We start from the raw sequence: 52,243 nt of genomic DNA on the forward strand, positions 1-52,243 counted from the left end.
AAAATGAATTGGAAACCCCCATTGAAAATGAATTGGAAACCCCCATTGAAAATGAATTGGAAACCCCCATTGAAAATGATCAAATATTAAACAGCGACGTTCCTATGTTGGATGAAATTGATTCTTCAAAATTCCCTGAAATAAATAATGTCGATGATCATCTTTTGTTTATTACTGATTATGATGGTGCTCGAAGCGTGATTGTTGAGGGTAGTAATGGCTTGATTGTTATTGATACACTAAATTCATATGAATCTGCTAGTAAAATATTTGATAAACTAAACTTATCTTTTGATAAACCTGTTAAAACCATAATCCTCACTACAATTAATACTAATACTCATAGTGCTTCTAATGCTTTTGTCGAACAAGGTGATGGAGATGTGGAGATTATAATCCATGAAGATTTGTTAGATGCATTTCTTGATGAACATGATGCAAATATTCCAAATCTCATAACTTTTTCATCAGAATTCTCTTTAGATGTATCTGATGTACAAATGACTATTGTGTTTGGTGAGGGAAATGACTCTTATCAAACATATGCCTTTTTGCCCTCCATTGACGGTGTAATTGTTGGGGATAGCTCCCATGGAATTTCACCTTTTGTTTTTCAGATGCGTTACTTGCAAAATTTTGAGCAAAATAACCAATAATTATTAATAGTCAACCTGCCAAATATAGGTTGACCTAATAATGGTGAGTCATATTGAGCCTGATTTAAAATCATACGAACGAGAACGAGTAGTTTTTGAAGCAATCAAATCTAATCCTAACTTACACCATAATGCTTTGCTCAAACAAATTGTTCCACAATATATGGCAAAAACAACTTTTGAAAAAACAAGAGATTCCTTGTTAGAAAAAGAAATTATTTTTGTTAAAAAACAAGGCAACATGAAGTTTTATTTTCCAGAACCTGATTTTGAAATAAAATTTCAACATCGAATTGAACAAAAAACGAATAACTCATTCCATAATTTAAAATTACAACTTAGGAGACTGAGCACAGATTATCCTCACAAAGACATCAACGAAAAAATATTGCTCATTGACACAATCTTGAAAAATTTGATTTTTACCGATAACGGGTTTACCTTTTTAGACTCCATGAAAAATCCTAAAAAAACATTATACCGAGATGAACATTTACTTATACAACAATTATTTAACCAACTTTTTCAGGTGATTAGAAAAGATAAAGATTTTGGAATCGTTTTTCCTACTGTGATGAGCAATTTAGTACAATTAACCCCTCAAAAATTTACTGAATAAATAGAATCTCATCTAGTTATTTATTCAGGGTTGTTTTTGTAATATTATGGGATTGCTTTATACTAAATTTTATATGGATTTTGACGATGAAGAATGGGAGCAGATCTCAAATAATCCAATAATCTTCCAAACAACCAAAAATAATGTTAGTCTGGAAATTGAGGATACTTCTCATAAATCTTACAAAATTAATTTTAAAGAAGGTGGGAAACTTAACATGTTTAGAGTAACTGGAAAATTCAGAATTACTTGGGATGATGAAGATATACTTGAACTCTAAAAATAATAATGAGTATTTTTAAAATAATATTGTGTCATTAGAAGCAAACATTCGAGAAATATTGAAAAATTTTGATCATACTTCCTCAGAAAATTTTTTGAGGGTATTAGAAGAAATTCAACCCTCTTTCAAAAGTCCTCTCATTTCAGAATATCTTCAAGGAAAAATCCAAAAAATTTTAGATTCTGAATTAGAAGAGGATAAAAAGAAACAGTGTAAGGCATTGACCCCTTATTTTGATTGGTATTTGCAAGGATTATGATTCTTCAGAAAACTGATTAATTTTATCTAATGCTGTTTTGATGAGTTTCAGATCTGTTCTGGCCTTGGCCATGTCTCCTACAAGTTTTATAAAATACTCATATCCTGTATCTTCCGCTTTGTGAATATCTGCTTCATAACACGTTAATGCTTTTTCAAAAAATGGTATGTCTTCTTGTAGTTTGTTTGTATTTTGAAATATGTCAAGATTTTTTTCAATTTTTTCAATTGTTTCATTAATTTTTGGAACTGTTTTTCTGGCTTGTTGGTTCAAAACCGATGCAAACATTGCGGCTGAATCCTTTAACTCTGGACTATCATTAAGCGTCTTTAGTCTTTTTTTATAATGATTTAATGCCTTAAGAATAATTTCATATCCTCCCTCTTCTTTAAAATAAATTCCTCCTAACCAGACTTTGGTCATACTTGTCTTTAATCTTCATGGATTATTATAATTTAGTTACAGTTTGCTATTAGTATGATTTGTGTTTGTTTTTAATATGTTTATAAATTCTATTTATGATCTGATTGCATCTTATGAATTTGGTATGAAAAACTCAATACAAATTATCCTATGTTATGCTTACTCAATTTATTGTAGAATGATTCTTATCAGAATAAAATTGTTAGTAAACTGAGAAGTGTTATTTTGTAAAAACTGTTTATATGTCATTGTGGTTAATGAATACAAAAATTTACTTTCTCAAGTTTAAACATCATATTTTTCCTGAATAGGAGGTTCATTTCTGTTTATGAGATATAATAGAATTCCAGCTAAGGTAACTCCAATTCCACTTAATCCAATAAACGTACCTGTATTTTTGATTGAACGAAATAACTGATCAGTTTCACCAATTTGAATTGAATAATACATCAATAGCCCTAAAATGAACATTAGCCCTCCTACTATTATTAATAATACACCTGTTTTCATATTCGAGTTTGTGTTTTCTGATTAATAAATTACAATAATGTTCATTGTGATGAACAGGAGAAAACCTTTTAGTCACTAATATGAAAAAATTACTATGAATTACTTGTTTTTGATTGGCGCTTTATTTTTAATTTCTATATCTGCAACATCTTTTGCATATGCACAAAGTACCTACGACGTGAAAATCCCTACAGGTGCAGCAAGTCCCGATGCCCCATATTTCTGGCAAAGTGTAAAAGATGGCTCCACTGATGGTCACGTTGATATTTTAGTTGGTGATACAATCACTTGGAAGAATGCTGATACTGCTACGCATACAGTTACTTCTGGAACTGCGACAGATGGTCCTGATGGTCTTTTTGATAGTGGATTATTTGCTCCTGGCCAATCTTTTTCATTTACATATGATGATATTGGAGATTACCCTTACTATTGTATAGTTCATCCATGGATGGAGGGAACAATTTTTGTTACTGCCGGATATTCAATAATCCCAAATGTTGGAAAATCTATTGGTGATGGAAATACCCATTTTGATGTTGAGTACAAATTTAATCGCTTATTAGCAAACCCTGAAATTAATCAAGATCAAAAATCCATAACATTTGAAATTGTAGGTCAATCTCAGAGTGATGATCATAGTTTAGAATTACGATTGCCTTCAAAATTAATTGATGGGAATTTTATACTTTGGGTTGATGGAGAAAAAATCTCCGATTACGAACAAGTAAAAGAAGGGGATCTCAACACATTATTCATTGAATTAACCAAGGATTCCAAAATCCTTACAATAACAGGTACTTCAATTGTTCCAGAATTTGGCTCAATGGCAATGATAATTTTTGGAATCTCAATTGTATCTATGCTTGTTTTAAGTCAGAAAAATAGAATTAAATTCTAAGATCATTTAGCCTCAAAATCATTAATTTGATAGATTTTCTGTAAATTAATGTGATCTTAATCACCTAAAGTTAATTTGAAAGTGAATTATTTTTAAAAAGTTATTTTTACTGGGTTTGATAAAAAATTAATCATAAGCATGGAAAATCAAACACAATATCTCTCACTTTCACAGACCATTGCTAAAGTAAATGAGTTAATTGATAGTGGAAATGGGGATGCAGGAAGATTATACCATATTATGGAATTTTTGAAAAGCAACAGGCCCTTATATCAATCAGATAAAAGGTATCTTGAAAATAAACTAAACTCATCATTCTCAGTTGATGATAAACTTGAAGAAGAAAATGAACTTTTACCAAAAATCAAAAATTTAATAGATGTAGGTAATGGTGATCCTGGAAGATTACAGTATATCTATGATACTCTTGCAAAAAATAAATCTCTTTATCAGTCAGATGCTGACTATTTACAGTCAAAACTAAACTCAACAACAGTTGGTTTTTCTGATAAACCTACTGTGACAAAATCTTCTACATCGTTATCTTTTGAAGACATACCTGCAAAAATTAATGAAACTGTTCCCGACACAATTCCTCAAAAAGCCAAAGGAAGTATGCCTAAAGGATGGTCTGTGGAAAATAAATCTAAAGAATTAGACCAAATTAAACAAACAATATCTGAGGAAGAACAAAAACTTAAAACTCAAGAAAAAATTAATGACGAGCTTAGTTTACAGCGCTCAAATTTATCTCAATTAGTATCACACAGAAAACAATATGAAGAAAAAATAACTCGTGAAAAATCTGCACTTGAATCACAAATACAAGAAGAGCGTGTAAAAATTGAAACTCAAACAAAACTATCTGCCGAAATAATTCACCAAAAAGATGAACTTGATAAAGTCAAAAAAGAAAGAACTGCAATCCTTAAAAAAATTAATTCTGAAAAAGCAAAAATTTCCAAAGATATCTTATCACAAAAAAGACAACTAGTACAAGCACAATTAGAACAAGAAAAAATTGAAAAGCAAGTAAATCGTGAGCAGGAACTTCTCTCAAAAATGGCGTCTGAACAAAAATCTAGACTATTAGAACAGGCACAAATTGCTCGTGATATTACTTCAAAACAAAATGAATTGGAAAAAACCAAACAAGATTATGATGATATTGTGTCTCAGGTTAATTTGGAAAAAGAGAAATTTGCTGAATCTGAAAACCTTAAAAAATTAATTAAGGTTCAAGAAAAGGATTTGATTCAAGCTAAGGAAGAACGATTAAAATTAATCAATGTTATTACGGCTGAAAAAGAATTAATTTCAAAAAAAATGAAAGAGGAGAAATTAAAATTGAAATCTCAAAAAGATCTGACTGCACAATTGAAAAAAGAGGAAAAAGCTTATGACTCCCTAAAAAAGAAACGCGAAAAAATCGAATTACAAATAAAGAGTAAAAACCAAAAATTAAAAGAAAAACAACAAAAATTAAAAAAACAAATTTCTGAAAAAGACAAGAAATTGAAAACTATTTCCAAACAATTATCTGCAAAAAAACCTAAAAAATCAACCAAAAAGAAATAGTTATTTTATTTTGATTGTAATTTCTTCGCCGTTACCAATTGATGATGTGATTGTTTTTACCTGTGGATGTTGTTTTAAATATTCTGAAAATTTTTTCATACCTGCTCTGTATTTTTCTGGGTATAGCATATTGTCTGTAATGATTACTCCTCCAACTATGACCATTGGCAAAACTAGATCGAAATATTCTTTAACATTTTCTTTGTCTGCATCGATTAAAACTAGATCAAAACCTTTTCTATTTTCATCTTTTTCATTCATTGCTTCTAAGATTTTTTTTGCGTTGCCTTCTTTTATCGCAATATGATCACTTGTTCCTGATTTTTCAAAATTTTCCATTGCCCTTCTAATTTTATTGGGGTTTTGTTCAATTGTGATGATTTTTCCTGAATTCTCCATTATTGCTTCTGCACACCATATTGTTGAATATCCTACGGATGTCCCGATTTCAAGCATATTTTTTGCATTTTTCATGCGTAAAATCATGTTTAGCATTTCTCCTGTTTCTTTGGTAATTGCAAGCATTCTGTCTTGTGGAGGAACATCGATTTTTCTTGTTTTTTCAAGATTTGATTGATTTTCTAACTCATGGAGTATTTTTACTATTGATTCATTCATCGTGTGTGATCTGTTTATTGAGTTTTAATTCTCTTTTGAATTTTTTCTTTTTAAGAGATTTGATAGCTTATATTTAGTCCATATTTTTTTGTAGGTATATGGCTTCTTCAAAAATAGATTTACTTGATGTAGTTCAAAAAATTCTCAAATTAGATACTAAAATGAGATTTGCAGCCATTATTGATTCTAAAGGAAATATTAGAGAAGCCATAATGAAAACAGGAAAAACTAATCTAAAATCCCAAAAAGAAGAAGAGCATTTTTGTAAACAGGTTGCCCAAAGACGTTCCATGAGAAAAGAGTTTGACAGATCTCTTGGAAAAGTAAGATATGTTCATGTTGAAAGAGAAAAAGTTTCTCAAATGGTGATTTACACTAAACGAAATATTGTATATTTTACAATGGAACCTGAAATGCCTATTAACACAAAAATCCGATTAATCACTAAAATCAAAAAAATCACATCTTCACTTTAATCAAACCTCTTTGTTTTCATTGCTATGGTATTTCAAAAATATCTTGGTGATTCAAAGATGTTTGAATATGATAAATACTATCGTGAATGTCAACAACAAAACAAACCCTTTATCAAAGCAAAGATTAACCCTGCCCATGGAAATTATTTTGTACAAATCGATTTGATTACATGTGATTACAAGTTATCCAAAGATGATAAAATCCAAATTGAGAAATTCATTCGAGATGAAATTGAATACATAAAATCCCATTTGAAATATGATTTTCATGGGTATCATATTACCAAAGAACTTGCGTGGTTTGATGGTATTTCGTCCCCTCATCTGGATTCCTTTTGTAATTTTTTATATGATTTAACTAGGGTTTGATTAAAATCTGATCAGGTTTTTTAGAATTTTATCTATAACCTGAATTTCTTGTTTTCTTTCTTTAATCGTAGATTTGTTCCATTCTTTGGCAAATTCTGATTTTTTATCCAATTTTTCTAATTCTTCTATGTATTTGACAAGGTGAATCTTGTAGTCCTGCAGCAAATCCAAATACTTGTTGTGCTTTTTTTCAGTTGGTGTTGTCATCCCATTCTTCCTCTTTAATATCTGGAAACATATCTCTAATCCGTTTTTTGTCTTTCTCCATTGCTTTTATTCTGTTATCTAAATGAGTGATTATTGCAGGTTCTGATTCTTGTTTTCTTTCATCTTGAATTTGGGTGATGACTTTGGTTAATGATCTGTAATATGTTAAATGATTCTTTTTTGATTCTTCTGATGTATCTTCTTCTTTTATGTCCACATTTTTTTATAATATTTTAAAGATAAGAACTTGATCTTTCTGATTGTCCTATAGAATAATCCTTAAGTTATATTGAAAAATCAATTAATTTATTGAAAAATGTGCTTATAGATCAAAATATTAAATTTTTAACAAATAACGATTATCAACATCATCTTGAAAACTATGATGAAATATTTGTAGTTGGCAAAGATTTGAAGCAAAGAGAATATGATGAAGGTTTAGCAAAATTTTGTATAGAAAACAAATGTGATCTATTGACTGCAGATAATAGAGCATATACTCATTTTCTTGCTGAAAAAATAAAAACTGTTCAAATATCTGAACTATTCTACGATGAAAAAGCTGATAGGCCTATCTATCTTGTTAGGATAATTGACTAGTTTACATTCTTTGAATCTATGTGTGAGATTCTTAAATTTGCAAGAACTTCATTGAGAAAGCCATCTTCCTCTTGATGTGTAATACTATTCATGATCGATTCCCAACAATCATTAATCTTTCTAATTATTTGAGAATACATTTTATCCTTTTTAAATGCCGGATAATAGGACAACAATTTCATTATTCCATCAGTAGATTGTATGATTTGTATTTGATGAATAATTGATCTTAATCTTTCATGAAATGAAAAATTTTCTTCTTTGGATATTTTTTCAAAACTTGAAATTTCTTCATAAATCATTTCTACTTCTTTATGCAAATTTTTAAGTTGACTGTTTACTGACTCAGATAAATTAATCAACTCATATTCTATGTGGGACCTACTGTGGACTTTTTTATCTATTTCACCTGCTTCTACTAGGGCACTTATTTCTCGATATACTATTTTCTCACTGCCTACTTTTTCTATGACTCTTTTTGCTAATTCTGTACCCCGTATTCTTCCATTTTCATTTAATATTCTAATAATTTCTGTTTTGATAATTTCTGAATTTTTGTCCATTATTTTCTCCTATTTTTGATATTTTTCAAGAACTATTTTTTCCCCATTCTTATTTATCTCGGTTATTAGATTTTCTAATATCTCTATTCCTTTTCGTATTGGTTCTTTTTCTAAATTTTTGTACTCTAATTTTTGTTTTAAAATCATTTTTTCATTATTTACAAAACTAAGTAAAGGTACATTTTCTCCCATATTCAAATTTATGAAAAAATCAATATATTCTTCAGTTGATCTTATTGCCATGTTTGTTTCTTCCTAGTATTTACTTGAACTTCTAAGTATACTTATTTACAATTTTGTTAATATTGATTTATGGATCATTGCAATCGTCATATTCGTGCCTATAAAAATGGTAAAACTTTTGAGCAATGCCGAAATATTGCTGAATCTATGAATCCTGATTTTAAAAATTACATTGAAGTAAATGGAACATTATCCTGGGATAAAATTCTAGAAAAAGTAGATGGTGATGAAATCGTTTACAAACTTACTCTAAAGTTTTTACGACGTGATGGGTATAATATTGGAAATAACAAAATTCCTGAGGTAAAGAAATTCTAGTCTGAATTTATTTTACAGCTACCGTCAGAATTTCTAAGTTTTTTTGCCATTATGTATGGTGTGATTAATAAAATTGGTATTGAAATTGCAATGAAAAATGTTTGCAATTGTGATAATGCAATTGATAAAGCAATTCCACTGGCAGTACCTATGAATACTGACAAAAATGTTCCTGCACATGTTGGACATGCAATGAACAATCCTGCAATTGCTCCTATACTGCTTGCCCCTCTGCCTTTACGTGAAATAGTATATGCATTTACGGCAATTGCTGCATTTAATCCTACTAGATATGAAACAATAATTTGTAATACCAGGTTGATTGGAATTATGTTTAATCCCACATGTTCTGTGAGATAAATAATTATTTGTGGCATATATCCTGGTCCATCACAACATGGTGCAACAAATCCTGAGGGAATTTTTGCCCCATAGTGATAAGAAAAATCTACCTCTGGTTGATACACAAGTGTTCCTGAAACTAGTGAAAAAAATATCCCATATCCTACAAATGTAGCTAAAAATATTTTTTTTGATTTAGAATTCCATGTTGTAATGGCAATAATTGTTGAAAGATCTCTTCCATTAATTTCCACTTTTTCTTTATGATACCTATACATTCCAAATCCCACTGCTCCAAATGCTACTAGTAAAATAATGTAAAACCCATAAGCAATTCTTTGAATTGAATCAATTGCACTGGGTGTCAAAAGCTCAGGGTCTTGATATCTGCCATACATGAAAAATAGTATTCCTATGGTCACAAAACCTAATACAATCAGTTTTTTTCCTTTATTGTTTTTCTTATTGCTGAATGTCATGTTTTTGACTCTTTGTGATGAAATTAAATTCTATCTTAACTCAATTTAGGAACAAAAATGTAGATGATTGCAATAATCTCCAGCCTTCCAAAAATCATTAAAAATCCTAATACGATTTTTGTGGCAGGATCCGTATCAAAATCAATCACTCCTGCTGAAAGTCCCCCTGTGGTTATCACTCCTACTGCTTCAAAAAATGCATCTTGATATGATACCTCTTCACTTGCAGCAAGATGTAATCCTGCTACAGCTGAAATTGTGGGAAATAATGCTAGGATAATTAGAGTTGAAATAACTTCTTTTTTTCCTTGACTTGATAATTCTGAACGTTTAACTTTGCTTAATAATGCTCGAACATCTCTAAGATGAAACAATCTAAAAATTTTTAATCCTCCTGCAGTTGAAAATCCACAACCTCCGATAAACATCAGAATTATCAAAATACTTTGTGCTGCTCCGTTTAATCCTGATAAGCTTTCTGCCTGAAGTCCTGCAGTTGTACTAGCTGAAACTGAATAAAATGCACTTTCTAATGGATCCCATCCGCTAATTCCAATAAACAAAATAGTTGCAGCACCTAAGATTGCAAAATATGTTAAAACTTCTTTTCCAAGCTTTGGGGAGAGAAATTTTTTCCGTACAAATGCATAGTGGAATGTAAATGGTAAAGCTCCTAAAATCATTCCTCCGATTAATATCAATTGCTCCTGCCAAACTAATTCTTCAAGAATTGTTGATGTTGGTGTAAATCCTCCTGTAGCTAACGTACTCATAGATAATGAGAAATTATCTATGATATTTCCTCCATGGAAAACATATAGCAAGAATGCAACAATTACGATGTAAATTGAAAAGATAACTGTAATTGTTAAGAATAATTCTTTCATGTGGAGTGTTCTGCCTGAAATAAAACCACGCATTGATTGTAGTTTTGATTCTGGATAAAATGCCGTAATTACTAGATAAATGAAACTCATTCCCCCAACAAGTTGAGTGTAACTTCTGAAGAATGTGAAACTCTGTGAAAGATTTTCTGGCTCATCGAACAATGAAATCCCTCCCGTGGTAAATCCTGCTGCACTAGAAAAGAAAGCATTACTGAACACCTCTATGTTGGTTTCATCACTTGGCAAAACATACAGGTATGGAACGGTTCCAAACAAAGATAGCAGAAATAGGCTTGAAAATACCAAAATCGACGCCTGTTGAAGATTAAGACTAGATTTTTCTCCATAAGAATTAAGGAAAAACCCTGTAACCAACAATAGAACTGTAGTTAAGTAGATTCCTGTAGCTGTAGTAGTATCTTCTAATATTGTTGCAACTATTGCAGGTACAAGTAACAACACTCCTGCAAATTGTAAAACAAATCCTAAATTACCTAAAACTGCTTTTGCTGGTGGACTTAGAAGTCGAGGTGCTGTAGCTGTCGCATCTCTAATCACATTTGCTATTACTGTTTGAAAAATCATCCCCACTACTTCGTTTTTCTTTGATAGAACTGGTAATTTTCTAATGTTATTATCTCTCATTTTATGTAGTGCATCTTGTAATGTTGCTTTTTCGTTAATTGTAATTAATGGAGTACTCATAATATCTCTCAATGTTGTAGCTTCTGCATACACTGTAACATCGCTGACTTTACTTAGAATATCCTCGTCTGTAACAATTCCAACCGGAAGATTATTTTCATCTGTAACTATGATGTCGTCTGTTTCGTAATGACGTAACATTCTAGCTGCTTCTCTTGTCTGAGTGTTTTGTCCTAGAATAAGTACATCTTTGTCCATATAGTTTGTAACATATTTGTTTAAAACGTATGAAACAGCTCGTTCTGGATTTGTTGACATTAAGCTACCTTAGTTGGGGATTTTAAATAATTTGGGGTTAGGCATGAATCTTGATCGTTAAAAAATAATTTACCTTATCTTTTCTAATTCTGATCTCTATCATTTTTGCTATCTTTATAAGCACTGATTAGCAAGTTTATGCGTAAAACAATGGAAATTGATCAAGCACAAGATCCTGATTATGATTCTGTAAAAATTGATTATGTAGGTTTTGTAGATCCTTATGCTGTTGAGGGCATGGTAGTTCTAAAAGCTGATAATGGAAAAGAATTTCACATGCGTGCGTTTTCAGGAGAGGTTGCAAAACATATCTCTAGTTTTGGAGAAACTACTGGTGAGGCAGCCCCTTCTATTTACAAAATGATTGAAGAGATATGTGAAGAAAACGAATTGGTGTTAGTTAAAGTCAAAATCTATGAAAGTGGTGATGTTTTACGTGCAAATCTCTATTTTACGGGAAAAAAAGACCTTGTTTTGAGAAATTACCGTGCTTCTGATGCCATGGCATTAGGTGCTTTTTACAATATTCCAATTCTTGTAAGAAAAAATCTTCTCAAAGAAAGTGTAGAGGCAGAATAATTTTACATAATTGTTCTTTTCATTCGAATAGTTTTTCTTATAGTGCAAATGAAGAAAACATATGAATGAACAAGAACAATTGATGGATAATTTACTAAATATTGATCTTGAAATTATTGACGTTGTAAGAGAACTTCAACAGGGACATTGGGATTCCATATCATTGAAAGACCAAGTTGGAGATTTATTAAAAATTCGTGATGAAATGGTTCAAACACTAATGTCTATGAAAAGCGATGATCATTCCTGCGATTGTGGGCAGGATCACTCTCATGAATAATTAGTTTAATTCTTCAAAAAAATTATCTGGAAATTTTTTCTTGATTCTTAAAATTTCTGATTCATATCTTTGTATTTTTACTTCTATTTCTTTTCTCTGACTACCTTGTTTTTCGTCTAATCGTTTTTGAAGGGACTTAATTTGTTTTGATAGTGTCTTGTACATTATTGAATATTCTGGAAAATTTTCAGGCAGCTCCACCATTAATTAGATTAAATACACATCTTACTAATACTAGTTATGAAAATTATCTTATTTTTTCTATTCTTTTTATCTTTTGAAATTGGTATTGTATATGGTGATCCAGTTTCTGCACAAACATCTTTTGAAGACAAAATTCATTTTGTCGATGAACAAATTATGATAACAGCTGATGTTTCAAACAATCAGGACACTCAACAAAATTTTGCTTACATTACACAAGTCAGAAACAATGATGATGTAGTCATTTCTTTATCTTGGCTCATCGGATCCTTAACTCCTAGACAGTCTTTTTCTCCTGCACAATCTTGGATTCCAACCGAATCTGGGATTTATCATATTGAAGTATTTGTTTGGGAGGGAATAGACAATCCTTCAGCATTATCTCCACCATTATCTCTGACTGTAAAAGTTACTGAACGACAAACTTGAACTGATTTTTAAATATGCTTCATAATTCGGCAAACTCATCATCTATCAGTGATAGCTTAGTTTGTTGGTTAATCATCAGCAAACATTCTTAAAATTTCTATTGTATAATATTATCCAATTAAAAATCCGAACATTTTTGAAATGAGATGTCTTATTGATATTATGACTAATTTTGAAAAAATGTATTTGAGAGTTGCAAAACAAATTATTCAAAGATGTCATGGGGCAATCAAAATCACTAAACATGGGAAAATTATTGAGGTTTATGACACTAAACGTCACATTTGGAGTCATGGTCTTGCGGGTCTAATTATCAAAGAAGAATGTAGAAATGCAAATTTACGTGAATGGGAATTTGCCCATGTCAGAACCTTTGTGATTCAGGAATTATTAAAAAAATCCAATTAATATACAACTTTTCTGATCAAATGTGGTTCTTTTAACATAATCGTGTCATCTTTTGTTGATGACAATTCTACTTGTTTGATATTGTGATTGGTTATCACAATCAATGCTTCACATCTTGTACACAGAATAGTTTTTCCACCTGATCTTTCTTCTCTGATGATGTCTTTTTCTAACTTGTCTTCTTTTTGGCATGTTGGGCAAAATTTGGGTTCTTTAAGAATTGAAATTATTTCTTTGATGAAAATGGTTCTGGCCATAATTAATTGTCTTAACACTTCCTAAAGAATTGTAATGTTAATTGGTATCAGCAATCCATTTTGAATGTCAAACCGTTTTAATCATTCAAAATTAGAACGAATGGTATTCAGTATATTTCCAATCTAACCAATTAACACTATTTTATAGTGGTTCTTGAAAATATATTTTTACTTTAGATTGCTTTTCGCAGTAATTCGTTTACTACTTTTGAATAGCTATGTGCAGAATTCTCTTTTTGAATTTTTTTTGCTTGGTATGCTCTAATTTTCTTATCTATGTCATCTTCTATCATTATAGTTACTCGTCTTGACATACACATTATTGCATTTTTACGTATTAATACCACAAACGTATTTTCTCCTAGTGGTAATTTTTTGTATGTTTAAATGATTGAACCTTCTATGTGACTATTTCATCTAATCTGTCTTCTTCTTGGGCACGTTTTATCTCCATGGCGATCCTTCTGCCTACTCCAAATGTTTGTCCGTATTGGTATTTTGTATATGGGCTAGTTGTTGCTACTATTGGGTTTCCAGGTACTCTTAATGAGACGTCATATACAATCAATTCCAAATCTTTTGTAATTACACTTTGAAGTGAGAATGGCCCTATGATTCCTGGGGCATATTCTTTTTTTACTGCTGCAACAAATTTGTCTCCCATTTTGAGTACTTTTTCTAATAATGATTCTCTAATACTTGCAGGTGTGTGACCTACTTCGATATTCTGTAAATCCATATCTATCTCCATTTGTTCTCTTGCTGGTAGTGCATTGTAATCATGAATATTGGTTTGTAATCTTCTTTCTATTCCAATAAAGTCAACTTGGTTTGAAATTGGAGTATGAAAGAAATTAAAATTCATGTATGTTCCTATTGCTAATTCTTCAATGCTTGCCTTTTGTAGATCTTTTCTGTCAATTACGCCTTGCTTGATTTTTTCTTCTGATTTTTGCAAATAATCTTTGTAGGACGACACCGTAAAGAAAGCTCTTTCTAATGGTCTTCTTTTTTCTTGCACTTTAACAATACACGGTTTATTGATTTTCTTTGGATCTTTGAATAATTTTGGATATTTGATTCTGGCCTTTTCTAACAGGTAGTACTGCCCTTTTTTTGCTGTTCTTTCTTCTGCCTGAAATAATTTTCTGTTCCCAAAAATTGGAACCTTGAATGCGTTCTCAATTGTTTTGTAACCTAAATAGACTGTAAGTGATCTGTGTGGAACTATTATTGTATTAGAATCTCGTAATTCTTTTTGATATTTGGCTGATGCCATTTCTTTGAATTTATTAACAATTGTAATTTCATCTGCAATGCGTCCAAATCTTTGATATGGTCCTTCTCTTCCTTTTTGACAGAAAACACGGGTTTGAAAATCTTCATCTTTTGCGCCATCCATGATTTCAAGTGCAGAATGGCTTCCTAGAACGCCTATTTTTACATCAGTATACTGATTAACAATTTTCTTGATTTCTGAACTTTTAATCACACAATGGCTAGATGTTGGGATCTAATATAGCTAATTTTTATTTTCATGATCGGCTGATCAATAGATTTTTTTTGATTGATCTCAATTACAAATCATGCTTTATCATTTTGAACTTCAACTTATTGGAGCTCTTCTTCTTCCTGTGATGCTTGCTATTGGTGTTTTTTTATGGTTTAAAAGAAGAAAAGCAAATCAAGAATTATCTGATTCAAAAAATGATGATTCTCATAATCTCTAGTGTTAATTTTGATTTTCTATCTAATACATAAAATACTCTGGTTTTGTAGATTCTGTGTTGAAACTTGTAATTGGAATCACAGGTAGTACAGGTGCCATTTATGGAATCCGAATGCTTGAGACCTTAAAAAAATTAAACATTGAAACACATCTGATAATTTCTGAATGGGGTGAAAAGTGTATTTCTATGGAAACTGATTTTTCTCTTGAGTATGTAAAATCTTTAGCAACAAACACGTCTGATGAAAAGAACATGGCATCAAGTGTTTCTAGTGGCACACATAGAATTGATGGCATGATTGTGGCTCCTTGTAGTATGAAAACTCTGGCAGCTATTGCAAATGGTTATGATGACACCTTAGTTGCTAGAGCTGCTGGAGTGACAATCAAAGAATCTCGAAAATTAATTTTAATGGTTAGAGAAACACCTCTGTCGGCAATTCATTTAGAAAACATGTTAAAATTATCTAGACTAGGTATTGTTATTTTGCCTCCTGTAACTGAATTTTATACAAAACCACAAACTATTGATGATATTGTAAATCATGGTGTTGGGAAATGTCTGGATCAATTTGACATAGAGCACGATTTATACCCTCGATGGGGCACTCTTTAAACTGCTATTGCCTAAGTTTTCTGTAGAAAAAATAGTTTACGCAAAAAGAGATGTTGTTTTTGAAATCTTTTCAAACTTTGAAAATTATCAAAAACTAGTTCCAAAATACTATCCTTCTGTTCGAGTTCGTTCAGTTCGTGGTGATGTTTCTGTAGTTGAAGAACATTTTATTCTTGGAGATGTTGAGTTGTTGATAATGGCAAAACATGTTTTTGAAAAACCAATTTTACATAATATTTTTGTAATTGGTGGTGATGCGAAAGGCAGTCAAATCAAACAAGAGTTTATTGAACTAGAAAATAATACCAAAATTCTAGTTGATGTTGATTTAAAACTTAAAGGAAAACTGAAAATTAAAAGTATGTTTGGAGATAATATATTCAAACAGGATTATGGTAAACTTGTGGATACTTTGGCAAAAATTGCTGAAAATTAATCTGTTTTTACGTTTTTATCTTTAGATGCACTGTCAATTTCTTCTTTGAATTCTTTTAGGTCTTTATCTGCCTCAATTTTCCCTTTCTCAAATTCTCCTTTGGCTTTTCCAAATGTTTTTGCAAGTTCGGGAATTTTCTTTGCACCAAAAATCAATACTCCTATCACTACTACTAATATGATAATTTCAGTACTTCCCAACATACGTCAAACTTGCACAATTTCAGATTTAAGTGTTCAACTTTTTTCGTTCCTTACGCTCAATAATTATCATGCCTGCCGCATACAACGCAATCATTGGTCCTGCAACAAACATCATTGTTACACCCGTTCCATCGGGAGTGATTATCGCTCCAAAGATCACTATGATCACTATGGCATATCTAATGTTTTTCCTCCAAAAATCTGCATCTACCATTCCTGATGCTGATATTGCATACATTACCAGAGGAAGTTGAAATGAAAAACCAAATGCCAACAAGAATTGTAAGACAAATGTTACAAATTCCATGACGTTGAGAAAAGTAACTAATCCTGCTCCTTCCCCATATCTGTACAAAAATTCTAACATGTATGGAATCACAAGATTATATGAAAACACACATCCTGCAGTGAACAATCCTAACGCTGGTATTGAAATAGTTCTACTAACGTCAATTTCATTTTCTTTTAATGCAGGTTTGATGAATCCTACTAACTCTTTAATAATTACAGGCATACTGACTACAATTCCAACGAGTGCTGCAACATACATTTGTGCAAAAAAAGCTTGTCCTGGAGCTGTTTGTATTAATTGTACATCCTCTGGCACTAAGTTGATTCTCATATGGTTTGTAATTTGTGCCGCAATATTGTGAGTTGGTTCCATGGTTGGATAGTACAAAGTGAATTGGTTTATTTGAAATGGTTCGGCGTGAAATACTAGCAAAAATACAGAAATCCCTCCTACTACTAGAACAATTCGAACTAATCTTTTTCTTAATTCTTCTAAATGTTGATTTATCCCTTCCAATTCGGACATCTGATATCTTTGATTCTAAACTATATCAATTATGTGGGAATTGGCAATAATTTTGCTTCTGGTAGTCCTGCTTCTTTGAGTTCTTCAGCAGTTATTTCGCCAAATTCTAAAGATATGATTGCTTTTGTATTAAATTTGGACTCCATCTCCTTTGCCAAATCTGAAATTTCTTTTGCAGAGTAGATTTCTTTTGAATCTTTAAGGAAAATTCTTTCACCTTTTTCCATTTCTTTGCCATTGTATTTTCCTTGCAAAAATTTGGTAATTTCCGGCACTTCTTTTCTATCTATGTTATTATGAAAAAAGCAAATCCCTTTTACCGATTCATAATCATATGCAGTTCCGTTTCGATACATGAAAACTCCGATAAAGTGTGCTTCATCTTCTGGTTCTCTCACACATTTGATCTCCCAATTAAGTAATTTACTTTCATCATACGAATATCCTCCTAATTCATCTGAAGTCAATTTCCAATATCTCATTCTGCCTTTAGCCATTATGATTAACTGAGAATTGTGCTGATATAAATTCCATCTCTATGTGACTAGTGCCCTTTTTTATAGGAAATCTATGATATTTCTCCATGACAGATCCATCCAATCCTCTTTTTCCTGTAGAGGTCGATGATTATCCAAAACTCTTTGATTATGTACTTACTGCAAATGGATTAGTCTATTTTCAAGTTTTAAAAAGAAATTACGTTCTTGGAAATGATATGTCTCAGGATGAATACAATAAACTGCGATTGTTGTATGTGTACTATGCAACTGCAAATCGTAATCCTAAAGAAGTGTTTGCATGGCAAGATATTTGCGTAACTCTTGATGAAAAAGGAATCATAGAAAAAAATATGTTTCAATCAAAAGAAGATTTAAAAAATAAATTGTTAATTATTGAGAATCCAAATTACCGTTCTGGGCTTTATCGAAAATATGTTGATTACTCTAAAGGAAAATAAATTCAAAGTAACCGGACTGGGCTGATAATATCCATACAATACAAGTCCTCAGAACCGGATACCTGCCATGTATCTCCAAGGAAGTATAAAAGCACAAAACTTTTCGGAAGATAGATTAACCTCAATTTTGTTTTTTAACTTGTAAATGGCAACATACAGTGTACACGTGGTTATTGAAAACAAGCCTGGGATTAGTGATCCTGAAGGTGATACCATACTAAATGATTTAGTTCTAAAGGGAACTCACAAAACTGTTTCTAAAATCAAAACTGCCAAAATGCTAAAATTCACAATTAAAGAAAAAGACAAAAAAACTGCAAAATTAAAAGTTCAAGAAATTTGTGACGATTTGAGGGTGTATAATCCTATGGTTAGTAAAGTAACTCTGGATGTTTTTGAAAATTAAATTGTTCTTGAAAAGATCGTAAAAACTCAATCCTTAATCATATAGTTTAGATATCTCTGAATACTAAAACGATTGTGAAAGTCGGAGTTGTAGTTTTTCCTGGTAGTAATTGTGATCGGGATATGTTTCATGTTTTAACAGATGTGTTTAATCTTGATGCTCAGTATTATTGGCATGAAAAAAGCCTCCCAAAAAATATTGATGCTGTAATTCTTCCTGGCGGATTCTCTTATGGTGATAGACTCCGAGCAGGAGTTATCGCAGCTCATAGTCCGATAATTAAAGACGTTAAAAAAATGGCCGAGAAAGGCATTCCAATTTTGGGGGTCTGTAACGGATTTCAAATTCTGGTAGAGTCAGGACTTCTTCCTGGTGTTTTACTGAAAAACGAATCTCTTAATTTTATGTGTGAATGGACTAGTCTGATTGTTGAAAACAATAAAACCCCTTTTACAAATAAATTTAAACTCAATCAGAGAATTCCAATCCCTATAGCAAATGGCGAAGGCAGGTATTATGTTGATGATGACATGATGAAAAAATTAATGAAAAAAAATCAAATAGTTTTTAGATATAGTGAAATTGTAAATGGCTCTGTAAATCGAATTGCTGGTGTTTGTAATGAAGATGGAAATGTTGTGGGAATGATGCCTCATCCTGAAAGAGCAGTAGAATCTGATATTAACCCCATTGATAACAAACCTTCTTCACTTATCTTTGAATCCCTATTAACACAAACGGGTGTTGCTAAATGAGTCTAGAAGAACAAGAGCTTGATGAACTTAAATCAAAAATTGGAAGAGATCCTACTTCTACTGAATTACAAATTGTAGCTGCAGAATGGTCTGAACATTGTTCATACAAATCCTCAAAAAGACACCTCAAAATGTTGCCTATGACTGGTCCTTTAATTATCAACGAGAAAGGATACGATTCTGGCGTTTTAGATGTTGGTGATGGATATGTTGTCACTGCTCATATTGAAAGTCATAATCATCCATCCGCTGTTGAACCCTATGGTGGTGCAGCAACAGGTGTTGGTGGTGTAATTAGAGATATTTTATCTGCTGGAACTAGACCTGTTGCAATTTTTAATGGATTGCGATTTGGAAATATTGAAAAAGATATTCAAGCTCGTTGGTTATTCAAAAATGCTGTCACTGGAATTGCTGATTATGGAAATTGTTTAGGTATTCCAACTATAGGTGGTGAAGTTGAATTTGATCAATGTTATGAAAATTATGCACTAGTTGATGTTGCTGCATTAGGTTTTGGCAAAAAAGAAAACTTGATCAAAAATCATGCAAAAAAAGACGACATTGTAGTTTTGATGGGAGGTTCAACTGGCAGAGATGGAATAGGTGGCTCACAATTTGCTTCTGACTCTTTAGAATCAGAAGACCGTTCTGCTGTTCAAATACCAGATCCTTTCATTGAAAAATTGATTATTGAAGCTGTTTTACAAGCTCGTAATGATGGATTGATTCACGCTATGAAGGATCTTGGCGGCGGTGGATTGTCCTGTGCAATTTCTGAGACTGCAGATGCACTTGAAATTGGTATAGAGATGGATGTTGACAAAGTTCACACTCGTGAATCTGATATGCATCCTGATGAAATCATGATTTCTGAATCTCAAGAAAGAATGTTGATTGTTACAAGTAAAACTAAATTAAAAAAACTACAAGATATTTGTAAAAAATTTCGTATTGGTTGTTCTGTAATTGGTAAGGTGAAATTTGATAATCAAATGCATGTCAAAAAAGGCAAAAAAACATTTGCAAATTTGCCTACTGATGTTGTAGCTAATGCTACTTTGCTTGATTTACCTTCTCAAAAACCTGTTTATCTAAAGTCTATCGAAAATGAAAAAAAACTTAAATCTATTTCTAATTTTTCCAAAACCTTGATGAAGTTACTTAAATCTCCAAATATTGCAAGCAAGATTTGGGTATATGGCCAATATGATCATGAGGTTGGAATTCGCACTGTTGTCAAACCTGGATCTGATGCTTCTGTATTAAGATTAGATAATGGAAAATATCTTTCAGCAAAAATTGACGGAAATCCCAAACAATGTTATATTAATCCTAGAGAAGGTGCAATTGGTTGTTTTGAAGAAGCATGTAGAAATGTTGTTTGTACAGGAGCAAAACCTATTGGAATGCTTGATCACCTGCAATTTGGTAATCCCAAAGACCCAGAAATTTTTTGGACCTTTTTGGAATCTTTGAAAGGCTTAACTGATTTTGCAAAATCCTTTGAAATTCCATGTGTTGGTGGTAAAGTTAGTTTGTATAATGAGACTCCTGCAGGTCCGATTAAACCAACTCCTGTCATTGGCGTAATTGGATTAATTGACAAAAAACCATCAATCCCACAGAAAATAGTAAAAAATGATGTGCTTCTCATAATTGGTAATACTAAAAATGAACTTGGAGGCTCTGAATATTTTGAATACATTCATAAATTTGTTGGAGGCAAGTGTCCTACAGTAAACTTTGAAGATTCAAAGAAAAATATGAAATCTGTTCTAAGTCTAATTGACAAAAATCTTGTAAAATCTGTACATGATTGCTCAAAAGGCGGATTGGCTGTTGCTGTTTCTGAAATTTGCATGATTAATCAAATTGGATGTAAAATTTTACTGAATAAAGTCCCTGCTGAAAAACTAGATGTAGACCGAATTTTGTTTTCTGAAAGTCATTCCAGATATTTGATTTCTTTTGACAAGAAAAATCTTTCAAAGATTGAAAGCATTCTCAAAAAGAACAAAATTTTATTCAAAGAAATTGGTCAGTTTGGTGGTGAAAAAATTCAATTTATGAATAGTACAAAATCTGTTGTTAATCTTGATGTAAAAAAAGCACAAAAATCTTGGTTACATGCTCTTCCCAATTTGGTTCTTCACGGCAAAAAGTGATCCTAATATTTTGACGTATTTGTCCTCTAGTTTTATTTGATAAACGTATTTTTGATCGCACAAAGTGATCAGCATTTTTATTGTTCAAAGTTACATGATGGATCAGGGATGGGGTCATTATCTGATTTATCAGCTGAGTCTTACACTTTTTCTAATTTTTTAACATTATCTGAAACAAGGGGAATGAAATAGCATTGCCTAAAGTTAAGGAGAATTGTGGTGTAGTTGGAATTTACAGCTTAACTGGAAAAAATGTCATTCCTATGGTTTTTGATGCTTTACGGGCTTTACAACATAGAGGGCAAGAAGCTTGGGGCTTTGCAGTTCCAAACAAACCTCCATTCAAAAGAGTAGGTTTGGTTTCGCATTCTTCGTCTGAATTTAAAAAAATAGCTCAAGAATATGAATCACCTTGTGTTATTGGACATGTTAGATATTCTACAATGGGTAAAAGTACTCTTGAAAATGCGCAACCTCTGAAAGTAAAAGATCTATGTATTGCACATAATGGCACCATTGCAAATGCACAAGAACTATCTAACTTGGTAGGTGGATGCTCTTTTACTCCTCAAAATGCCAGTGATACTCTAGTAGCTGCTGAACGTCTGGTCTCATTAATTTCTGAAAATGGTCAAATGGGAAAAGCATTATCTATTTTAAAAAATGAAATGGTTGGCTCTTATTGTTTTACTTTTATTTCGGATGATAATTCTGTATATGCAGCTAGAGACCCCAAAGGATTTCGTCCAATGGTTTTAGGACACAAAGAATCTGATAATACATACATTGTAACTTCTGAATCATCTGCAGTTACTGCAGTTGGTGCAACACTTCAACGCGATGTAATTCCTGGAGAATTAATTAAATTAAGCAAAACTGGTTTGGAAACTGAAAAATTTTCAACTGATACTTCTCGAGCTCATTGCTCTTTTGAATTCACTTACTTTGCACATCCTTCAAGTAATATGGAGGGACACAACATTTACCTTTCAAGAAAAAAAATTGGGCAGTTTATGGCAAAGAAGTTCCCTATCGTAGATGCAGATTTGGTAATTCCGGTACCTGATTCTGCAAGACCAGCTGCGTTGGGTTATGCTCAAGAACTTGGTGTATCTTTTGATGAAGGTTTACTAAAAGACAGATACAGTAAGAAAGGTCCTTTGAGAAGTTTCATTGAGCCACATCAAAGTGACAGAGTTGACATAAATCGTTGGATAATTCCCATTACTGAAATAATTAAAGATAAACATGTGGTTGTAATTGATGATAGTCTAGTTAGAGGTACTAGCTCAAAAGCCATTATTAAGGCTCTTCGTCGTGCAGGAGCTAAAAAAATTAGCATGTTAATCACATATCCTCAGATAAACTATCCTTGTTATGCGGGAATTGATTTTCCTTCCCAAGAAGAATTAGCTACGTTTGCTAATGGAAAAGAAATGACTAGTGATGAAATTACTGAGATGGTAAGACAAAGTATTGGTGTTGATTTTTTGGGTTATAATGATGCTGAAAATCTAGCAAATGCTGTTGGAATTCCAAAAGATTCTATGTGCTTTACTTGTTCTTCCGGAAATTATGATTCTTTGGGGATACAACCTGATTTCACTAAACGTGAACAAATTAAAGGAATTAAAAATTAATCCTTTGGGATTTAATTAAATATAGTTTGCACTTTTCTTTTATTATGCAAGCAATCTGGAATGATGTAGTCATTGCTGAAAGTGATGATACCGTAGAGGTTGAAGGGAATCATTATTTTCCATTTGATTCTATAAAACAAGAATATTTTAAAAAAACTGAACTAACTACTTTTTGTGGTTGGAAAGGGATGGCAAATTATTATTCTGTTAGCGTAAATGGAAAAACAAACAAAGATTGTGCTTGGTATTATGCTGATCCAAATGATGCAGCCATAAAAATTAAAGGGATGATTGCATTTTGGAATGGTGTCAAAGTCAAGTAATTATTTTTAATTAGAACAAATATTGTTAACTGTGAGACAATACACCGTAATCATTGGTCTGGGAATTGGTGCAATTACAGTAATGGGAATTTTTTTTGGAATGGACATTTTAAAATTATCTGTTTCAACTCAAGAATATGATATCTTTGTTGATCCAATTTTGGACAAACAAAGTTTGTTTGTAATGGGCAGAGTAACAATACAAAATACTGGTTCTCAACCTTTGACAAATGTACATGTAAATTTTGGTGATGGCGATACTTTGGACTTGGGAACTTTGAAAAAAGGCCAAAAAATTATTGTGTCTCCTCCTCCTGAAAATTCAATGCAGTTTGTAATGATAAGTGCAGATAATGATATTTTTGTAAGTAAAGCGTATCGAGAAATGCCAAAAATGGTTGGAATGATGGGTTCTTAATTTCTCTATATTGTTCTTTTTCTAATTCCTCAGTTGTGCGTAAATATGGAAAATTAAATTTCCCATATTTGGGACTTAACACTATAACATAATAAGAAAAAGTATGAACACCATATTAGAATAAAATATGATTAAAATTAAGAGGAGTGTCCATTGACTAATTGTATAATAATAGATGATGATTCTGATATTTGTGATATTTTTTGTGAATTGTTAGATATTGTCAATGTGAAAGTTCTTGGAGTTAGTACTGATGGAAAAGATGCATTAAATCTCTATAAAAAACACGGTCCAGATATTGTTTTTACGGATCTGCAAATGGAACGCCATGATGGTTATTTTGTAGTTGAAACAATCAAAGATGAATACCCTGATGCAAAGATTGCGGTAATTACAGGAGATCTAAATGCTGTGCATTCTCCAATTCTTAATTTACTCAAAATTCCAATTATTCAAAAACCCTTTGACATACATGAAATCAAACAACTTCTAATTGATATCTTTTTGATGGATTTTTCAATTCCATCATCTTTTGAAATTCAATATAAATTCAAAAATGATGTAACTGTATATTCTTGCAATGTAAATTATTCCCAATATAGAAATTTTAAAAAATTGCCTGTTGTTGAAGATTGTGTTGTGACTAGTGAGAAAAACATCCCTGCTTCTAATCAACTAGAAGATGCTCTTCAAATGGCAAACCAGAACGATACCACTAAAATTCGTAATTTATCTGAGGTTGTTGTAGAATGAACTTGAAAATGACCTTATATTCAATGAAAATTAATATGAAAGTAATGGAGTATGAATATTATGACTGATATTGACACTTTTTTTGCTCCTTCACTTGAAAAAATCATTTCTGACAATTTGGGCAAAACTACTTTTCATAGCATCCAAAATCGACTATTTGAAAAATATGGTGTTTCGATAACTGAATCAATTAAGGATTTCAAAAAATTAGATTCTGTATTACGAGAATTTTTTGGCGCTGGTGCTGAAGGATTAGAAAAAAAATTCCTAGACCGCATATGCGCAATAAAATCAAAACAAGACAGAATTGAAAAAAGATTTACTATATCTGATCCTGAAATCAGTCAATCTATTCTAAAAGCATTTAGTGATGATGAAATGTCTAGAATCCTTAACTCTTCAATTGGAGAACCTTGGACCATTTCTGAAATTTTAGAGAAATTGGATATTCCAACCACTTCTGGATATAGAAAAATCAATTCCTTAATCAAAGATGGATTATTGATAAAAACAGGTTCTGAATTGACTTCTAATAATAGAGTTGTTGAGAAATACAAATCTCTTTTTGACAATGTCAATATTGATTTTAACAATAAAGTAACTGTTCATGTTCAATTTACTCAAGAAGTTATTATGAACAGCACTGTTCTAAAAACAGTTTATGGCGAATAACTACCTGGATATTTTGTGACATTTTTTAATACTTTTTAATCGTCATCAAAATCATAATCGTCATCATCATAACACTCGATGAAATCAAAATCATACATTTTCATAATTTGATTAGATTTACATGGTATATTGATGCTAAGTATGTAAATCCTGTTTTTTACAAAAACTATATAGTTTTTGTCACTTATCTACTTTTTTGTTATACTCGTCTATTTGTTGATTATACTCGTCTATTTGTTGATTATATTCGTCTATGAGTTTATTTTCTTCATCAATGTTATCTTCGAACAGTTCTGGGTTGTCTTCTAATGCTTTTTTCATTAATTTTTTAAATGTGTCTGGATCGTCTTTTTGAAGTTCTAGCAAAATTTTGCCAATTGAATCATCTAGATTGCTCATAATTAGAACCTCTTACAAACTAGTATATCTCTTCTTGAGACCCCTCCTAGCAGTTAAATTCTATCAATATTAGGCATAAGTAATTGAAGTTTCTTACTAGTGGTAAAGTAAAGGATCTTTACGAAATAGATGAGTCTAGTATGTTGTTCAAATTTTCAAATCGTGTTTCAGCATTTGACGTAAAATTCCATCAGGACATTCCTAGGAAAGGGGAAGTTCTTTGTAAATTTGCAGAATTTTGGTTTAATGAACTATCTGTGCCAAATCACTTTATCGAAAGGAAAACTGATACTGAAATTATTGTAAAAAAGATGAAAATGCTTCCAATAGAGTGTGTAGTGCGTGGATATTTTTATGGTAGTCTTGTAAGCAGATGGAAAAAAGGAGAAGTAAAAATTCCAGAAGGCACAGACACTACGTTAGCTGCAAAATTACCCGAACCTGTCTTTGATCCTACTACTAAATCTGAACATGATATACCAATAGACAAGTCTAAGGCACTAGAAATGAATTTGGTTACTGAAGATCAATATGTTTGGTTAGAAAAAACCTCTATTGAAATTTACAAAAAAATGGCCAAAATTGCTGATAATGTTGGCTTTATTCTTGCGGATTTAAAATTGGAATTTGGATTACTTGATGGTAAAATTACCTTGGGGGATTCTATTGGACCTGATGAATATAGATTGTGGCCAAAAGATTCCTTTGAAGTAGGAAAAATTCAAGAAGCATATGACAAACAACTTCTTCGTGATTGGTTGACTGCAAATGGTTATCAGAAACAATTTGAAGATGAACGTGATGCCGGTAGAGAACCTATTGCACCTGAAATCCCTGAAGAGATTATTTCAAAAATGACGGAACGATATGTTACAGCATATGAAAAATTAACTGGACATTCATTATAATTTTCATTATTTGTTGACTAACAGTTAACTTTCAACTCGAATATGGTATTTCGTTATTTGCTAAAATAGGGATGTGATGCCCTTTTGCTGACATGTTTTCTGAAAATATCTTTTTTTGGACATTTTACAATTTTTCTTAAACCGTTACAATATGTATTCCATCTATACTATATTGATTATAATGGTATTAAAAATATTGAAGTTACTATCATATTTTTCATAGTGGTATCGTAATTTTTAGTAACACTATGATGTTTTTAAAAGTGAAAAAAAATTAATGCTATTAGACAAAAAAATGTGATACAAGGATCTTTTAGATCATACCTAAATCTAGTCATTGTATGTCTACTCTGTTAGAAAAACAAATCAAAGTAAATCGTATTGTTACGACAAGTATTGAACACGCCAGAGCAATTGAAGACCCTGCTCGAGCAAAAATCGTAGAAATCTTATACCGTCAAGCAATGTCTGCAGACCAAATCGCCACTGCACTCAAAAAGACAGGATACAAAAAAGCACTTACAACTGTCCGACATCACTTAGAGATTCTCAAAGAATCTGGTCTAATAGAGATTGCAAAAATTGAAGAATCACGTGGAGCCATAACAAAATACTATAGTACAACAACAAAACTACTTGATTTTCAAACTCCTGAAGATTTTGAATCGACGTATTCAAAAATTATAGACAACACCTCTACCAAAATCGAAAAGATCCTCAAAGGATTAACTCCTAAAACCTCGAAAACCAAAGGGAAAAAATCTGCAGAATACTCTCAGTATTTGGTCATGGAAATAATGAACCGTGCTATGACAAATGTATTTGAAAACTCTGACAAAAAATAAACGGTAAACCTAAGTATTTCTGCAAAGTAATTTTTGCATGGTACGAGTGTTTTACAGTCAAAAGACGGAGGATCTCATTGAAAAGATGACTCTGACTAACTGGAGAAGCCAAGTTCAAGATGAACTCGGTAAGGAACACCAGGATATGTCAGATAATTGGAAAATGTGTGCAATTGGAGAACGCATACGTATTGAAGGACGAGATCTAGAGTCTATAAAAGATCTTTCTCCCGAAGCGATCCAACTTGGATATGACTTTTCAATTGCCATGCAAGAAAAAGACAATCAAAAAGCATTAGAAATAATTACAAAGATAGAACAACTGCCAACAATCTGGAGAGATGAAAAATAATGGATGAAAAAGCAATCAAATTACTTTCTGAAAAAAATCTTGTCTTTATTGCAACAATTATGAAAGATGGTTCTCCACAAGTTTCTCCTGTTTGGGCAAATTATGAAAATGGATTTGTTTTGGTTAATACTGCTGAAGGTAGAATAAAACACAAAAATGTTTTACGAGATCCACGTGTTGCAGTTTCAGTTGTATCAAAAGACAATCCACTTGACATGACAACTATTCGTGGAACTGTAGAAGAACTAATTCCTGATTATGAATACAAACATGCAGACAAGCTTACACAACAATACATGAGACGTGAACATTATCCTTTCAAACGTGATGATGAAAAAAGAGTCATACTAAAAATAAAACCAAACAAAGTATTTGTTTTGCCTGAATTAAAAATGTCAGAGTAACAATTTTTAATGTTTCTAAATTCGAATTTAGAAATATAATACATTCAGTAGGGTAAATTAGAAAAAAGGTAGCATAGACAGTTTAACGGCGACGTTTAGCTGTCTTTCTCTTAGGAGCGGCTTTGCGTTTAGCTGCAGCTTTTCTCTTTGGTGCTGCTTTGCGTTTAGCTGCCTTTCTCTTAGGAGCTGCTTTTTTAGCTGCAGTTCTTCTCTTAGGAGCGGCTTTGCGTTTAGCTGCCTTTCTCTTAGGAGCTGCTTTTTTAGCTGCAGTTCTTCTCTTAGGAGCGGCTTTTCTCTTAGGAGCTGCTTTACCTGCATTCTTCCTTCGAGTTGCTGCTGCCTTTCTCTTACGAGCTGCTGCTGCTTTTAGTGCTTCAGCTGCTTTTTTAGCTGCATTTCTCTTTCGAGTTCTTGCTGCTTTTTTAGCTGCTTCGGCTCTTTTGGCTTTAGATATTGCCATGACTGATTTCGAAAATCATCTGTGTTATATGGTAAAAGTCACACATTACTACGCATTATATAGAAAAATTTGACACTTTTTTTATTTTTTAAAATTTACGATCAACAATTTGTAATACAAACCACAGCTGTATCGACAGTTGATTGATCTTTTTGTGGACGAATAATTATTTTGTATTGTTTTTCTTCATCAAATGGAACATCAAACTGTGTTGTTTTTTCAACTGCTTTGTTTGGTTCTAACCATTCTAAAAGCAAGTCTTTAGATGAGAATTCTCCATAAACTGCTTGATGTTTTTGTTCTTTTTCATCTACAATGTATAATTGTCCTCCTGAAAAGAGAGTTTTTTCATCTCCGATATTTTTTGCAGTGATTCCAATCATAACAAACGTATTTTCTGGCATTACATCCTTGCTTCCTTCATGAGTTCCTTCAAAAGTGACTACATATTCTACAGGACCTACGGTAATTTTTTCTCCTGCAACTGATTCAATGTAATTTGTTGTATATTGTGTGTACATGTAATTTGCAATTATCATTGAAGCTATAATTGCACCAACCACAATTACAACTCCGATTCTTGCCATAATTCATCTGAATTATTTTGGTATATAGTTGAAACGCATAATATTGCTCAAAAACCCTGCCTATTTTGAGGCAAATTTGGTTCATTTTTGATTTTTTGTTAGAACAAAAACACACACATGATTATCTAGTAATTTGTTGTAGACTATTTGATCAAGCCTTGGGACTGTTTTAGTCATTAATTACTATCTTGGGGTTTTTGATCTTTTTTGCGATCTATTCTGGTTTGTAGCTTTTACGTCTGACATTAGGATCTGCTTAAATTCTTCAGTTTGGGATTTGTACCAATGACTAAAACAGTTACTATTGCAGCAATTCTAGCAGTTTCTGCTGGATTATTGTTTGCAGTACCAATGGCCGTTTATGCACATGATGTTGGTAGTTGGAAAGACCTTGATTCTGCAACTAAAGCAGTAAAAGGAAATTCTCTAAAATTGACCGTATCTGCTCATGGTGATATCACTAAAGATGGTAGTATGTTTGATACTACTACAAACAAAGCAGTTGTGGGATATGCATGGGTTGAAGCTAATCCAAGAGATGATGGCAAAGTCTATGGCTTTGTTGCAGCATTACATCCTTTGTTTAGAGATTCAAACCAAAATCCTGATGCATGGCATACACACAGTGTTGCTTTACAACCAAGTAATGGTCCAAATTTCTGTCTTGACTTTGCAGATCTTGGAACCACACAAGCTGGAATTTCCATCAAAGGAAATGATCTAAAATTATCTACACCATTAAAACAATCTGGTGTAATCTATGGTGATTTAGCAGCAGCAACATCATTCACAATTACAACTCCGCCTGCAAATGGTGCATGTGATGATGGTGAATTACAAGTAAGAGCAAACGGAATTGCAAGAGGGCATGCAGTAGGAATTACTGAATAATCTCTACTTTTTCATCTTTTTTTATTCAAAATTTAGGGGGTTGAGCTTTTACGCATGATGATAATAGTTTGGGTATGTTTAGCTGGGAGAGCTTGGTGGAATTAGGGTTGCTTGTTGTAGTTAGGCACAAGTGTTCAACCCCCCATCAAAATACTTATTTTTGAAAATTTTACATTGTGACTAAACTAGATAATTTACAAGGGGGGTTTAACGCCTAGGCATAATTTTGTAAATTATATTATTTTACCAAATTTTCGGTTATTGATGTAATCCAATCAAAAACTTGTAAAAATAAACCCGATGATAACTCTCTGAATTCGTCAAATATGTTATTTGTAGATGCAAATGTTTCATTAATTGATGATTCATCAATCTGTAGTGATGTATACTTCATTCTTTATTTTCGAATAATTTTGATTTTACTGTATGTGTGCACTTTTGGACACACATTTTATGTCAAATAAGGGGGGTTTTTACAAAAAATTACCCATATGGTGTGGTTTGGGATTGTTTTTGAAACTAATTTCTTAACGTTGATTCAATTCTTTTTGAACTGTTTTTACAATGTAATGTACTGCTAGTGCGATTCCCATCACTTTGAGAAAATTATTCATGGGTTTTAACCTCCTTGTTCTCATATGTTTCAAGAATCTCATCTATCATTTTGATGATGTTCAATTTTGAATCAACTCCCATCGTTTTTCAGTATCTTTCAGTCTCAATCTGCTGACATTGATCCTGACATTGATTTCGTAGTTCATGGTTGCATGCCTGAATAAAATATTGACTATGTTCATTTTATGAACACCACCAAAGTTGCAATCATGGATAAAACAAAGACCTTGTTTTTTGAAGCCTTCAATTTGAGAATTTGGCTTTCAATGAAACCTGTTTCCGGTTTGCATATTGTTGGGTTGTTTGTTGTAATTTTTGTTGTTTTCATGTTGTATTATGGTGAATTTATGATAAAAGGGCCGCGTAGAACTGATAAATCATCTATTTTTCTAAAACGTTTTCAGCAAAAATCTTGCTGTTTTATCATATTTTTCTGAAACACTATCTATTGCTTCAAACATGGTCTGCTGATTGATATTTTCTTTGTCATCTAATACAACATAAACTCCAATCTTTTGTTTTCCATCTTCTGTAATTATTTTATTAATTGCTTGAATTGAATAACAGAATTCTCCTACCTTTTTCTCAAATTTTTCTTTTTCTTCAGGATTAAATCCTAAATATCTTGCAATTTGATTGTTTTTCATCACTACTTTGGCGCCTACTACTAGTATTCCTGGTTGTCCTTTTGGTTCAAAAATCTCTACTGGAATTCCGTATGGTCCTGCATGTTTAATTATGATGTGAAAACTATTTTCAGGATTTTTAATTTCTTCAAACGAAAGGCTCTCGTGAATAACCCATCTTTCTACATTATCTCTCATCCTGGTTGTACTCATAAAAAACATCACACCATAGTTCTATATGATTCTAAATCCAATTGATTGCCTTAGTAAATTTACAATATTTCTAAATTCGAGTTTAGAAATAGCTCTTTTCAATATGTGAACAACAAACAAAAATTTGCTATATGTTTACATTAAATCCTGAATCTATTCCTGGAATTGATGCTGCAATCAAAATATTTACAATAATTCCAATTATCATAAATACAATACCTAGATAGAGACAATTTCTTGCTTTACGTGGATCATCTTGTCGTAAAATAAAAAATGCAATTATTCCTCCTATGACTCCAAAGAAAATTGGTAACAAAAACCATACGTTGCTTCTTGGTTTTTCTGGATATGTCATATTGTGTTACCTTATTTTGCAATTACTGCTTTTTTCTGCAATTGTGTTATCTCTATTTCAACTGTTTCTAAAGGATCTTCTACTTGATTACGTCTTATCGAAAACATTTTTGGTTTTTCAAAGTCATCTGTACAATCAGGACATGCATAAACTAAAACTCTGTGTTCGTTTGGGGCTTTAGGATTGGATAATCTTGGATAATATACCAATCTTGCACCGCAATCAACACAATATCTGTTGGCCCTTCTAGTTCTGACCAATGTAATCCTCCTGCATTATTCTTAATGTGCGATCATCTATTAGATCTATGTTGTCTAATAGAGTAAACTAATTACTAACAACCGATCAATGTTTCTATATTCGAATTTAGAAATATGTTTAATTTTATATGATGATTGTTTTTCATATGTCAAAATTTATGTTTCAAAACTCGAATTTAGAAATAAGAGCGCCTCCCACCAGACTTGAACTGGTGACCAACCGGTTAACAGCCGGTTGCTCTACCACGCTGAGCTAGGGAGGCACAAGTAAAGACCTTGCCAAAAGTGATTTAATCTTTCCGACTATGCAAATTAGACTAAAGTTTAGAATTGTTCAGTTAAATTTTGCAAAAAATTCTTTGATTTCTTTTGCATGACTTTCGACTAATTCGATTATTTCTAAATGTTCATCAGCTGTTGGTTCCCTTTGATGAACAATTTGAAAAGCACTAAGTGCAGAACCAACCATTTCTCCTACAAAAAATCCACACAAAAAATCTCCAATGTTTCCACATTCCCATGTTTCTCCAATTCTTGGAGATGCTCCTGCAGATTTGTATAGTTCTAATGTTTGTTCAATTAAATCTGTAGTTTGTTTTGAAAACTCGGGGTCTAGAGTCATTTGAAAAGAATAATTCTATTTGTCAATGCCTTTTTTCTTCTCAAATGCATAAATGCCGTCTAAGAATACTCTATGATCTTTGTTCTTAACTTTTGATTTAAGTTCAATATTTGCTGCAGTTTGAGTAATGTCTGTCCATACTTCTCCTGTAAGGATTACGTCTTCTCCTTTTGGAACTACTTTTGTGTTTCCTACAATATTTGTGATTCTTGGAGCTCGTTCACCTTGAAAGTTTTCAATTAGAATTTTTTTCCCTTCTACTTTTACTGTGATAGGAAAGTGTGAAAAAACAATTTTCATTTTTATTGTATATCCTGTTACTAAACCCTCACAAATATTTTTGATAATTGATCTTGCAGTATGTAGAATTGCATAATCTCTTTTCTTTTGATTAATTGCAGATAAGAGAACTTTGCCGTCGTTAACTTCTACATTAATTGGTATGCTTCTGAAACTTTTGTATGTTTTTCCTAATGGTCCTACAAATGATACCATGTGTTTATCTACTGATACTGTTACACCTTCAGGAATGTCTACCTGATCTTTGAATTCTTCTAGTTGATTAGTAGACATAACCTATCAAAAATCCTCCAATTCCTTTTTGCGATGCTTCATGATGAGACATTACTCCTTGGTTTGTTGTAACTAGAAGCATTCCACGATCGTATGCTGGTAGATACTGTTGTTCCCAATTATTGTATTCGTCATTTTTGACTTTGAATCTTGGGGATATGGCACCACACTTGTTAATTTTTGCTAATAGTTTAATTTTGAATTTTCCTCCTCTTTTGTCATCAATATGTTCGAACTCTCCAATGTATCCGTCTTTTTGCAAAGTTTTGAGAACTTCAATACCTAATTTTGATGTCGGAAGTATGACACAGTCTGATTTTCTTCGTGATTCGTTATTGTAAAGTGTGACAAATAGATTTGCTAAGATATTTGTTGCTGGCATGTTATATCACTTGTTTTTCCTGAACCCTAAAGATGTTGCGACTTCTCTGAAGCATCGTCTGCATAACATTAAATCATATTTTTGGATGACAGCTGTATAGTCTCCACATCTTTTACACCATTTTGAACCTCTTCCAAAGTCATGTTTTTTTCTACCTGTTGCTTCATAAGATCTATCTTTTGCCATTATGTTACGGTCACTCCAAATTCTTTTGCTAGATAATCTTTTGCTTCTTGACTTTTTATGATGTGTGATTTTCCTACTCTGGCTTTGTGTTTACTTCGTGTTCTTATTCCATATCCTGGTCTTGTTAATGTAACTGAAATACCTAAACCTAAAATTCCGATCTGTGGATCATATTTCACTCCTGGAATATCAATATGTTCTCTAATTCCAAATGAAAAATTACCAAAATTATCAAATGATCTGCCATTTACGGTGTTGCCTTTCGCTTCTAGTAATCTTTTTAGTAACGCCACGGCATCGTTGCCTCTAATTGTAACTGCAGCTCCGATTGGTTCTCCTTTTCTTACTCCCCAATCTCTTTGTGTTTCTTTTGCATTTCGTGCAGAAGATTTTTTTCCAGATATTTGATCAAGAGCTTTTCTTGCAATGCTAATTATGTCTCCTGATTTGCCTACACCCATATTCAATACCACTTTCTCTAATGAGATTTTTTTCATTGGGGATTCTGTTACTTGAGACATAAGATCACTTTAATTGAATAATTGGCTCCTCTTTTCCAATTGGCATAATGATGTCTGCGGGGATTTCAATTTTTCTATCTCCTAATGAGAGTATGACTCTTTTTGGCAGAATGAATGTTCCTTCTTCTATGGTTTCAATCTTGCCAATTCTTCCTGCATTATTTCCACGTGTTACTAATCCTTGACATCCTGTTTCTAATTTAATTACCTCTATAATTTTTTGATCTGGAATTTGTATTAGACATGTATCTCCAACATTTACTTTAGTATCTGAAATAATTGCACGACCATCATGGAATCCGATTTGCAATTTTCCTTTGTTGATAGTTGTCTTGCTTACAACTCTAACAAGTTTCTTAGATTTTTCTGATTCGTTAATCTTTATTGGTTTTAACAACTTGTCTTCTGTTGGAACTAGACGATAAACATCTGTAACATCTTGAAGTTCTACAACATCCATTAATCCAATTGCATGATGAAGTGATTTTCTTACAACTCCATCAATCTTTACTCTTCCAGAATATATTGCAGTCTTTGCTTCTCTTAAACTTGTAACTATATTCAACATATCTCTAAGAAATACTGCAGTTGGTACAGAATGATTCTTTTTATGTGGTCCTGGTTTGACTGTGATTACAAATCGTTTATCTTTTCTTGTAATTCCCCAGAATTGTGGGGCCATTTGTCTTTTGAGTTTTTTACTGCCTGAAATGCTTACCATTATTTCTCATCTTCCTCTTTTTTGACCTTATCTGCTACTTTTGTTTCTTTAGGAACCTCTTTCACTGTTTCTGATTTTGGTGCAGTCTTTGGTTGATTGCTTGGATCTTTTCCTTCTAATTTTGCAATTCTCCATTTGTCTTCTCCATTTAGTGATGTAACAACTAGATTTGAAGTGTGAATGTAAACATCATATTTTTCACCTTTTGTTGCTTCTTTTTTAATACCCTCAACTGCAACACTACTTTTCTGTGTAGATATTTTAGAAATCTTGCCGTCTACTCCTTTGAATTCTCCTCTAACAATTTTGATGCTGTCTCCTTCAACTACTCTTACACTTCTTTTTCCATATTTTTTCTGAAGATCTTTTGAAAGTGCACTTCCAAGTTGTTTACTTTTTGTAGTGTAAGTTGATTGATAAATCATCTGATTGCGCATTTTTGTTGGTTTCATTTTATCATACCACCATTGATGCCAAGTTAGCTACTCTTGGCCATTTTTCTGTTGCTTCAGCTGCTACTGGTCCTTTGATGTCCGTTCCTTTTGTTTCTCCTTCTGGAGTAATTAACACTGCTGCATTATCTTCAAAACAAACTCTTACACCGTTTAATCTTCTAATTGCATATTTTTGTCTAATGATTACGGCACCGTAAACTTGTTTTCTTAATTCTGCAGGACCTTTTTTAACTACTACATTACAAAAGTCTCCCACAGATGCTGATGCTAGTCTTGATGATCTAGTGTGATGTCTTGGAACATTAATGACTTCTAAAATTTTGGCCCCTGAATTATCTGCACATACTATGTTTGCACCGATAGGAATTACTTTAGTTACATATGGTCGAAATTCTTCTACTCCTTTACCTGCTTGCTTTGCCATTATGCTTTAACCTCCACAACTACATAAGATACTGATTTTGAGATTGGTCTGCATTCTGCAGTCAATACGTGATCTCCTGTTTCGACATCTAAACATGCTGGTACATGTGCATGTATGGTACTTGTGCCTCTGGCATATCTCTTAAACTTGTTAAAGTAAATTGGGGCATCTTTTTGTAACGTAATTGTTTGTCTTGCTTTGCTTCCTGTAACTTTACCATCAAAGAGCTTTCCTCTAATTGATAAACCTCCGTGGAATGGACAATGCTTATCCTCACATTCTCTTGTTGGTTCTTTTACTTTTAATCCGATGTTTTGAGTCATGTTTTTCCTCCTATTCTGTCAAAAGGTCTTTTTGCAATTTTGGTACCTTCTATTTCGATTGATTTACCATCAACTGTGAATTCCCAATTGTTGGTATTTTTTGCAATTGTTTTTGCACCTTTTTTTGTATTAATCGTAAACATTGATTTTGTTTCATTAACAATTCTTCCATTTAATCCTATTATTTCGGGATTAGTAGACTGAACAATTTTGGTTTCTAATCCGATTAATTCATGTGAAAATATGTTATCTACATTAATCATTTTTCTTTCCTCATTTCGTTCAATCTAGTTAGCATTCTTGCAATGTCATGACGTATTGGTTTAAGTTTACCGCTTTCTTTTCTCAATGTTCCTTTAGAAGCATCAATTCTAAGTTTAGCAAGTTCACTACGTGATTCATTGATTTTACTTTTAAGATCTTTTTCGTTTAATTGTTTTATCGTTTTCATACTGAGTCTGGTCATTTCATCTTGGCCTCCTCCTCTTCTAATGTGTCAATGGATTCCATTTTCTTTGCTTCTAATGCAATTCTCTCTGATTCTGATTTGGCTTTATCTGCCTTACCTTTAACTTTAACAACTTCAACTTTAGCTCCTTCAACATCAATCTCTTCAACTTTGATTTTTTCATCTTGTGCTTGTTTTGCTTTCATTGCTTTTTCTGTTCTCATTTCAAATTCTGGTATCAGTCTTTCTTTTCTAGCAATTCTGATTCTGATTCCAATCAAACCCATGGCCGTTTTGACATGTGCGATGTCTTCATCCACAACAATTTCGGCATGATGTCCTGCTCTTGGTAAAATTCCTTGAGTATGTTTTTCAAATGCAGAACGGTCTCCTCTAAGTTTTCCTGATATTGTAATTTGAACGCCCATTGCGCCTCCTTCCATAATTTGTTTCAAAGTCCACATTGTTGCTCTTCTAAATGCAGTTCCTCTTTCCAAGTGGGACGCCATCCTATTACACATTACACTAGGTGCAAGTTCTGGTTTTTCAATTTCAACCACTGAAATTTGTGGATTTTTTAATCCAAAATCTGTCGCTAGTTTTTCAGTAAGTGTTCTTATTCCTGAACCTTTTCTTCCAATGACAATTCCTGGTCTTGTTACATGTAATGCTACTCTGGTTCCTACAGGTGTTTTTGAAATTTCTGCATGTGAAAACCCGGCATCTTTGATTGCTTCTCTAAGATAATCTTTGAGTAGCATCATGTTGTAGTTGTCTTTAATTACATTTTTTACTGCAGACATTTCTAAATCTCCTTTGCCACCAATTCTACATGTGTTAATACATTGTTCTTTGGAGTAGCTCTACCCATTGCTCTTGGGATGAATCTCTTTACAATTACTCCTTTGTGAACTGTTGCATTAACAATTCTTAATCTGTCTAAATCCATTCCTTTGTATTCTGCATTTGATTCTAAATTGTCTAATACTTTGATGAATTCTTTTGCAGTTTTTTGTGGATATCTTCCAGACATTACTCCCGGATCTGGTCTGTGTCCAACTTGATTCTTATATCTTCTAAATGGAACTGCTCTGTTCTTATCAACTACTGCAATAAGATAATCTCTTGCTTTCTCAATTGATAATCCTTTGATGGAAACTGCAACTTCTCTAGCATGTTTATGTGAAATATCTTTTTCCCTTAATGAAGAACGTACGTGTCTGGTTGGATCATAATTTTGGAAAGCGTAATCGAATCTACCCATAACAATCACTTCAATGGTACATAGAGACTGGATCTTGATGCACCAACACCTGGGGCACCGTGTGAAACTCTCTTGTTTGTTATTACATATTCTCCTAGATAATGTCCAATCATCTCAGTTACTATTGCAACTGGTTGGAATTCTTTCCCTGAAAATACATTTACTGTAACACCTACCATGTATGGCAGAATAATTAAATCTCTAACATGAGTCTTTATTGGATTTTTTATTTTTCCTGCTTTTGCAGCTTTGATTTCTTCAATAAGTTTTCTTTTTCCATCTGTGATTCCTCTTGTAAGAGATCGTCTTTGCCTGGAATTGAATAATGTAAATAATTTTTCTAATGATAAAGCATCAAGTTCCTCTTGTGGAATTCCTCTGTATAAAAATTCTTTAACCATTTTTCTTCTCCATTGTTGTACTTCGAGTTTTATGGTCCATATTATAGCATTCCTATCTTCGTTGCCAAATCTCTGGCCTTTTCAGTATTTTCAAACTGCACAAAAGCTTTTTTGCCATAAATTGTTCTTGCAGTGTTTACTTTTTTGACTTTTTCATTGTAAAGTGTATTTACTGCTTCTGAAATTTCAGTTTTATTTGCAGATATTTCTACTATGAAGCAAATCTTACTTTCGTTTTCAACCATAGCAAATGTCTTCTCAGTAATGTAAGGTTTAATGATAATTTTCATTGCTTGATCTACATTCATTGTCTTTTCACCATGATCTCCAAATGTGTTGATTTAATTTTTCCAATTTCTTCGATTGCTGATTTTGAATAGACTGTTAATCTAATTGGATCTGAGCCTGGTGCTAAATCTAAAACACTTAATTCTTTAACACTTCTAACGTCAACTCCAGGAATTGCGCCAACTGCTTTTGATAAGTTTGCTGAATCTGTAGTTACAAATAAGACACTTTTTCCAACTTTCTTGCTTCTACCTCTAAGTCTTGATTGACCTGAACGTGGTTTTCTTGCATCCAATCTTTCAATATCTTGTGTTAACTTTAATGATTCTAGAACTTTGGTAATCTCACTTGCCTTGGAAATTGTTTCGATGTCATTTGATACAATGATTGGAAATGATTCTATGCCTTTGATTTTATGTCCTCTGCTTTCTATAAGATCTTTTGATGCTGTTGCTGCAATAGCTGAACACAATGCAAGTTTATTTTCTTTTTTGTTTAGTTTTTTGTAAATTACCTTTTCGACTATTGGTGGGTGTGCTTGTCTTCCTCCTCTGGTAGATGCGACTTCTGCTCCTTGCCCTTGTCTGCCTCCTCCTCCGCCTTGCATTCTTGCAACACGTGATACTCCTTGACCTGTTGGAGGATCATTCGAATCTGCAACAACATCCATTCCTGCCATTGGTTTTCTCCCTTGTTTTTGGAATTTATGAGATGTTAGATTAGTGAAAGCCTTGTGAATTAGTTCTCTTCTAAATGGAGTTGAGAAAACAATTGGAAGTTCTATGTCTGTATCTTTAGTTCCAGTTGTTGTGTAAGAGGATGTTTTCATTATACAACTACCTCCAAGATATTTGGTTTGTTAATTTTTGTTGGAACATTTCTAATTTGACTTCTTAATTTGATTAATCTTTTGTATGTGCCTGGAACTGAACCTTTTAGAATAATGAAATCTCCTTTAACTAAACCAAAATGTTTGAACCCTCCTTCAGGATTAATTTTAATCTCATTTGATTCTGTGTTTCCCATGATTAGAATTCTTTTGTCGTATTCTACTCTTTGATGAAAACCTGTTTGTCCTGCTCTTGGAACTGTGTACATAACACTTTGTGGTGAAATTGGACCCAATGAACCAACTTCTCTAACTGTTTTTCTTGATTTGTGCTGTTTCTTCTTCACATTCCATCTTCTCATGACTCCTTGCCATCCATGACCTTTTGTAATTGCTGCAACATCAACGGATGAACCTGTTTCAAAAATTTGATCAATTTTAATTTCTTTTCCTAATGATTCTTTAACATGTGCAAACTGCTTTTCAATATCTCCACCACTAACAGATGCTTCAAAGATGTATGGCTTTTTCTGTTCTAATCCTGCTGCTCTTGGAGATACTGCAACAATTGCAAAAATTTCTTTAATTTTTCTTAATCTTGATTCTGCATTTTCAATTGAACCTGAAGTATTTTTTATTGTGATTTCTTTTGCAATGCTTTTTGGAATGTCTTCTGCATATACATCAAATTCTGCATGTTTTCCATCATGATCTTTTGAATATCCTCTAATCCCTAAAACTAAAACTGGTGGAGTAACTAACACTGTTCCCAGATTCACTAGTTGTTTTCCTGCATTGGGTACTTTTTCTCGATCATCAATGCTGACAACTTGGACACATCCTGCTTTGAATCCACAATGTGCCAAAATTTTTGGTTCATCTGATGCTGATAATTTTGGCCAAGCTCTTATTCTGGCTTCCATGCTTCTTGCACGCACTCTTGGTGAATATGCAAGACTTCCTCTACGTGGTTGGTGTCTTTTTCGAGCTCCCATGACTAAAACGCATCATCGAATTCCCTCTATTAAACCATGTGAGATATCGTTAACTGCTAAAAAATTTTTGGTTAACCAACTGTGCCTAATTTATTATGGTGAAATCAACTCGTTAATTGAATTCCAAATGGTGTATCCGCCTATAATGATCCCTATAATTCCTAATCCTATCGCCATTAACAAAAAATTTTTTCTTTCAGCCATGATGTTAGCTCTGAGCATTGATAATGGATAAAGTTCCAAGTAGTGCTTCTTCTAATCTTACAGTTTCAGTAGCTTGATTTGGAAAAAAGTTTAATGATTTTGCGTTTTGTACTTTGTTCATTCTTCCGCCAATGATCTCATGAATTCCTTTTTCGGGAGATCCAAATACTACTAGAGTAGATTCATCTGATTTTTTGTATTTTGATAAAAGATCATTTGTTATTGGTTTGCCCTTTCTTGATGTCAAAATAATGTTTCCTTTCCATTCTGATAATACTGAAAATAAATTTGCTCTCTCTTTTACTGAATATCCCCAATATGATGGAATATCTTTTCTGTCTATTTCCTTCACTGACAATCTTGGATATCCTTCTTTAAATTGAACTGTAACTCGTTTTCCAGTTGACATATTTCCATAATATTGAATTAATTGATTAATTCCAACATCTACAAATTTTTTCCCCTTTACACTAACTACAATTCCTTCTCTGATGTCTCCAGATTTAATTTTTTTAGAATTAACTGGTGTAACGTGACTTGGAATTTTTAATGGCTGTAAAACTCCTGCAAATTTTAAATCATTCATTTTTGGAAACAATCTCCTTCGCAAAAATTGAGGTGTTTCTAAATATTTTAAAATCATTACTAGTAATGCACCGTCTGATTTGTTATTTCCTTCTTGATACACATAGATTGTATCAATTTTAAAAATTGCACAGGCTCTTGCTAGAACTGAAATCTTTCGAGTTTTATCTATTTTTAAAGACTCATCTGATAATGCAGACTGGGGAATTGCAACAGATAATTTCAATGTAATTTAATCTCACAGGTGCTCAAAACAATTATTTTTGTTCATGTGGGTATTTTTCTTTTGCAGCATTAGCATATTGGGTAATCTGCTCATCTGAAACTAATTCATACAAGCCGTTTTCTTTTTTGATATGTGCCATTCTGATGTGGCTTGTTCCTTCTTTGTCTTCACTTGATAGATAAATTCCTGCAGCTGCTAATGTTGCAGCATCATCAAGTGAAAGATCTTCTTTGTATGTTTTCTCTAAAAAGTCTGTTACTTGATCAGAACCTGAACCTATCGCAATTGCATCATACGAAATGTATGTTCCACTAGGATCAGTCAAATACAATTGTGGTGTATTGTTTACAACTCCTCCTAAAATCAGTGCAACTCCGTAAGGTCTCACTCCTGCATATTGTGTATATTGTTGACATTGATCAGCTAAATGTTTTGCAATGGTTTCAACTTCTACTGGTTCATCATAAATCATTTTGTTACTTTGTGAAAAGAATCTAGCATTATCTACTTGACTTCTTGCATCTGGGATATATCCTGCAGCTGCTACTCCTACATGATCATCAATTTGGAAAATCTTTTGAGCAGTGTCTGAAATTTGTAATTTTCTTGGTTTTTCTTCCACTGCTATGACAATTCCTTCTTTACATTTTACACCAACTGCAATGGTTCCTCTTCTTACAGTTTCAATTGCATATTCTACTTGGTATAGTCTGCCATCTGGTGAGAATACCGTAATTGCTCTGTCATAACCTTGTTGTGCAGGAAGCATTTGATTGCAATGCTTTGATTATACAATTTAAACCATGCCAATAATTGAATACGATAATTGGTTTGATCGGAGCCTGTATGAATCTCATTTTATTTGTCAAACCTTAATTTGAAACCAAATTCATCATGAATTTGTGAAATTTGAAATTGAATTTTTTGGACATGAAAATATTCGTTCCAATCATCAAAAAACAATTGAAATTACAAAAGAATCTAACTTGACTCCTCGAGGTGATTGCATTGTTGGTGTTAATGCAAAATCTAGCTGTGCTGATTTACCTGCGAGTCTTAAATCAAAACTAAAAAATCCTGATGTCAAAATAAAATTTTCAATCCGCGTTGACGGCGAATCTTTTATAATTGAGGGCAAGGGACATCCTGATCTTATTTTGTCTCACTCTGAAGATATTGTTATTAGAAAAAGTGATTTTATTTGCCCCCGAACTCTAGGAATACAATGTGACAAAGCATCTGATTTGTTACCTAGAAGCATGGTGAAGAAATTACAAAATCCAAAAACTCTTGGTATTTTTACTATCATTGTTGATTAAAACTGTGACAATTTTATAGGTAAAGTTTTGATTGTTTTTATGGGCAGAAAAACAAACTTTTTTCTTTTAATTCCACTAGCAACTTTTGCTGCAATAATAATTGGATTTGGAATGTATAATACTATTTGTAAAAATTCAAACATTCCAATAAACTGTTGAATTTTTCCAAACATTCCTATTTCTTGTTTTTGTTCATTAATTTTTTAATTACTATAAACCCGATAACCATTCCAACCAAACCTATTCCTGTAATTGCATAAAGTTCACCAGCATAACTTCTAGGCTCTCTAAAGTCTATGGGATTTGGTTTTTTTTCTATGTTTTCGTTTATTCCAGTGTGGTTTATGGGAATGATTCGTAAAATTTTATCATCGTTTGTTTTTGGAATTCCTCTTCCATCTTGATTACTAGTCAGAATATACAAAAAACCATCTGGGCCTGTTTGTATGTCTCTTAATCTTCCAAATTCATTTTCAAATAATTTTTCATGGGATTTGACCAAATTTTGAGAATTAAACTCAATTACATGTAGATGATTTCCACGTAATGTTGCAACAAAATATTTTCCTTTCCACTGAGGAATTTTATCGCCATAATAAAATTCAGCTCCTGAAGGTGCCCATGTTTCATCTCCTGAATGTAAAATTGGTGTTTTCATGTTGTCTTTTTTTTCATCTCCGATAATGGTTGGCCAACCATAGTTTTTTCCTGCAATTATGTGATTTACTTCATCATGAGCAACTCCTCTCCATCCTGAAGGTCCATGTTCAGTAGCAAACAAATTTCCTGATTTATCCCAATCAATTCCTTGAGGATTTCTGTGTCCTATAGAGTAGATTGGAGAGTTTTTCCATGGATTGTCCTTTGGGATTGTTCCATCAGAATTTATTCTGAGAATTTTTCCTCCTAATGATTTCAAATCTTGGGATAAATCTGGTAGACCTGCCTCGCCTGTTGTAACGTAAAGTTTTCCATCCGGCCCAAATTGAATTCTGCCTCCATCATGAAAAGGTCCTCCTGGAATCTTATCAATCAACACTTTATCTTCAATTAGTATACCATCTGTAAATTGGTATCTTACAAGTTTGTTAGATGTTGTTAAAAATTCATTGGTGGTATAATACACGTAAATGTAATTGTTTTCTGAAAATTCTGGATCAACTGCAATTCCCAACATTCCTCCTTCTACTCCGCCAACATTTAATGACAAAAGAGGGTCATCTAACAATATTCCGTGCTGAATAATCCTAAGATGCCCGTTTCTTTCAGTAAATAGAATTGTTCCATCAGGTAACCAATCTATGCTCCATGGAATCGTTAGATTGTCTGCTACAACCTCAATTTTTATTCCCTCTTCTGGATATTCTTGAGCAAATGAAACTGGAATAAGTGATAATAATATTACTATGATGATAAATTCTTTCACTCTTTAACAAAACCTGTTTTTGCATTAAATGTTTGTTACAAAATAATCACAATCAAAAATGATCATGTTTTGTTAATTCTCCTTTAGCAAGAATCTCTTAAGGAATGATGATTCCTAGTTTTTCATGGTAAAACCTACTATAGAATTACCAATTTCTAAGAAACCTACTGATATAGAACTAAAAAAACTTAAAGATTATTTTAAAGAAATGCCTGTGTCTGAAATTCTTACAGGTCTAAAATTTGCAAAAAATCGATGGTCTGCAAAAGATGCAGGAACTTTAAAGGTTGGTAGAAAAAGTATTATCCAAAAAGAAGTTCATTCTGTAACTACTGAACAAGCACAATGGCGATTAAAAAATTGGAAGATGATGATAGCAAATTATCGTAGACGTGGATATAGCTATCCTACAATATCTAGAATAAAGAAAATTTTGGTTCAAAAAAGTAAAAAGAAATCAAAGTGATTGAAAAAATTATTGTTTTAACACGTTGATGATTTTTAGGATGTCCATCCTCTACTAATTATTTTTTCAACGCTTGTTGTTTTCACACATGCTGGTTCTCCTGAATGTTTAAAGATCAATTCCATTGATGATTTACATTGTATATCTTTTGGTGCAATTCCTTCTTTGATTTGTTTTAGTGGGGACAAAATCGTTGTTTGTTCTGGTTTTTCATTATTGGTAGTCATTTTTAATGATTCATCAAGCTCGACTGTCTTTTTTGATTCATCTTTTGGTTTTTCATTGGTAGTCATTTTCATTGATTCTTCTAATTCTATTTCTATGGATTCTGCAAAAACCATTGGCATGCTTATTGCTATTGATAAAATTAAAAATGCAAACATGATATTATTCATTCTGAATATTGTATTTTATGTTAAGATTAAAACTTTTTTTTAGATAAAGATATCTGTTTTTTTCTCAACAATTTGTTGTTTGAGTGAATCAGGCACATCTGGAATTGATGATTTAGTTTGTCCTGCTATGACGCTGTGAGCTTCTTCAAGAATTGCCAATGTGTCTGCATTTGCTTCCGGAGCTGCACTCATGCTGTCTCCTATACCCATAGATGAACCAGACATTACATCTCCTAATATCTGAGATAAATCTTGCATGGATGCATTTGCTTCTGGCATAATTCCACTAAGTGAAGGGCTTAGACCTTTGATTATTGCCATGCATGGACTAAGTGTAACTACTACATCTCCTAATTCTGACACCGTGTCTAATCTTAGTTTAACCTGCTCCATGGACAATTTTGCACCACTTACCATGTTTTTCATCTTTCTAACCTGTGCTAACTCTCCAGCATATGCTTGTGCATATCCATTTTTGTTATTTCTTTGAGCATTGACTATTTTTTCAAAAATCATATCATGTTTTTTCTTTAATTTCTCATCAATTCCATCTAGTTTAGATATTTGAAATTGTAATTTTTTTTGTGCAAAATCTATCTTGTTTTTTAGAGGTTCATCAGGCTTTACTTTGCCCATGACTCGCTGAGATATGCTTTCTCCCTCTGTTTTATTCCAAGAATTGCTGATCATGCATTAAACCTGAATACCATTGAATTTTTTGTTTTAAACAGATTTGTCACTCATGGTGATGTAACTGGAGTTACAATACCATAGAGTTACACTATCCAAAGGTAAATGTAAAAATTTGAAATCCTTTACCCTTTACGTTTATTTCAAGAACATGAGACTCACTAGATTCACTATCGATGATGTTGTATAATCCTGCATCTGAAACATGTAAAGTATTTTTATCCATCACGTCATTTCCTGAATATTTTTCAGATAGGGGGATTCCGTCAAGAAATATCTCTAATTCTGCAGAATTTTCAGTTACAATATTTACTTCTTTTGCGTTATACAGCAACTTGATGATCCCTTTTTCAGAAACTAATTCCATGCTGTCCTCATTATTTTTCCACTCTCCTATTGGGTAGAACTTGTGCAAATCTATTTTATCTGGTTCTGAATATGCTATAGTTTTATCTGGTTGGAATCCTTCTTCACTTCCTAACTGGTTTCTGTTTTGTGCAAACTTGTAACCAAAATATAATTCAGGAGTTCTAAATAATGTATGTTCAAATTCTTTAATATCTACTAATGAATATGCTGATACTTCTAATCCTAAGGATTTAGATCTTTCTTCTAATAATTTTTGAATTACTTTTTCAGTTTCTTGATATCTTCCTTCTCCTATGTGATCATATCGTAAATAACCTTCATGGTCTGCAATGTATTTTCTTGGCCAATATCTATTTTCAAAAGCTTTCCAAGTTTCCATGTCATTATCCATAACTACTGGATACTTGATTCCATGTTTTTCAATTGCCATCTTTACATTTTCAGAATTCTTTTCAAATTCAAATTCAGGAGAATGAATTCCTATAATCAACAATCCTTGATCAGAGTATTTGTCATCCCATGCAATGATGTATGGTAATGTTCGAATACAATTGATGCAACTGTATGTCCAGATGTCATATAAAATCACTTTGTCTTTCATTATTTTTTGCAACTTTTGAGGGGTGGTGTTTAGATAATCTGCAATTCCAACAAGTTGTGGTGCTTTTTTGAATCCTGATTTATCTATAATCGAAGTTGAATTAATTTCTATGAATGCTGTTGATGGTTGTGGTTCTTGATCTAATGTAGAAAAGATCGTGCCTAAAATTCCCAAACCTGCAGCAATAATGATTCCTAGAATTAACCCTGTTTTAATTTCTGAATTCATTTCATCATCCTAACAATACCAACTCATTTAGAAGTGGAAAATTTGCAATATATGCAAGTTGATTTGTAAATACTAAAATTCCTAAAATGATTATGAATGCGCCCAAAATTATGTTGTAATATTTTAGATGCTTTGTCATCGAACGAATTATCTTTGTTGCTCGTGAAAAAAATACTCCCATCAGAATGAATGGAATGCCTAATCCAAAAGAATATGCAAGAAGCAAGCTAAAAGAAATTGATGGTGTTGTTGCTGCTAAAGTTAGAATTGTTCCAAGAATTGGGCCTACACATGGCGTCCATCCTGCAGCAAAGGCCAATCCAAATACAAATGACATTGGATAGCTGGTTTTTGAATTTTTAGGAAAGAATTTTTTTTCTACATTCAATCTACGAATTTTTGTTGATAATAACAGAAACATTCCAAAAGAAATAATGATTATTCCTCCTACCATGTTTAGGGTTTCTGTAAATTCATTAGCTGCGCTTGAAAGCACACTATTTATCAGCACTCCTAATGTCGAAAATACTACTGAAAACCCTAAAACAAAAAATATTGTATTGAATATTATGTTGATTCTATTTATTGATAAAACTGATCCATTTTTAGAACTTAATTCAGTAACTGTTGTTCCAGAAATATAAGCTAGAAAAGCAGGAATCATAGGCAAAATACAGGGTGCAACAAAAGATCCTAACCCTGCTAATAGTGCAACGAAAATTGTTGGATCTGCCATATGTAAAATTTGTAATTTTTACTTTAAAGCATTCTTCCAATTCTATTCTAACTTTTGTTTTCAATCCCTTTTTAACTGGGCAATTATCAATTTTGATATGAATAAGCGATTTATCATAGTTGGAATTGCTTTAGGTATTGTGGTTGCTCTTGCGGTAATTATAGGTTCACCTGCAATTGGTGGCTTTGATGCTATGCGATAGATGATTCTGCAATTTTTCTATGTTACTGAAACTGTTCCAAACTCAATTGTTCTTGAGATGCTTTTTCCGTCTATATCATATCCACTAATTTGCATCTTCATATTGTAACTTCCAATTGGAATCTGACCTGTTGAACCTGTAGTTGCTGGGGGATTTTTTGGTGTTGAAAAAGTAAGTTCAATGATTTCCCCTACTGGAAAAGCAATGCTATCTTGAACAGAATTAACATCGGTAGAATTTGCCTGTAAAATCATTGCTGCATAAGTGTTTGAACTGGAAATATCCTCAAAGGTTAATCGTGTTCCTTCATATGTAATCCATGCTGTATTTGGACCTCCATTACTAATTGATAATGTACTTGTTTGATCTGCATCAATTGTCACATATGACTGAAAAGACTCTGCAACTGAAGGATATTGTAAATATGAACTCTCTGGATATCCTGACAATGAAACATCATCAATTCTCATATCCATATCTAATCCACCGATGAATTCCATATCTAATACAAGTCGTTCCGAATTTGTAAAATTAGTCCAACTTACAATTGATGTTGTATAATTGAAACTATTTAGGAATTCATCATTTTCTTTTCCGTCAAGAAATTTTAATGGATAACTACTGTTTGTAACAATATTAGATTGAACAATGCCTGCACTATTTGTTTTATTCATGAAAAATGTTACAACGTGTGCTGAATTTCCGTAATTTGTATTGTAAAGATCTGTGACTTCAGTTGATGACAATGCATGATTATCCCAATGCAACAAATCATCAATACTACCAACAAATCCTTCATTTGGATTACTGTCTTCTGCCCCGATGAAATTCTCATCTGTGTTGACTTGACTGCCTCCACTACCTATACTACTTACATCTATAGATGTTGCATTGATGTATAATTCACATTGATGAGTACCTGGTCTTACAGCGACTAGATGCTGCCAGTTACCATTTTCATAATCAAATCCACTAGATTCACATGTTGTGGGAGTTCCACCTGAACTAGTTCTAAATGTAAAATAAACATCATCATCTACATCTATTCCTATCTCATAATAGTCGCTATTGCTATTTTCATTTACACGATAAAGAACTTGATTATAGTTTGTCCCATCATCTGCATTAAACCATAATGAAGTTGAATCAGGATAACTTCCAATATCATTTTCACTTTCATTATCTAATTCGATATAATCTCCTCCATCAAATCTAAATGCTCCAGAACCATGTGGACCTCCAGTTGTTTGATGTGTTGGTCTCTCGCTTCCAGAACCTAGATTGTGCCCATTTGTATTTCCGGTAGAGTCCTCGGGGGAGGCATTTTCTTCAAAATGAAATTTCATGTTCAATGAATTATCATCTATCAAACTATCTGGAAATGGTGCACTAAAGTAAGTCAAACTTGCATTCCATACACCGGCGGGAATATTGATTGCCCCTCCATAATTTGTGAAAAACTCTGGGTTATCTGTTTCAACTGAAATTGACAATCCGTTAGAATCTGGATCTCCTGAAAACATCTGGTATTCACCATTAGGTGTAGCAGTAGTTTCTCCATGAAAAATTAAACGGTCTTTAATTGAAGGCGATATTAATTCATTAGATGATAAGGATGTTTGAGATTGTTGTGCAAGCAAAACGTCGTTAACTGTTACTGTTGTAGATGCAGTATTTTGTGGCAATCCATTTTCAAGTGAAGCAGTAAAAGTAATTGTATCTCCAAGAGTTCCTGAAATTTCATATGTCCATGTAAAATATGCAGTATCTCCTTTGCTTAAAGTAGAAATTTGATTTGGATCCATATCTGATATCAATGTGAAATCACCCGTTCCAGTTGTTTGAGGGGTTTTCATTGTTGGTTTGATGTTTAGAAGTGTGTCACTTTTTGTCATATTGTTTGTAACTGCTAACAATAGTGTAGTTCTAAATCCATCTGAAACCGTTTCAGGTAATGACATAAGTTTAAGATCTATGACTTCTTCATTAGGAGAGTTGATGGTAAATTCTTTTCCAAGTCCTCTCTGTGTTACTATTTTGATTGAATATGCTTGTGATTCTAGTGCCTGAAGTTCTAATTCTTGACCTATATTCATAATTGTCTCTTTAGGTGTTGATATTTTATTAAGTGTAAAATTTTGAAGTGGCCATGTTGAATCCGTTACATTATTTATCCAAAACCTAGTAAAATTTATTGGAATTTCTCCTGTGTTGTATATTGTTAAATTAAATTTTCCTGCATCAATTCTTGCATTTGTAATTTCAAAATCTTCTTTTGATTTGTCTTGAATTTCAATCATTTTAAAAACAACTTCGTCATTCACTTTTTCAATTAGATTCATACTATACGTAAAATATCCTGCAGTTGAGCTTAAAACGATTACAAGAAAGATCATCCCTATAACACTGCTTAAACCTCTACTTTTAATCATACTAACCTAATACTATATTACGATGTTAAAATATTATTTACTAAAATTTTATGTACTAATCTGTGTCTGGATTATGTTCCCTCTTTCAGTTGAACTTTGAATATCTAAAACACTAAATGATGAAAATGATGGATCATTTATAGGAACTACAATGCTTGAATTTGGTCTAATTTCTCCTTCTGAAATACTGTGAATTTTACTAAACCCTGAATTTTTTTCTGATATGGTTATTTTTTCAATATCTATTCCAATTTTTCCATTATTGGTAATTATCACAATAATTGTGTTACAAGGTGAATCGCTGCAATATACATATTCAAACGTCGCTGATTCATTTAGCTTGTTTGTATAGTCATCTACTGTTTTTGACATCTCAATTTGTTGCGTTGATAATGATGTTTGACTCCATACAACTCCTGCACTACCTAAAATACACACTGCTGACATCATTATGGCTGAAGTAACTATTGTTGCTAAACCTCTTCTTTTTTGAATGTGTTTGGATGTCATATTTTATTTCCCATTTTTGGGAATTTATTTTAAAGTCTGTTATTCTAATAACAAACTACTCTAATATGATATTATTATATGAGTTTATTAATAAATATTGAATTTTTTAAAAGATTTTTCAAAAACACTTAGAGCTTTTTCAATGTCCTTGTCTGATAACCATGCTGTAACTGAAACCCTTAATCTTGCCTTGTTTTTAGGAACAGTTGGATATCTTATTGGTTGAGCATATACTCCATTATTGAATAAAAATTTCCCAAATTCAAGTGCCTTTTTTTCATTACCAATAATAATCGGAATAATTTGTGTAGGGGATTTTATTTCATATCCTAATTGTTTAAGGCCTCTTATCAGCATTTTTCTGTTTTCTTCTAATTTTTTTTGTTGTTTGCATCTGTTAGTTTGGAATCTTTTGTATGAATAATCTATTAAAAATGATGGAAGTGCAGATGTGTAGATAAAAGATTTTGATTTGTTAATGCACAAATCAACAATATTGTTTTGAGATGCAATATATCCTCCAAATGATCCTAATCCTTTACTTAAACTACTGATATACAAATCAATTTTTTTTGAAACATTAAAGTGATCTGGAGTTCCTTTCCCGTCTTTACCTAGTACAAAATCCCCATGTGCATCATCTACAATTGTGATTGCGTCAGATTTTTCAGAAATTTCTGTCATTTCTTTTAATGATGAAATATCTCCATCCATACTGAAAACACCTTCAGTAATCACAAACTTGTTTTTTCCTTTCTGTTTTATTTTATTCTTCAAATCCTCCATGTCATTGTGTTTGTAAATTGAAACTTTTGCATCTGTCAGCTTACATGATTCAATTATGCTTGCATGATTTAATTCGTCACTAAATATGATGTCTCCTTTTTTTGCAATAGCTGAAATTGCTCCCAAATTTGCCATGTATCCTGTCGGAAAAATCAAACTATTTTGTTGTGATTTGTGTTTTGCAAGTCTTTCTTCTAATTTCTTATATTCTTCATCATTTCCTGAAACTAACCTTGAACTTGATTGTAATTGTTTAATGTGAATTTTAGTTGTAGGAATTCCTAAATAATCATTTGAACATAAATTAAGCAATTTTTTGTTATTGATTGTTATTTGCGAACCATGATTTGTCACATATCGTAATTTCCTGTATAGG

Annotated in this window: 84 protein-coding genes and 1 tRNA gene (1 of these 85 cut by a window edge); 33 read left to right on the forward strand and 52 right to left on the reverse strand. The window is 32.4% G+C overall.

The annotated features are described in order from the left end of the window. The 4 genes from K5781_RS00005 to K5781_RS00020 form a co-directional block, all read left to right on the forward strand. On the forward strand, positions 1-656 hold a 656-nt coding region (locus tag K5781_RS00005), incomplete at its 5' end, for a hypothetical protein (RefSeq protein WP_297439575.1). A gap of 40 nt (positions 657-696) precedes the next feature. After that, the gene (locus K5781_RS00010; RefSeq protein WP_297439576.1) at positions 697-1,275 is read left to right on the forward strand and encodes a hypothetical protein; all 579 of its coding nucleotides are present in this window, start codon (positions 697-699) and stop codon (positions 1,273-1,275) included. A 46-nt stretch (positions 1,276-1,321) separates the two neighbouring features. After that, positions 1,322-1,555: a hypothetical protein gene (locus K5781_RS00015; protein ID WP_297439578.1), complete on the forward strand. Its 234-nt coding sequence runs from the start codon at positions 1,322-1,324 to the stop codon at positions 1,553-1,555. Positions 1,556-1,586: 31 nt separating this feature from the next. Further along, positions 1,587-1,817 carry a hypothetical protein gene (locus K5781_RS00020; RefSeq protein ID WP_297439579.1) on the forward strand — a complete coding sequence of 77 codons (231 nt, stop codon included), beginning with the start codon at positions 1,587-1,589 and terminating at the stop codon, positions 1,815-1,817. Here the strand turns inward: K5781_RS00020 and K5781_RS00025 are convergent. Both K5781_RS00025 and K5781_RS00030 read right to left on the reverse strand, forming a co-directional pair. Beyond that, on the reverse strand, positions 1,812-2,240 hold the full coding sequence (locus tag K5781_RS00025) for a hypothetical protein (RefSeq protein WP_297439580.1): 429 nt from the start codon (positions 2,238-2,240) through the stop codon (positions 1,812-1,814). The genes K5781_RS00020 and K5781_RS00025 overlap by 6 nt on opposite strands. Positions 2,241-2,525: 285 nt before the next feature. After that, positions 2,526-2,711: a hypothetical protein gene (locus K5781_RS00030; RefSeq protein WP_297439581.1), complete on the reverse strand. Its 186-nt coding sequence runs from the start codon at positions 2,709-2,711 to the stop codon at positions 2,526-2,528. A 133-nt stretch (positions 2,712-2,844) separates the two neighbouring features. Here K5781_RS00030 and K5781_RS00035 point away from each other — a divergent pair, with 133 nt between their 5' ends. Further along, complete coding sequence (locus K5781_RS00035) at positions 2,845-3,651, forward strand: PEFG-CTERM sorting domain-containing protein (protein ID WP_297439582.1); 807 nt, start codon at positions 2,845-2,847, stop codon at positions 3,649-3,651. Positions 3,652-3,789: 138 nt separating this feature from the next. Next, the gene (locus K5781_RS00040) at positions 3,790-5,229 is read left to right on the forward strand and encodes a hypothetical protein (protein ID WP_297439583.1); all 1,440 of its coding nucleotides are present in this window, start codon (positions 3,790-3,792) and stop codon (positions 5,227-5,229) included. On the opposite strand, the gene K5781_RS00045 is transcribed toward K5781_RS00040, so the two are convergent. Next, positions 5,230-5,847, reverse strand: coding sequence for an O-methyltransferase (locus K5781_RS00045; RefSeq protein WP_297439584.1), 618 nt, complete (start codon positions 5,845-5,847; stop codon positions 5,230-5,232). Positions 5,848-5,945: 98 nt separating this feature from the next. Between K5781_RS00045 and K5781_RS00050 the strand changes: the two genes are divergently transcribed. Further along, positions 5,946-6,323: a DUF6659 family protein gene (locus tag K5781_RS00050; RefSeq protein ID WP_297439586.1), complete on the forward strand. Its 378-nt coding sequence runs from the start codon at positions 5,946-5,948 to the stop codon at positions 6,321-6,323. Between the two features lie 24 nt (positions 6,324-6,347). Then, positions 6,348-6,692 carry a hypothetical protein gene (locus K5781_RS00055; protein WP_297439587.1) on the forward strand — a complete coding sequence of 115 codons (345 nt, stop codon included), beginning with the start codon at positions 6,348-6,350 and terminating at the stop codon, positions 6,690-6,692. Here K5781_RS00055 and K5781_RS00060 read toward each other — a convergent pair whose 3' ends face one another. Continuing rightward, positions 6,693-6,899 carry a hypothetical protein gene (locus K5781_RS00060; protein ID WP_297439588.1) on the reverse strand — a complete coding sequence of 69 codons (207 nt, stop codon included), beginning with the start codon at positions 6,897-6,899 and terminating at the stop codon, positions 6,693-6,695. Beyond that, positions 6,883-7,116 (reverse strand): hypothetical protein, encoded by a 234-nt coding sequence (locus tag K5781_RS00065; RefSeq protein ID WP_297439589.1) that lies wholly within the window; start codon positions 7,114-7,116, stop codon positions 6,883-6,885. Before K5781_RS00065 ends, K5781_RS00060 begins: the two co-directional genes overlap by 17 nt. Before the next feature lie 92 nt (positions 7,117-7,208). Between K5781_RS00065 and K5781_RS00070 the strand changes: the two genes are divergently transcribed. Then, on the forward strand, positions 7,209-7,499 hold the full coding sequence (locus tag K5781_RS00070; protein ID WP_297439590.1) for a hypothetical protein: 291 nt from the start codon (positions 7,209-7,211) through the stop codon (positions 7,497-7,499). On the opposite strand, the gene K5781_RS00075 is transcribed toward K5781_RS00070, so the two are convergent. Continuing rightward, entirely contained in the window at positions 7,496-8,062 is a 567-nt protein-coding gene (locus K5781_RS00075) for a hypothetical protein (protein WP_297439591.1), read from the reverse strand. The two genes, K5781_RS00070 and K5781_RS00075, sit on opposite strands and share 4 nt — an antisense overlap. A 9-nt stretch (positions 8,063-8,071) precedes the next feature. Next, on the reverse strand, positions 8,072-8,305 hold the full coding sequence (locus K5781_RS00080; RefSeq protein WP_297439593.1) for a hypothetical protein: 234 nt from the start codon (positions 8,303-8,305) through the stop codon (positions 8,072-8,074). A gap of 69 nt (positions 8,306-8,374) precedes the next feature. On the opposite strand from K5781_RS00080, the gene K5781_RS00085 reads away from it, so the two are divergent. Beyond that, positions 8,375-8,623, forward strand: coding sequence for a hypothetical protein (locus tag K5781_RS00085; protein ID WP_297439594.1), 249 nt, complete (start codon positions 8,375-8,377; stop codon positions 8,621-8,623). On the opposite strand, the gene K5781_RS00090 is transcribed toward K5781_RS00085, so the two are convergent. Next, positions 8,620-9,444, reverse strand: coding sequence for a hypothetical protein (locus tag K5781_RS00090; RefSeq protein ID WP_297439595.1), 825 nt, complete (start codon positions 9,442-9,444; stop codon positions 8,620-8,622). The genes K5781_RS00085 and K5781_RS00090 overlap by 4 nt on opposite strands. A gap of 35 nt (positions 9,445-9,479) precedes the next feature. Beyond that, positions 9,480-11,294: a potassium transporter TrkG gene (locus tag K5781_RS00095; protein WP_297439596.1), complete on the reverse strand. Its 1,815-nt coding sequence runs from the start codon at positions 11,292-11,294 to the stop codon at positions 9,480-9,482. Positions 11,295-11,444: 150 nt separating this feature from the next. On the opposite strand from K5781_RS00095, the gene K5781_RS00100 reads away from it, so the two are divergent. Both K5781_RS00100 and K5781_RS00105 read left to right on the forward strand, forming a co-directional pair. Continuing rightward, positions 11,445-11,873: a bifunctional nuclease domain-containing protein gene (locus tag K5781_RS00100; protein ID WP_297439597.1), complete on the forward strand. Its 429-nt coding sequence runs from the start codon at positions 11,445-11,447 to the stop codon at positions 11,871-11,873. Between the two features lie 61 nt (positions 11,874-11,934). Beyond that, positions 11,935-12,153 (forward strand): hypothetical protein, encoded by a 219-nt coding sequence (locus K5781_RS00105; protein WP_297439598.1) that lies wholly within the window; start codon positions 11,935-11,937, stop codon positions 12,151-12,153. Here the strand turns inward: K5781_RS00105 and K5781_RS00110 are convergent, their stop codons facing one another. Continuing rightward, positions 12,154-12,357: a hypothetical protein gene (locus tag K5781_RS00110; protein WP_297439599.1), complete on the reverse strand. Its 204-nt coding sequence runs from the start codon at positions 12,355-12,357 to the stop codon at positions 12,154-12,156. Positions 12,358-12,393: 36 nt separating this feature from the next. On the opposite strand from K5781_RS00110, the gene K5781_RS00115 reads away from it, so the two are divergent. Together K5781_RS00115 and K5781_RS00120 are read left to right on the forward strand one after the other, a co-directional pair. Then, complete coding sequence (locus tag K5781_RS00115) at positions 12,394-12,786, forward strand: hypothetical protein (RefSeq protein ID WP_297439600.1); 393 nt, start codon at positions 12,394-12,396, stop codon at positions 12,784-12,786. Positions 12,787-12,948: 162 nt separating this feature from the next. Continuing rightward, positions 12,949-13,194, forward strand: a complete 246-nt coding sequence (locus K5781_RS00120; protein ID WP_297439601.1) for a hypothetical protein — start codon at positions 12,949-12,951, stop codon at positions 13,192-13,194. Here K5781_RS00120 and K5781_RS00125 read toward each other — a convergent pair. The 3 genes from K5781_RS00125 to K5781_RS00135 all read right to left on the reverse strand — a co-directional run bounded on the left by K5781_RS00125 (position 13,191) and on the right by K5781_RS00135 (position 14,943). Continuing rightward, entirely contained in the window at positions 13,191-13,451 is a 261-nt protein-coding gene (locus K5781_RS00125) for a hypothetical protein (protein WP_297439602.1), read from the reverse strand. The two genes, K5781_RS00120 and K5781_RS00125, sit on opposite strands and share 4 nt — an antisense overlap. 173 nt (positions 13,452-13,624) lie before the next feature. Beyond that, positions 13,625-13,798, reverse strand: a complete 174-nt coding sequence (locus tag K5781_RS00130) for a hypothetical protein (protein WP_297440205.1) — start codon at positions 13,796-13,798, stop codon at positions 13,625-13,627. A gap of 53 nt (positions 13,799-13,851) precedes the next feature. Next, entirely contained in the window at positions 13,852-14,943 is a 1,092-nt protein-coding gene (locus tag K5781_RS00135) for a formate--phosphoribosylaminoimidazolecarboxamide ligase family protein (protein ID WP_297439603.1), read from the reverse strand. Between the two features lie 94 nt (positions 14,944-15,037). Between K5781_RS00135 and K5781_RS00140 the strand changes: the two genes are divergently transcribed. Genes K5781_RS00140 through K5781_RS00150 form a run of 3 tightly spaced genes read left to right on the forward strand, consistent with a single transcriptional unit; the run spans position 15,038 to position 16,232 of the window. Beyond that, positions 15,038-15,181: a hypothetical protein gene (locus K5781_RS00140; protein ID WP_297439604.1), complete on the forward strand. Its 144-nt coding sequence runs from the start codon at positions 15,038-15,040 to the stop codon at positions 15,179-15,181. A gap of 57 nt (positions 15,182-15,238) precedes the next feature. Further along, on the forward strand, positions 15,239-15,796 hold the full coding sequence (locus K5781_RS00145; protein ID WP_366847861.1) for a UbiX family flavin prenyltransferase: 558 nt from the start codon (positions 15,239-15,241) through the stop codon (positions 15,794-15,796). 7 nt (positions 15,797-15,803) lie between these two features. After that, the gene (locus K5781_RS00150; RefSeq protein ID WP_297439606.1) at positions 15,804-16,232 is read left to right on the forward strand and encodes a polyketide cyclase; all 429 of its coding nucleotides are present in this window, start codon (positions 15,804-15,806) and stop codon (positions 16,230-16,232) included. Here the strand turns inward: K5781_RS00150 and K5781_RS00155 are convergent. The 3 genes from K5781_RS00155 to K5781_RS00165 are packed head-to-tail and all read right to left on the reverse strand — an operon-like array spanning position 16,229 to position 17,749. Then, positions 16,229-16,435, reverse strand: a complete 207-nt coding sequence (locus tag K5781_RS00155; protein WP_297439607.1) for a twin-arginine translocase TatA/TatE family subunit — start codon at positions 16,433-16,435, stop codon at positions 16,229-16,231. The two genes, K5781_RS00150 and K5781_RS00155, sit on opposite strands and share 4 nt — an antisense overlap. Before the next feature lie 25 nt (positions 16,436-16,460). Continuing rightward, positions 16,461-17,252, reverse strand: coding sequence for a twin-arginine translocase subunit TatC (gene tatC, locus K5781_RS00160; protein ID WP_297439608.1), 792 nt, complete (start codon positions 17,250-17,252; stop codon positions 16,461-16,463). Positions 17,253-17,281: 29 nt separating this feature from the next. Then, positions 17,282-17,749 (reverse strand): hypothetical protein, encoded by a 468-nt coding sequence (locus tag K5781_RS00165; RefSeq protein WP_297439609.1) that lies wholly within the window; start codon positions 17,747-17,749, stop codon positions 17,282-17,284. An 86-nt stretch (positions 17,750-17,835) separates the two neighbouring features. On the opposite strand from K5781_RS00165, the gene K5781_RS00170 reads away from it, so the two are divergent. The 9 genes from K5781_RS00170 (at position 17,836) to K5781_RS00210 (ending at position 25,345) form a co-directional block, all read left to right on the forward strand. Continuing rightward, a complete protein-coding gene (locus K5781_RS00170) occupies positions 17,836-18,210 on the forward strand; it encodes a hypothetical protein (protein WP_297439611.1) in 375 nt (124 codons plus the stop codon). A gap of 145 nt (positions 18,211-18,355) precedes the next feature. Then, on the forward strand, positions 18,356-18,616 hold the full coding sequence (purS, locus tag K5781_RS00175; RefSeq protein ID WP_297439612.1) for a phosphoribosylformylglycinamidine synthase subunit PurS: 261 nt from the start codon (positions 18,356-18,358) through the stop codon (positions 18,614-18,616). Positions 18,617-18,690: 74 nt separating this feature from the next. Then, a complete protein-coding gene (purQ, locus tag K5781_RS00180; RefSeq protein WP_297439613.1) occupies positions 18,691-19,371 on the forward strand; it encodes a phosphoribosylformylglycinamidine synthase subunit PurQ in 681 nt (226 codons plus the stop codon). Then, positions 19,368-21,539 carry a phosphoribosylformylglycinamidine synthase subunit PurL gene (gene purL, locus K5781_RS00185; protein WP_297439614.1) on the forward strand — a complete coding sequence of 724 codons (2,172 nt, stop codon included), beginning with the start codon at positions 19,368-19,370 and terminating at the stop codon, positions 21,537-21,539. The genes purQ and purL overlap by 4 nt, the downstream gene beginning before the upstream one ends. 194 nt (positions 21,540-21,733) lie before the next feature. Continuing rightward, positions 21,734-23,179 (forward strand): amidophosphoribosyltransferase, encoded by a 1,446-nt coding sequence (locus K5781_RS00190; protein WP_297439616.1) that lies wholly within the window; start codon positions 21,734-21,736, stop codon positions 23,177-23,179. Positions 23,180-23,223: 44 nt separating this feature from the next. Next, entirely contained in the window at positions 23,224-23,502 is a 279-nt protein-coding gene (locus K5781_RS00195; RefSeq protein ID WP_297439617.1) for a DUF427 domain-containing protein, read from the forward strand. Positions 23,503-23,533: 31 nt separating this feature from the next. Further along, entirely contained in the window at positions 23,534-23,920 is a 387-nt protein-coding gene (locus tag K5781_RS00200) for a hypothetical protein (protein ID WP_297439618.1), read from the forward strand. A 153-nt stretch (positions 23,921-24,073) separates the two neighbouring features. Further along, the gene (locus tag K5781_RS00205; RefSeq protein WP_297439619.1) at positions 24,074-24,673 is read left to right on the forward strand and encodes a response regulator; all 600 of its coding nucleotides are present in this window, start codon (positions 24,074-24,076) and stop codon (positions 24,671-24,673) included. 60 nt (positions 24,674-24,733) lie between these two features. Then, positions 24,734-25,345 carry a transcriptional regulator gene (locus tag K5781_RS00210; protein WP_297439620.1) on the forward strand — a complete coding sequence of 204 codons (612 nt, stop codon included), beginning with the start codon at positions 24,734-24,736 and terminating at the stop codon, positions 25,343-25,345. Between the two features lie 180 nt (positions 25,346-25,525). On the opposite strand, the gene K5781_RS00215 is transcribed toward K5781_RS00210, so the two are convergent. Then, complete coding sequence (locus K5781_RS00215) at positions 25,526-25,744, reverse strand: hypothetical protein (RefSeq protein WP_297439622.1); 219 nt, start codon at positions 25,742-25,744, stop codon at positions 25,526-25,528. Positions 25,745-25,827: 83 nt separating this feature from the next. Here K5781_RS00215 and purC point away from each other — a divergent pair, with 83 nt between their 5' ends. The 4 genes from purC (at position 25,828) to K5781_RS00235 (ending at position 28,253) form a co-directional block, all read left to right on the forward strand. Then, positions 25,828-26,652 (forward strand): phosphoribosylaminoimidazolesuccinocarboxamide synthase, encoded by an 825-nt coding sequence (gene purC / locus K5781_RS00220; RefSeq protein WP_297439623.1) that lies wholly within the window; start codon positions 25,828-25,830, stop codon positions 26,650-26,652. 341 nt (positions 26,653-26,993) lie between these two features. Then, positions 26,994-27,497, forward strand: coding sequence for a winged helix-turn-helix domain-containing protein (locus K5781_RS00225; RefSeq protein ID WP_297439624.1), 504 nt, complete (start codon positions 26,994-26,996; stop codon positions 27,495-27,497). 37 nt (positions 27,498-27,534) lie between these two features. Further along, positions 27,535-27,849: a hypothetical protein gene (locus tag K5781_RS00230; protein WP_297439625.1), complete on the forward strand. Its 315-nt coding sequence runs from the start codon at positions 27,535-27,537 to the stop codon at positions 27,847-27,849. After that, positions 27,849-28,253, forward strand: a complete 405-nt coding sequence (locus tag K5781_RS00235; protein WP_297439627.1) for a PPOX class F420-dependent oxidoreductase — start codon at positions 27,849-27,851, stop codon at positions 28,251-28,253. The genes K5781_RS00230 and K5781_RS00235 overlap by 1 nt, the downstream gene beginning before the upstream one ends. Before the next feature lie 82 nt (positions 28,254-28,335). On the opposite strand, the gene K5781_RS00240 is transcribed toward K5781_RS00235, so the two are convergent. Both K5781_RS00240 and K5781_RS00245 read right to left on the reverse strand, forming a co-directional pair. Continuing rightward, a complete protein-coding gene (locus K5781_RS00240; RefSeq protein WP_297439628.1) occupies positions 28,336-28,713 on the reverse strand; it encodes a hypothetical protein in 378 nt (125 codons plus the stop codon). A gap of 101 nt (positions 28,714-28,814) precedes the next feature. Further along, positions 28,815-29,300 carry a DUF4352 domain-containing protein gene (locus tag K5781_RS00245; RefSeq protein WP_297439629.1) on the reverse strand — a complete coding sequence of 162 codons (486 nt, stop codon included), beginning with the start codon at positions 29,298-29,300 and terminating at the stop codon, positions 28,815-28,817. Between the two features lie 285 nt (positions 29,301-29,585). On the opposite strand from K5781_RS00245, the gene K5781_RS00250 reads away from it, so the two are divergent. Then, on the forward strand, positions 29,586-30,191 hold the full coding sequence (locus K5781_RS00250; protein ID WP_297439630.1) for a hypothetical protein: 606 nt from the start codon (positions 29,586-29,588) through the stop codon (positions 30,189-30,191). A 793-nt stretch (positions 30,192-30,984) separates the two neighbouring features. Here K5781_RS00250 and K5781_RS00255 read toward each other — a convergent pair. The 24 genes from K5781_RS00255 to psmA form a co-directional block, all read right to left on the reverse strand. Next, positions 30,985-31,134: a hypothetical protein gene (locus K5781_RS00255; RefSeq protein WP_297439631.1), complete on the reverse strand. Its 150-nt coding sequence runs from the start codon at positions 31,132-31,134 to the stop codon at positions 30,985-30,987. Between the two features lie 61 nt (positions 31,135-31,195). Continuing rightward, the gene (locus K5781_RS00260) at positions 31,196-31,645 is read right to left on the reverse strand and encodes a DUF2299 family protein (RefSeq protein WP_297439633.1); all 450 of its coding nucleotides are present in this window, start codon (positions 31,643-31,645) and stop codon (positions 31,196-31,198) included. A 127-nt stretch (positions 31,646-31,772) separates the two neighbouring features. Next, positions 31,773-32,000, reverse strand: a complete 228-nt coding sequence (locus K5781_RS00265) for a hypothetical protein (protein ID WP_297439634.1) — start codon at positions 31,998-32,000, stop codon at positions 31,773-31,775. Between the two features lie 11 nt (positions 32,001-32,011). After that, the gene (locus K5781_RS00270) at positions 32,012-32,260 is read right to left on the reverse strand and encodes a hypothetical protein (protein ID WP_297439635.1); all 249 of its coding nucleotides are present in this window, start codon (positions 32,258-32,260) and stop codon (positions 32,012-32,014) included. A 189-nt stretch (positions 32,261-32,449) separates the two neighbouring features. Further along, positions 32,450-32,523, reverse strand: a tRNA-Asn gene (locus K5781_RS00275). A 71-nt stretch (positions 32,524-32,594) separates the two neighbouring features. Further along, positions 32,595-32,882, reverse strand: a complete 288-nt coding sequence (locus tag K5781_RS00280) for a hypothetical protein (RefSeq protein ID WP_297439637.1) — start codon at positions 32,880-32,882, stop codon at positions 32,595-32,597. Positions 32,883-32,897: 15 nt separating this feature from the next. Continuing rightward, entirely contained in the window at positions 32,898-33,455 is a 558-nt protein-coding gene (locus K5781_RS00285; protein ID WP_297439638.1) for a 50S ribosomal protein L6, read from the reverse strand. After that, positions 33,445-33,837 (reverse strand): 30S ribosomal protein S8, encoded by a 393-nt coding sequence (locus K5781_RS00290; protein WP_297439639.1) that lies wholly within the window; start codon positions 33,835-33,837, stop codon positions 33,445-33,447. The genes K5781_RS00285 and K5781_RS00290 overlap by 11 nt, the downstream gene beginning before the upstream one ends. A gap of 6 nt (positions 33,838-33,843) precedes the next feature. Further along, complete coding sequence (locus K5781_RS00295; RefSeq protein WP_297439640.1) at positions 33,844-34,023, reverse strand: 30S ribosomal protein S14; 180 nt, start codon at positions 34,021-34,023, stop codon at positions 33,844-33,846. Next, on the reverse strand, positions 34,023-34,544 hold the full coding sequence (locus K5781_RS00300; RefSeq protein WP_297439641.1) for a 50S ribosomal protein L5: 522 nt from the start codon (positions 34,542-34,544) through the stop codon (positions 34,023-34,025). The genes K5781_RS00295 and K5781_RS00300 overlap by 1 nt, the downstream gene beginning before the upstream one ends. Positions 34,545-34,548: 4 nt before the next feature. Next, positions 34,549-35,265 carry a 30S ribosomal protein S4e gene (locus K5781_RS00305; protein WP_297439642.1) on the reverse strand — a complete coding sequence of 239 codons (717 nt, stop codon included), beginning with the start codon at positions 35,263-35,265 and terminating at the stop codon, positions 34,549-34,551. After that, positions 35,265-35,717, reverse strand: a complete 453-nt coding sequence (gene rplX / locus K5781_RS00310; RefSeq protein WP_297439644.1) for a 50S ribosomal protein L24 — start codon at positions 35,715-35,717, stop codon at positions 35,265-35,267. The genes K5781_RS00305 and rplX overlap by 1 nt, the downstream gene beginning before the upstream one ends. 4 nt (positions 35,718-35,721) lie before the next feature. Beyond that, entirely contained in the window at positions 35,722-36,144 is a 423-nt protein-coding gene (locus tag K5781_RS00315; protein WP_297439645.1) for a 50S ribosomal protein L14, read from the reverse strand. Then, entirely contained in the window at positions 36,144-36,467 is a 324-nt protein-coding gene (locus K5781_RS00320; RefSeq protein WP_297439646.1) for a 30S ribosomal protein S17, read from the reverse strand. The genes K5781_RS00315 and K5781_RS00320 overlap by 1 nt, the downstream gene beginning before the upstream one ends. Beyond that, positions 36,464-36,730, reverse strand: coding sequence for a ribonuclease P protein subunit (locus K5781_RS00325; protein WP_297439647.1), 267 nt, complete (start codon positions 36,728-36,730; stop codon positions 36,464-36,466). Before K5781_RS00325 ends, K5781_RS00320 begins: the two co-directional genes overlap by 4 nt. Further along, positions 36,727-36,933 carry a 50S ribosomal protein L29 gene (rpmC, locus tag K5781_RS00330; protein WP_297439648.1) on the reverse strand — a complete coding sequence of 69 codons (207 nt, stop codon included), beginning with the start codon at positions 36,931-36,933 and terminating at the stop codon, positions 36,727-36,729. The genes K5781_RS00325 and rpmC overlap by 4 nt, the downstream gene beginning before the upstream one ends. After that, positions 36,930-37,718, reverse strand: coding sequence for a 30S ribosomal protein S3 (locus tag K5781_RS00335; RefSeq protein ID WP_297439649.1), 789 nt, complete (start codon positions 37,716-37,718; stop codon positions 36,930-36,932). The genes rpmC and K5781_RS00335 overlap by 4 nt, the downstream gene beginning before the upstream one ends. A 2-nt stretch (positions 37,719-37,720) precedes the next feature. Beyond that, the gene (locus tag K5781_RS00340) at positions 37,721-38,179 is read right to left on the reverse strand and encodes a 50S ribosomal protein L22 (RefSeq protein WP_297439650.1); all 459 of its coding nucleotides are present in this window, start codon (positions 38,177-38,179) and stop codon (positions 37,721-37,723) included. 5 nt (positions 38,180-38,184) lie between these two features. Further along, entirely contained in the window at positions 38,185-38,613 is a 429-nt protein-coding gene (locus K5781_RS00345; protein WP_297440189.1) for a 30S ribosomal protein S19, read from the reverse strand. Between the two features lie 8 nt (positions 38,614-38,621). Then, entirely contained in the window at positions 38,622-38,888 is a 267-nt protein-coding gene (locus K5781_RS00350) for a 50S ribosomal protein L23 (protein ID WP_297439652.1), read from the reverse strand. Beyond that, entirely contained in the window at positions 38,885-39,697 is an 813-nt protein-coding gene (gene rplD, locus K5781_RS00355; RefSeq protein WP_297439653.1) for a 50S ribosomal protein L4, read from the reverse strand. The genes K5781_RS00350 and rplD overlap by 4 nt, the downstream gene beginning before the upstream one ends. Beyond that, a complete protein-coding gene (locus K5781_RS00360; RefSeq protein ID WP_297439654.1) occupies positions 39,697-40,692 on the reverse strand; it encodes a 50S ribosomal protein L3 in 996 nt (331 codons plus the stop codon). The genes rplD and K5781_RS00360 overlap by 1 nt, the downstream gene beginning before the upstream one ends. Before the next feature lie 208 nt (positions 40,693-40,900). After that, a complete protein-coding gene (locus tag K5781_RS00365; RefSeq protein WP_297439655.1) occupies positions 40,901-41,707 on the reverse strand; it encodes a putative RNA uridine N3 methyltransferase in 807 nt (268 codons plus the stop codon). A gap of 31 nt (positions 41,708-41,738) precedes the next feature. Next, positions 41,739-42,476 (reverse strand): archaeal proteasome endopeptidase complex subunit alpha, encoded by a 738-nt coding sequence (psmA, locus tag K5781_RS00370; protein WP_297439656.1) that lies wholly within the window; start codon positions 42,474-42,476, stop codon positions 41,739-41,741. Between the two features lie 133 nt (positions 42,477-42,609). On the opposite strand from psmA, the gene K5781_RS00375 reads away from it, so the two are divergent. Continuing rightward, positions 42,610-43,026 carry a DUF371 domain-containing protein gene (locus K5781_RS00375; protein WP_297439657.1) on the forward strand — a complete coding sequence of 139 codons (417 nt, stop codon included), beginning with the start codon at positions 42,610-42,612 and terminating at the stop codon, positions 43,024-43,026. Here the strand turns inward: K5781_RS00375 and K5781_RS00380 are convergent. Both K5781_RS00380 and K5781_RS00385 read right to left on the reverse strand, forming a co-directional pair. Beyond that, entirely contained in the window at positions 43,023-43,199 is a 177-nt protein-coding gene (locus K5781_RS00380; protein ID WP_297439659.1) for a hypothetical protein, read from the reverse strand. The two genes, K5781_RS00375 and K5781_RS00380, sit on opposite strands and share 4 nt — an antisense overlap. A 2-nt stretch (positions 43,200-43,201) precedes the next feature. Beyond that, positions 43,202-44,452 carry a PQQ-dependent sugar dehydrogenase gene (locus K5781_RS00385; protein ID WP_297439660.1) on the reverse strand — a complete coding sequence of 417 codons (1,251 nt, stop codon included), beginning with the start codon at positions 44,450-44,452 and terminating at the stop codon, positions 43,202-43,204. Between the two features lie 124 nt (positions 44,453-44,576). Between K5781_RS00385 and K5781_RS00390 the strand changes: the two genes are divergently transcribed. Then, on the forward strand, positions 44,577-44,918 hold the full coding sequence (locus tag K5781_RS00390) for a hypothetical protein (protein WP_297439661.1): 342 nt from the start codon (positions 44,577-44,579) through the stop codon (positions 44,916-44,918). Between the two features lie 35 nt (positions 44,919-44,953). On the opposite strand, the gene K5781_RS00395 is transcribed toward K5781_RS00390, so the two are convergent. From K5781_RS00395 to K5781_RS00425, 7 genes are all read right to left on the reverse strand, one after another. Further along, positions 44,954-45,313, reverse strand: a complete 360-nt coding sequence (locus K5781_RS00395) for a hypothetical protein (RefSeq protein ID WP_297439662.1) — start codon at positions 45,311-45,313, stop codon at positions 44,954-44,956. Between the two features lie 39 nt (positions 45,314-45,352). Further along, complete coding sequence (locus K5781_RS00400) at positions 45,353-46,003, reverse strand: Snf7 family protein (RefSeq protein ID WP_297439663.1); 651 nt, start codon at positions 46,001-46,003, stop codon at positions 45,353-45,355. Positions 46,004-46,094: 91 nt separating this feature from the next. Continuing rightward, complete coding sequence (locus K5781_RS00405; protein WP_297439664.1) at positions 46,095-47,201, reverse strand: redoxin family protein; 1,107 nt, start codon at positions 47,199-47,201, stop codon at positions 46,095-46,097. Positions 47,202-47,205: 4 nt separating this feature from the next. Then, on the reverse strand, positions 47,206-47,937 hold the full coding sequence (locus K5781_RS00410; protein ID WP_297439665.1) for a cytochrome c biogenesis protein CcdA: 732 nt from the start codon (positions 47,935-47,937) through the stop codon (positions 47,206-47,208). A gap of 219 nt (positions 47,938-48,156) precedes the next feature. Beyond that, a complete protein-coding gene (locus tag K5781_RS00415) occupies positions 48,157-50,571 on the reverse strand; it encodes a LamG domain-containing protein (RefSeq protein WP_297439666.1) in 2,415 nt (804 codons plus the stop codon). 48 nt (positions 50,572-50,619) lie between these two features. Beyond that, a complete protein-coding gene (locus tag K5781_RS00420; protein WP_297439668.1) occupies positions 50,620-51,081 on the reverse strand; it encodes a hypothetical protein in 462 nt (153 codons plus the stop codon). Positions 51,082-51,168: 87 nt separating this feature from the next. After that, positions 51,169-52,243, reverse strand: the 3' portion of a protein-coding gene (locus K5781_RS00425) for an aminotransferase class I/II-fold pyridoxal phosphate-dependent enzyme (protein ID WP_297439669.1). 62 nt of this gene lie beyond the right edge of the window; the window shows 1,075 of its 1,137 coding nt (coding positions 63-1,137); its start codon lies beyond the right edge, outside the window; its stop codon occupies positions 51,169-51,171.

Origin of the sequence: Nitrosopumilus sp., assembly GCF_025699255.1 — an archaeon.
Lineage (GTDB): Archaea > Thermoproteota > Nitrososphaeria > Nitrososphaerales > Nitrosopumilaceae > Nitrosopumilus.

Excerpts from the sequence above, each read along its gene's own strand:
- K5781_RS00010 (WP_297439576.1), top strand. The coding sequence starts at position 697 with ATGGTGAGTCATATTGAGCCTGATTTAAAATCATACGAACGAGAACGA.
- K5781_RS00015 (WP_297439578.1), top strand. The coding sequence starts at position 1,322 with ATGGGATTGCTTTATACTAAATTTTATATGGATTTTGACGATGAAGAA.
- K5781_RS00025 (WP_297439580.1), bottom strand. The coding sequence starts at position 2,240 with ATGACCAAAGTCTGGTTAGGAGGAATTTATTTTAAAGAAGAGGGAGGA.
- K5781_RS00030 (WP_297439581.1), bottom strand. The coding sequence starts at position 2,711 with ATGTTCATTTTAGGGCTATTGATGTATTATTCAATTCAAATTGGTGAA.
- K5781_RS00035 (WP_297439582.1), top strand. The coding sequence starts at position 2,845 with ATGAATTACTTGTTTTTGATTGGCGCTTTATTTTTAATTTCTATATCT.
- K5781_RS00040 (WP_297439583.1), top strand. The coding sequence starts at position 3,790 with ATGGAAAATCAAACACAATATCTCTCACTTTCACAGACCATTGCTAAA.
- K5781_RS00045 (WP_297439584.1), bottom strand. The coding sequence starts at position 5,847 with ATGAATGAATCAATAGTAAAAATACTCCATGAGTTAGAAAATCAATCA.
- K5781_RS00050 (WP_297439586.1), top strand. The coding sequence starts at position 5,946 with ATGGCTTCTTCAAAAATAGATTTACTTGATGTAGTTCAAAAAATTCTC.
- K5781_RS00055 (WP_297439587.1), top strand. The coding sequence starts at position 6,348 with ATGGTATTTCAAAAATATCTTGGTGATTCAAAGATGTTTGAATATGAT.
- K5781_RS00060 (WP_297439588.1), bottom strand. The coding sequence starts at position 6,899 with ATGACAACACCAACTGAAAAAAAGCACAACAAGTATTTGGATTTGCTG.
- K5781_RS00075 (WP_297439591.1), bottom strand. The coding sequence starts at position 8,062 with ATGGACAAAAATTCAGAAATTATCAAAACAGAAATTATTAGAATATTA.
- K5781_RS00080 (WP_297439593.1), bottom strand. The coding sequence starts at position 8,305 with ATGGCAATAAGATCAACTGAAGAATATATTGATTTTTTCATAAATTTG.
- K5781_RS00085 (WP_297439594.1), top strand. The coding sequence starts at position 8,375 with ATGGATCATTGCAATCGTCATATTCGTGCCTATAAAAATGGTAAAACT.
- K5781_RS00090 (WP_297439595.1), bottom strand. The coding sequence starts at position 9,444 with ATGACATTCAGCAATAAGAAAAACAATAAAGGAAAAAAACTGATTGTA.
- K5781_RS00095 (WP_297439596.1), bottom strand. The coding sequence starts at position 11,294 with ATGTCAACAAATCCAGAACGAGCTGTTTCATACGTTTTAAACAAATAT.
- K5781_RS00100 (WP_297439597.1), top strand. The coding sequence starts at position 11,445 with ATGGAAATTGATCAAGCACAAGATCCTGATTATGATTCTGTAAAAATT.
- K5781_RS00105 (WP_297439598.1), top strand. The coding sequence starts at position 11,935 with ATGAATGAACAAGAACAATTGATGGATAATTTACTAAATATTGATCTT.
- K5781_RS00110 (WP_297439599.1), bottom strand. The coding sequence starts at position 12,357 with ATGGTGGAGCTGCCTGAAAATTTTCCAGAATATTCAATAATGTACAAG.
- K5781_RS00115 (WP_297439600.1), top strand. The coding sequence starts at position 12,394 with ATGAAAATTATCTTATTTTTTCTATTCTTTTTATCTTTTGAAATTGGT.
- K5781_RS00120 (WP_297439601.1), top strand. The coding sequence starts at position 12,949 with ATGACTAATTTTGAAAAAATGTATTTGAGAGTTGCAAAACAAATTATT.
- K5781_RS00125 (WP_297439602.1), bottom strand. The coding sequence starts at position 13,451 with ATGGCCAGAACCATTTTCATCAAAGAAATAATTTCAATTCTTAAAGAA.
- K5781_RS00140 (WP_297439604.1), top strand. The coding sequence starts at position 15,038 with ATGCTTTATCATTTTGAACTTCAACTTATTGGAGCTCTTCTTCTTCCT.
- K5781_RS00155 (WP_297439607.1), bottom strand. The coding sequence starts at position 16,435 with ATGTTGGGAAGTACTGAAATTATCATATTAGTAGTAGTGATAGGAGTA.
- tatC (WP_297439608.1), bottom strand. The coding sequence starts at position 17,252 with ATGTCCGAATTGGAAGGGATAAATCAACATTTAGAAGAATTAAGAAAA.
- K5781_RS00165 (WP_297439609.1), bottom strand. The coding sequence starts at position 17,749 with ATGGCTAAAGGCAGAATGAGATATTGGAAATTGACTTCAGATGAATTA.
- K5781_RS00170 (WP_297439611.1), top strand. The coding sequence starts at position 17,836 with ATGACAGATCCATCCAATCCTCTTTTTCCTGTAGAGGTCGATGATTAT.
- purS (WP_297439612.1), top strand. The coding sequence starts at position 18,356 with ATGGCAACATACAGTGTACACGTGGTTATTGAAAACAAGCCTGGGATT.
- purL (WP_297439614.1), top strand. The coding sequence starts at position 19,368 with ATGAGTCTAGAAGAACAAGAGCTTGATGAACTTAAATCAAAAATTGGA.
- K5781_RS00195 (WP_297439617.1), top strand. The coding sequence starts at position 23,224 with ATGCAAGCAATCTGGAATGATGTAGTCATTGCTGAAAGTGATGATACC.
- K5781_RS00210 (WP_297439620.1), top strand. The coding sequence starts at position 24,734 with ATGACTGATATTGACACTTTTTTTGCTCCTTCACTTGAAAAAATCATT.
- K5781_RS00215 (WP_297439622.1), bottom strand. The coding sequence starts at position 25,744 with ATGAGCAATCTAGATGATTCAATTGGCAAAATTTTGCTAGAACTTCAA.
- K5781_RS00225 (WP_297439624.1), top strand. The coding sequence starts at position 26,994 with ATGTCTACTCTGTTAGAAAAACAAATCAAAGTAAATCGTATTGTTACG.
- K5781_RS00230 (WP_297439625.1), top strand. The coding sequence starts at position 27,535 with ATGGTACGAGTGTTTTACAGTCAAAAGACGGAGGATCTCATTGAAAAG.
- K5781_RS00235 (WP_297439627.1), top strand. The coding sequence starts at position 27,849 with ATGGATGAAAAAGCAATCAAATTACTTTCTGAAAAAAATCTTGTCTTT.
- K5781_RS00240 (WP_297439628.1), bottom strand. The coding sequence starts at position 28,713 with ATGGCAATATCTAAAGCCAAAAGAGCCGAAGCAGCTAAAAAAGCAGCA.
- K5781_RS00245 (WP_297439629.1), bottom strand. The coding sequence starts at position 29,300 with ATGGCAAGAATCGGAGTTGTAATTGTGGTTGGTGCAATTATAGCTTCA.
- K5781_RS00250 (WP_297439630.1), top strand. The coding sequence starts at position 29,586 with ATGACTAAAACAGTTACTATTGCAGCAATTCTAGCAGTTTCTGCTGGA.
- K5781_RS00255 (WP_297439631.1), bottom strand. The coding sequence starts at position 31,134 with ATGAAAACAACAAAAATTACAACAAACAACCCAACAATATGCAAACCG.
- K5781_RS00260 (WP_297439633.1), bottom strand. The coding sequence starts at position 31,645 with ATGAGTACAACCAGGATGAGAGATAATGTAGAAAGATGGGTTATTCAC.
- K5781_RS00265 (WP_297439634.1), bottom strand. The coding sequence starts at position 32,000 with ATGACATATCCAGAAAAACCAAGAAGCAACGTATGGTTTTTGTTACCA.
- K5781_RS00280 (WP_297439637.1), bottom strand. The coding sequence starts at position 32,882 with ATGACTCTAGACCCCGAGTTTTCAAAACAAACTACAGATTTAATTGAA.
- K5781_RS00285 (WP_297439638.1), bottom strand. The coding sequence starts at position 33,455 with ATGTCTACTAATCAACTAGAAGAATTCAAAGATCAGGTAGACATTCCT.
- K5781_RS00290 (WP_297439639.1), bottom strand. The coding sequence starts at position 33,837 with ATGCCAGCAACAAATATCTTAGCAAATCTATTTGTCACACTTTACAAT.
- K5781_RS00295 (WP_297439640.1), bottom strand. The coding sequence starts at position 34,023 with ATGGCAAAAGATAGATCTTATGAAGCAACAGGTAGAAAAAAACATGAC.
- K5781_RS00300 (WP_297439641.1), bottom strand. The coding sequence starts at position 34,544 with ATGTCTCAAGTAACAGAATCCCCAATGAAAAAAATCTCATTAGAGAAA.
- K5781_RS00305 (WP_297439642.1), bottom strand. The coding sequence starts at position 35,265 with ATGGTAAGCATTTCAGGCAGTAAAAAACTCAAAAGACAAATGGCCCCA.
- rplX (WP_297439644.1), bottom strand. The coding sequence starts at position 35,717 with ATGAAACCAACAAAAATGCGCAATCAGATGATTTATCAATCAACTTAC.
- K5781_RS00315 (WP_297439645.1), bottom strand. The coding sequence starts at position 36,144 with ATGGCAAAGCAAGCAGGTAAAGGAGTAGAAGAATTTCGACCATATGTA.
- K5781_RS00320 (WP_297439646.1), bottom strand. The coding sequence starts at position 36,467 with ATGACTCAAAACATCGGATTAAAAGTAAAAGAACCAACAAGAGAATGT.
- K5781_RS00325 (WP_297439647.1), bottom strand. The coding sequence starts at position 36,730 with ATGATTAATGTAGATAACATATTTTCACATGAATTAATCGGATTAGAA.
- rpmC (WP_297439648.1), bottom strand. The coding sequence starts at position 36,933 with ATGACCAGACTCAGTATGAAAACGATAAAACAATTAAACGAAAAAGAT.
- K5781_RS00335 (WP_297439649.1), bottom strand. The coding sequence starts at position 37,718 with ATGTCTGCAGTAAAAAATGTAATTAAAGACAACTACAACATGATGCTA.
- K5781_RS00340 (WP_297439650.1), bottom strand. The coding sequence starts at position 38,179 with ATGGGTAGATTCGATTACGCTTTCCAAAATTATGATCCAACCAGACAC.
- K5781_RS00350 (WP_297439652.1), bottom strand. The coding sequence starts at position 38,888 with ATGAATGTAGATCAAGCAATGAAAATTATCATTAAACCTTACATTACT.
- rplD (WP_297439653.1), bottom strand. The coding sequence starts at position 39,697 with ATGAAAACATCCTCTTACACAACAACTGGAACTAAAGATACAGACATA.
- K5781_RS00360 (WP_297439654.1), bottom strand. The coding sequence starts at position 40,692 with ATGGGAGCTCGAAAAAGACACCAACCACGTAGAGGAAGTCTTGCATAT.
- psmA (WP_297439656.1), bottom strand. The coding sequence starts at position 42,476 with ATGCTTCCTGCACAACAAGGTTATGACAGAGCAATTACGGTATTCTCA.
- K5781_RS00380 (WP_297439659.1), bottom strand. The coding sequence starts at position 43,199 with ATGTTTGGAAAAATTCAACAGTTTATTGGAATGTTTGAATTTTTACAA.
- K5781_RS00390 (WP_297439661.1), top strand. The coding sequence starts at position 44,577 with ATGGTAAAACCTACTATAGAATTACCAATTTCTAAGAAACCTACTGAT.
- K5781_RS00395 (WP_297439662.1), bottom strand. The coding sequence starts at position 45,313 with ATGAATAATATCATGTTTGCATTTTTAATTTTATCAATAGCAATAAGC.
- K5781_RS00400 (WP_297439663.1), bottom strand. The coding sequence starts at position 46,003 with ATGATCAGCAATTCTTGGAATAAAACAGAGGGAGAAAGCATATCTCAG.
- K5781_RS00405 (WP_297439664.1), bottom strand. The coding sequence starts at position 47,201 with ATGAATTCAGAAATTAAAACAGGGTTAATTCTAGGAATCATTATTGCT.
- K5781_RS00410 (WP_297439665.1), bottom strand. The coding sequence starts at position 47,937 with ATGGCAGATCCAACAATTTTCGTTGCACTATTAGCAGGGTTAGGATCT.
- K5781_RS00415 (WP_297439666.1), bottom strand. The coding sequence starts at position 50,571 with ATGATTAAAAGTAGAGGTTTAAGCAGTGTTATAGGGATGATCTTTCTT.
- K5781_RS00420 (WP_297439668.1), bottom strand. The coding sequence starts at position 51,081 with ATGACATCCAAACACATTCAAAAAAGAAGAGGTTTAGCAACAATAGTT.